53 protein-coding genes and 1 pseudogene are annotated in these 53,378 nt (G+C 37.8%); 37 read left to right on the top strand and 17 right to left on the bottom strand.

The genetic code is table 11. The features are described 5' to 3' along the window. Positions 1 to 359: 359 nt before the first annotated feature. The 22 genes from B3C16_RS06300 (at position 360) to B3C16_RS06195 (ending at position 23,896) form a co-directional block, all read left to right on the top strand. Complete coding sequence (locus B3C16_RS06300; RefSeq protein ID WP_291129958.1) at positions 360 to 1,358, top strand: serine hydrolase domain-containing protein; 999 nt, start codon at positions 360 to 362, stop codon at positions 1,356 to 1,358. A gap of 92 nt (positions 1,359 to 1,450) precedes the next feature. Further along, complete coding sequence (locus B3C16_RS06295; protein WP_291129955.1) at positions 1,451 to 2,752, top strand: DUF389 domain-containing protein; 1,302 nt, start codon at positions 1,451 to 1,453, stop codon at positions 2,750 to 2,752. 190 nt (positions 2,753 to 2,942) lie between these two features. Further along, on the top strand, positions 2,943 to 3,374 hold the full coding sequence (locus B3C16_RS06290; RefSeq protein WP_121314005.1) for a MarR family winged helix-turn-helix transcriptional regulator: 432 nt from the start codon (positions 2,943 to 2,945) through the stop codon (positions 3,372 to 3,374). 69 nt (positions 3,375 to 3,443) lie between these two features. Then, positions 3,444 to 5,834, top strand: a complete 2,391-nt coding sequence (locus B3C16_RS06285; RefSeq protein ID WP_291129952.1) for a 3-hydroxyacyl-CoA dehydrogenase/enoyl-CoA hydratase family protein — start codon at positions 3,444 to 3,446, stop codon at positions 5,832 to 5,834. Positions 5,835 to 5,916: 82 nt separating this feature from the next. After that, positions 5,917 to 7,098 carry an acetyl-CoA C-acyltransferase gene (locus tag B3C16_RS06280; RefSeq protein ID WP_121314007.1) on the top strand — a complete coding sequence of 394 codons (1,182 nt, stop codon included), beginning with the start codon at positions 5,917 to 5,919 and terminating at the stop codon, positions 7,096 to 7,098. A gap of 24 nt (positions 7,099 to 7,122) precedes the next feature. Beyond that, positions 7,123 to 8,913 carry an acyl-CoA dehydrogenase family protein gene (locus B3C16_RS06275; RefSeq protein ID WP_291129950.1) on the top strand — a complete coding sequence of 597 codons (1,791 nt, stop codon included), beginning with the start codon at positions 7,123 to 7,125 and terminating at the stop codon, positions 8,911 to 8,913. A 260-nt stretch (positions 8,914 to 9,173) separates the two neighbouring features. After that, positions 9,174 to 9,737: a DUF4256 domain-containing protein gene (locus B3C16_RS06270; RefSeq protein WP_291129948.1), complete on the top strand. Its 564-nt coding sequence runs from the start codon at positions 9,174 to 9,176 to the stop codon at positions 9,735 to 9,737. Between the two features lie 65 nt (positions 9,738 to 9,802). Next, positions 9,803 to 10,450, top strand: a complete 648-nt coding sequence (locus B3C16_RS06265) for a DUF2238 domain-containing protein (RefSeq protein WP_291129946.1) — start codon at positions 9,803 to 9,805, stop codon at positions 10,448 to 10,450. After that, on the top strand, positions 10,440 to 10,937 hold the full coding sequence (locus B3C16_RS06260; RefSeq protein WP_291129944.1) for a YdeI/OmpD-associated family protein: 498 nt from the start codon (positions 10,440 to 10,442) through the stop codon (positions 10,935 to 10,937). The genes B3C16_RS06265 and B3C16_RS06260 overlap by 11 nt, the downstream gene beginning before the upstream one ends. Before the next feature lie 99 nt (positions 10,938 to 11,036). Continuing rightward, the gene (locus B3C16_RS06255; RefSeq protein WP_121314012.1) at positions 11,037 to 11,642 is read left to right on the top strand and encodes a flavin reductase family protein; all 606 of its coding nucleotides are present in this window, start codon (positions 11,037 to 11,039) and stop codon (positions 11,640 to 11,642) included. 38 nt (positions 11,643 to 11,680) lie between these two features. Beyond that, the gene (locus B3C16_RS06250) at positions 11,681 to 13,999 is read left to right on the top strand and encodes a bifunctional salicylyl-CoA 5-hydroxylase/oxidoreductase (protein WP_291129940.1); all 2,319 of its coding nucleotides are present in this window, start codon (positions 11,681 to 11,683) and stop codon (positions 13,997 to 13,999) included. 41 nt (positions 14,000 to 14,040) lie between these two features. Further along, positions 14,041 to 15,633, top strand: coding sequence for an AMP-binding protein (locus B3C16_RS06245; RefSeq protein WP_291129937.1), 1,593 nt, complete (start codon positions 14,041 to 14,043; stop codon positions 15,631 to 15,633). A gap of 195 nt (positions 15,634 to 15,828) precedes the next feature. Then, positions 15,829 to 17,409 (top strand): FMN-binding glutamate synthase family protein, encoded by a 1,581-nt coding sequence (locus tag B3C16_RS06240; protein WP_291129935.1) that lies wholly within the window; start codon positions 15,829 to 15,831, stop codon positions 17,407 to 17,409. A 151-nt stretch (positions 17,410 to 17,560) separates the two neighbouring features. Further along, positions 17,561 to 17,986 (top strand): acyl-CoA thioesterase, encoded by a 426-nt coding sequence (locus tag B3C16_RS06235; protein ID WP_291129932.1) that lies wholly within the window; start codon positions 17,561 to 17,563, stop codon positions 17,984 to 17,986. Between the two features lie 2 nt (positions 17,987 to 17,988). Then, positions 17,989 to 18,648 (top strand): hypothetical protein, encoded by a 660-nt coding sequence (locus tag B3C16_RS06230; RefSeq protein ID WP_291129931.1) that lies wholly within the window; start codon positions 17,989 to 17,991, stop codon positions 18,646 to 18,648. Continuing rightward, positions 18,638 to 19,618, top strand: a complete 981-nt coding sequence (locus B3C16_RS06225; RefSeq protein WP_291129929.1) for a carbon-nitrogen hydrolase family protein — start codon at positions 18,638 to 18,640, stop codon at positions 19,616 to 19,618. Before B3C16_RS06230 ends, B3C16_RS06225 begins: the two co-directional genes overlap by 11 nt. A 31-nt stretch (positions 19,619 to 19,649) precedes the next feature. Further along, positions 19,650 to 20,765 carry a cupin domain-containing protein gene (locus B3C16_RS06220; RefSeq protein ID WP_291129927.1) on the top strand — a complete coding sequence of 372 codons (1,116 nt, stop codon included), beginning with the start codon at positions 19,650 to 19,652 and terminating at the stop codon, positions 20,763 to 20,765. Between the two features lie 37 nt (positions 20,766 to 20,802). After that, positions 20,803 to 21,711, top strand: a complete 909-nt coding sequence (locus tag B3C16_RS06215) for a fumarylacetoacetate hydrolase family protein (protein ID WP_291129924.1) — start codon at positions 20,803 to 20,805, stop codon at positions 21,709 to 21,711. Positions 21,712 to 21,716: 5 nt separating this feature from the next. Beyond that, positions 21,717 to 22,211 carry a hypothetical protein gene (locus B3C16_RS06210; RefSeq protein ID WP_291129922.1) on the top strand — a complete coding sequence of 165 codons (495 nt, stop codon included), beginning with the start codon at positions 21,717 to 21,719 and terminating at the stop codon, positions 22,209 to 22,211. Further along, positions 22,211 to 22,963, top strand: coding sequence for a maleate cis-trans isomerase family protein (locus tag B3C16_RS06205; RefSeq protein ID WP_291129920.1), 753 nt, complete (start codon positions 22,211 to 22,213; stop codon positions 22,961 to 22,963). Before B3C16_RS06210 ends, B3C16_RS06205 begins: the two co-directional genes overlap by 1 nt. A 227-nt stretch (positions 22,964 to 23,190) precedes the next feature. Beyond that, entirely contained in the window at positions 23,191 to 23,421 is a 231-nt protein-coding gene (locus tag B3C16_RS06200; RefSeq protein ID WP_291129918.1) for a 4a-hydroxytetrahydrobiopterin dehydratase, read from the top strand. 64 nt (positions 23,422 to 23,485) lie between these two features. Beyond that, positions 23,486 to 23,896, top strand: a complete 411-nt coding sequence (locus tag B3C16_RS06195) for an OsmC family protein (protein ID WP_291129916.1) — start codon at positions 23,486 to 23,488, stop codon at positions 23,894 to 23,896. 297 nt (positions 23,897 to 24,193) lie between these two features. On the opposite strand, the gene B3C16_RS06190 is transcribed toward B3C16_RS06195, so the two are convergent. Beyond that, a complete protein-coding gene (locus B3C16_RS06190) occupies positions 24,194 to 25,609 on the bottom strand; it encodes an MBOAT family O-acyltransferase (protein WP_291129914.1) in 1,416 nt (471 codons plus the stop codon). A gap of 2 nt (positions 25,610 to 25,611) precedes the next feature. Then, positions 25,612 to 26,646 carry a hypothetical protein gene (locus tag B3C16_RS06185; RefSeq protein ID WP_291129911.1) on the bottom strand — a complete coding sequence of 345 codons (1,035 nt, stop codon included), beginning with the start codon at positions 26,644 to 26,646 and terminating at the stop codon, positions 25,612 to 25,614. Between the two features lie 273 nt (positions 26,647 to 26,919). Between B3C16_RS06185 and B3C16_RS06180 the strand changes: the two genes are divergently transcribed. The 5 genes from B3C16_RS06180 (at position 26,920) to B3C16_RS06160 (ending at position 30,940) form a co-directional block, all read left to right on the top strand. Next, positions 26,920 to 27,960 (top strand): hypothetical protein, encoded by a 1,041-nt coding sequence (locus B3C16_RS06180; RefSeq protein WP_291129910.1) that lies wholly within the window; start codon positions 26,920 to 26,922, stop codon positions 27,958 to 27,960. Positions 27,961 to 28,103: 143 nt separating this feature from the next. Further along, entirely contained in the window at positions 28,104 to 29,570 is a 1,467-nt protein-coding gene (locus B3C16_RS06175) for a tetratricopeptide repeat protein (protein WP_291129908.1), read from the top strand. Positions 29,571 to 29,713: 143 nt separating this feature from the next. Continuing rightward, positions 29,714 to 30,049 (top strand): ArsR/SmtB family transcription factor, encoded by a 336-nt coding sequence (locus B3C16_RS06170; protein WP_291129906.1) that lies wholly within the window; start codon positions 29,714 to 29,716, stop codon positions 30,047 to 30,049. After that, positions 30,033 to 30,485, top strand: a complete 453-nt coding sequence (locus B3C16_RS06165) for an SRPBCC domain-containing protein (protein WP_291129902.1) — start codon at positions 30,033 to 30,035, stop codon at positions 30,483 to 30,485. Before B3C16_RS06170 ends, B3C16_RS06165 begins: the two co-directional genes overlap by 17 nt. Before the next feature lie 11 nt (positions 30,486 to 30,496). After that, positions 30,497 to 30,940 carry an SRPBCC family protein gene (locus tag B3C16_RS06160; protein ID WP_291129897.1) on the top strand — a complete coding sequence of 148 codons (444 nt, stop codon included), beginning with the start codon at positions 30,497 to 30,499 and terminating at the stop codon, positions 30,938 to 30,940. A 65-nt stretch (positions 30,941 to 31,005) separates the two neighbouring features. On the opposite strand, the gene B3C16_RS06155 is transcribed toward B3C16_RS06160, so the two are convergent. Continuing rightward, positions 31,006 to 32,235, bottom strand: a complete 1,230-nt coding sequence (locus tag B3C16_RS06155) for an aminotransferase class I/II-fold pyridoxal phosphate-dependent enzyme (protein ID WP_291129895.1) — start codon at positions 32,233 to 32,235, stop codon at positions 31,006 to 31,008. A 189-nt stretch (positions 32,236 to 32,424) separates the two neighbouring features. Between B3C16_RS06155 and B3C16_RS06150 the strand changes: the two genes are divergently transcribed. Beyond that, positions 32,425 to 32,877 (top strand): Lrp/AsnC family transcriptional regulator, encoded by a 453-nt coding sequence (locus B3C16_RS06150; RefSeq protein ID WP_121314038.1) that lies wholly within the window; start codon positions 32,425 to 32,427, stop codon positions 32,875 to 32,877. A gap of 100 nt (positions 32,878 to 32,977) precedes the next feature. Beyond that, complete coding sequence (lpdA, locus tag B3C16_RS06145) at positions 32,978 to 34,381, top strand: dihydrolipoyl dehydrogenase (RefSeq protein WP_121314039.1); 1,404 nt, start codon at positions 32,978 to 32,980, stop codon at positions 34,379 to 34,381. A gap of 67 nt (positions 34,382 to 34,448) precedes the next feature. Here the strand turns inward: lpdA and B3C16_RS06140 are convergent, their stop codons facing one another. The 7 genes from B3C16_RS06140 to B3C16_RS06110 form a co-directional block, all read right to left on the bottom strand. After that, positions 34,449 to 34,868 carry an arsenate reductase ArsC gene (locus B3C16_RS06140; protein ID WP_291129891.1) on the bottom strand — a complete coding sequence of 140 codons (420 nt, stop codon included), beginning with the start codon at positions 34,866 to 34,868 and terminating at the stop codon, positions 34,449 to 34,451. A gap of 3 nt (positions 34,869 to 34,871) precedes the next feature. After that, a complete protein-coding gene (locus tag B3C16_RS06135; RefSeq protein WP_291129888.1) occupies positions 34,872 to 35,483 on the bottom strand; it encodes a class I SAM-dependent methyltransferase in 612 nt (203 codons plus the stop codon). Positions 35,484 to 35,487: 4 nt separating this feature from the next. Further along, positions 35,488 to 36,528: an ACR3 family arsenite efflux transporter gene (gene arsB / locus B3C16_RS06130; RefSeq protein WP_291129885.1), complete on the bottom strand. Its 1,041-nt coding sequence runs from the start codon at positions 36,526 to 36,528 to the stop codon at positions 35,488 to 35,490. 33 nt (positions 36,529 to 36,561) lie between these two features. After that, complete coding sequence (locus B3C16_RS06125) at positions 36,562 to 37,020, bottom strand: DinB family protein (protein WP_121314042.1); 459 nt, start codon at positions 37,018 to 37,020, stop codon at positions 36,562 to 36,564. A gap of 10 nt (positions 37,021 to 37,030) precedes the next feature. After that, complete coding sequence (locus tag B3C16_RS06120) at positions 37,031 to 37,639, bottom strand: protein-tyrosine-phosphatase (protein WP_291129882.1); 609 nt, start codon at positions 37,637 to 37,639, stop codon at positions 37,031 to 37,033. Between the two features lie 85 nt (positions 37,640 to 37,724). Beyond that, on the bottom strand, positions 37,725 to 38,201 hold the full coding sequence (locus tag B3C16_RS06115) for a DUF6428 family protein (protein WP_291129879.1): 477 nt from the start codon (positions 38,199 to 38,201) through the stop codon (positions 37,725 to 37,727). Positions 38,202 to 38,317: 116 nt separating this feature from the next. Continuing rightward, the gene (locus tag B3C16_RS06110; protein ID WP_121314045.1) at positions 38,318 to 38,641 is read right to left on the bottom strand and encodes an ArsR/SmtB family transcription factor; all 324 of its coding nucleotides are present in this window, start codon (positions 38,639 to 38,641) and stop codon (positions 38,318 to 38,320) included. Positions 38,642 to 38,787: 146 nt separating this feature from the next. On the opposite strand from B3C16_RS06110, the gene tpx reads away from it, so the two are divergent. From tpx to ribB, 6 genes and pseudogenes are all read left to right on the top strand, one after another. Then, complete coding sequence (gene tpx, locus B3C16_RS06105) at positions 38,788 to 39,285, top strand: thiol peroxidase (protein WP_121314046.1); 498 nt, start codon at positions 38,788 to 38,790, stop codon at positions 39,283 to 39,285. Between the two features lie 8 nt (positions 39,286 to 39,293). After that, positions 39,294 to 39,668: a diacylglycerol kinase family protein gene (locus B3C16_RS06100; RefSeq protein WP_121314047.1), complete on the top strand. Its 375-nt coding sequence runs from the start codon at positions 39,294 to 39,296 to the stop codon at positions 39,666 to 39,668. Between the two features lie 133 nt (positions 39,669 to 39,801). Continuing rightward, a complete protein-coding gene (locus B3C16_RS06095) occupies positions 39,802 to 42,183 on the top strand; it encodes a DNA translocase FtsK (protein ID WP_414655257.1) in 2,382 nt (793 codons plus the stop codon). Between the two features lies 1 nt (position 42,184). Then, a complete protein-coding gene (locus B3C16_RS06090) occupies positions 42,185 to 42,826 on the top strand; it encodes a LolA family protein (protein ID WP_291129870.1) in 642 nt (213 codons plus the stop codon). A 6-nt stretch (positions 42,827 to 42,832) separates the two neighbouring features. Further along, positions 42,833 to 44,242 (top strand): annotated as a pseudogene (locus tag B3C16_RS06085) (LptF/LptG family permease); the annotation flags it as partial. 476 nt (positions 44,243 to 44,718) lie between these two features. Beyond that, positions 44,719 to 45,861, top strand: a complete 1,143-nt coding sequence (gene ribB, locus B3C16_RS06080; RefSeq protein WP_121314051.1) for a 3,4-dihydroxy-2-butanone-4-phosphate synthase — start codon at positions 44,719 to 44,721, stop codon at positions 45,859 to 45,861. A gap of 153 nt (positions 45,862 to 46,014) precedes the next feature. Here ribB and B3C16_RS06075 read toward each other — a convergent pair whose 3' ends face one another. Both B3C16_RS06075 and B3C16_RS06070 read right to left on the bottom strand, forming a co-directional pair. Next, positions 46,015 to 46,332, bottom strand: a complete 318-nt coding sequence (locus B3C16_RS06075) for a nuclear transport factor 2 family protein (RefSeq protein WP_199717168.1) — start codon at positions 46,330 to 46,332, stop codon at positions 46,015 to 46,017. Between the two features lie 23 nt (positions 46,333 to 46,355). Beyond that, the gene (locus B3C16_RS06070) at positions 46,356 to 47,150 is read right to left on the bottom strand and encodes an SDR family oxidoreductase (protein WP_291129865.1); all 795 of its coding nucleotides are present in this window, start codon (positions 47,148 to 47,150) and stop codon (positions 46,356 to 46,358) included. A gap of 123 nt (positions 47,151 to 47,273) precedes the next feature. On the opposite strand from B3C16_RS06070, the gene B3C16_RS06065 reads away from it, so the two are divergent. Further along, a complete protein-coding gene (locus B3C16_RS06065) occupies positions 47,274 to 47,621 on the top strand; it encodes a winged helix-turn-helix transcriptional regulator (protein WP_121314054.1) in 348 nt (115 codons plus the stop codon). 152 nt (positions 47,622 to 47,773) lie between these two features. Here the strand turns inward: B3C16_RS06065 and B3C16_RS06060 are convergent, their stop codons facing one another. The 5 genes from B3C16_RS06060 to B3C16_RS06040 form a co-directional block, all read right to left on the bottom strand. Next, complete coding sequence (locus B3C16_RS06060; RefSeq protein WP_121314055.1) at positions 47,774 to 48,682, bottom strand: alpha/beta fold hydrolase; 909 nt, start codon at positions 48,680 to 48,682, stop codon at positions 47,774 to 47,776. Between the two features lie 106 nt (positions 48,683 to 48,788). Then, the gene (locus B3C16_RS06055) at positions 48,789 to 49,610 is read right to left on the bottom strand and encodes an alpha/beta fold hydrolase (protein WP_291129860.1); all 822 of its coding nucleotides are present in this window, start codon (positions 49,608 to 49,610) and stop codon (positions 48,789 to 48,791) included. A gap of 183 nt (positions 49,611 to 49,793) precedes the next feature. After that, a complete protein-coding gene (locus tag B3C16_RS06050) occupies positions 49,794 to 50,618 on the bottom strand; it encodes a helix-turn-helix domain-containing protein (protein WP_291129858.1) in 825 nt (274 codons plus the stop codon). A 119-nt stretch (positions 50,619 to 50,737) separates the two neighbouring features. Beyond that, positions 50,738 to 51,136 carry a ribonuclease E inhibitor RraB gene (locus B3C16_RS06045; RefSeq protein ID WP_291129855.1) on the bottom strand — a complete coding sequence of 133 codons (399 nt, stop codon included), beginning with the start codon at positions 51,134 to 51,136 and terminating at the stop codon, positions 50,738 to 50,740. Positions 51,137 to 51,367: 231 nt separating this feature from the next. Then, entirely contained in the window at positions 51,368 to 52,207 is an 840-nt protein-coding gene (locus B3C16_RS06040; protein ID WP_291129852.1) for a T9SS type A sorting domain-containing protein, read from the bottom strand. Positions 52,208 to 52,433: 226 nt separating this feature from the next. Between B3C16_RS06040 and B3C16_RS06035 the strand changes: the two genes are divergently transcribed. Then, positions 52,434 to 53,378, top strand: a 945-nt coding sequence (locus tag B3C16_RS06035; protein WP_291129850.1) for a hypothetical protein, incomplete at its 3' end; no start/stop codon positions are given.

Genomic DNA, 53,378 nt, shown 5'->3' with positions numbered 1-53,378 from the left:
ATTTAATGATTGTAAACTTAAGGCGGTTTGTAACAACTGCGCGCTTGGGCTTGTCCCGAATTTTCTCTGAAAACTCAAAAAGGAGTTTTATATTTGAAATGGACAGTAATAAATCGTAGCAGCTATTGCAAGAAGCGGAACACGATATGCACAATTAAACAACTACAATATGGTAACATCAAAATATTGGTTTATTCTTATTTTATTAGTTCATCTTACAACTGTTTGCCTAGGACAGGAAATTGTAAAGCTTGACAAAACTAAAATTTCACAAGATGACTTGGATGATAAGATTACAACATTAATGAAAGTTGCCAATTACATGGTTTAGGTATAGTTGTTTTAATAATAACGAACCTGTGTACAAAAAAACTTTCGGTTATAAAAATGCAATCACAAAAGAGCCAATTAAAATTGAGACCAATTTTTACGGCGCCTCCTTAAGCAAGTCTGTATTTGCTGTAATGGTAATGCAACTTGTTGAAAAAGGCATACTTGACTTGGATAAACCGCTTCAGGAATATTTACCTAAACCTATTTTTGATTACAAACCAACAAAAAAATGGCACGATAAATACGTAGATTTAAAAAACGACCCAGCTTACTTAAAAATAACGACAAGAATGTGCCTAGATCATACATCCGGTTTTCCAAATTGGCGTTGGGATGAACCAGACGAAAAACTGAAAGTCAAATCAATTCCTGGTTCTCGATATAGTTATTCTGGAGAAGGATTGGTTTATCTTCAAGTTGTAATAGAACATCTTTTAAACAAGTCATTGGAACAACTAATGCAGGAAAACATTTTTATACCATTAAAAATGAAGAATTCTTCTTACACATGGCAACCGAAATTTGAAAAAGATTATTGTATTGGTCACAACGTAACCGGAGAATTGTATGAAAAAGATAAAGATAATGAGGCGAGAGCTGCCAGCACTTTAGAAACTACGCTCGATGATTATACACTATTTACCGAAGCCGTACTTAAAAACCAATTACTAACATCATCTACTACAAAAGAGATGTTTACTCAGCAGATCAAAATTAGGTCGATAGCCCAATTTGGACCAATGCGCCTAAAAGACTCTGATAGTAATGACGGAATTAATTTGGGTTACGGACTTGGTTGGGGATTACTTGACTCCCCATACGGATTTGGTGCTTTCAAAGAAGGGCACGGTGATGGCTTTCAACATTATTCCATTATTTTTCCACAAAAAGGAAAAGGGATTATAATAATGAGTAATAGTGATAATGCAGAAAGTATTTTTAAAGAATTATTGGAAATTACCATTGGTGATATTTATACTCCATGGCGTTGGGAAAATTATATTCCTTACGACCAAAAAGATTAAATTAATTATGCATCGCCGTTGTTGCAACCCAAGAACCCATCTGCAAGCATATGAAACAAAAATCATTATATTTGAGATAAATATCAAATTCAATGAATAAGTTATTAACCTTTTTAGATCTTACAAAAGGAGAAGACAACAAACAATCCGTACTCGAAAATGTAAAATCAAACATTTCATTCAGAGGTGCGAATCTTTGGATTCTTGCTTGTGCAATCGTAGTAGCATCCATTGGATTGAATGTAAATTCAACCGCTGTAATCATTGGGGCGATGCTTATTTCTCCTTTAATGGGACCAATAATCGGAGCTGGATTTGCACTTGGTATATACGACTTCGAGCTTCTAAAAAAATCATTAAAAAACTTACTGATTGCGACTGTTGTGAGTTTGGCAGTGTCTACTATTTATTTCTATTTAAGTCCTTTTAAAGAAACGCAATCAGAACTTCTCGCCCGCACATCACCAAATATATATGACATTTTGATTGCATTCTTCGGCGGTTTGGTCGGTGTAATTGCCATCACCCGAAAAGAAAAAGGAAATCCTATTCCCGGAGTTGCAATCGCAACCGCTTTGATGCCGCCACTTTGCACTGCAGGTTACGGCTTGGCTATAGGGAATTTTCATTTTTTTGGGGGAGCCATTTATCTATACACTATTAATTGTGTTTTCATCTGTGTGGCTACTTTTCTAATCGTTAAATTCTTGGATTATCCGCGTTTAATTCAATTTGAAAAAGCACGGGAAAAACAAATTACTTTTGTCATTACCCTACTAACAATCATACTACTTTTACCAAGTATATACTTTGGCTACACGCTTTTTGAGGAAAGAAAATTTGAACAAAAAGTAAATACTTTTATCCAAAATGAATTCACGGATAAAGGTTACACTATAATTTACAAAAAAACACGTTACAAATCGAATAATAGTAGTTTGGAAATTGCATTACTTTCTAAAAAATTCAACGCTCAAGAAAATGCAGAAATCAAGCAACGGTTAAACGTTTATGATTTAAAGGGTGTTCAATTTAAAATTCGTCAGGACACGACCAATTTAAAGCAAGATATCCTTAATCAAATAAAAAATGAAAGGACCAACGTAAATGAAAAAGATGCTGTAATTGCCACATTGAGAAAAGAAATTCAAGATAATAAATTTGACAATAAATCTCTGCTAAATGAAGCAAGAATCCTTTTCCCTTCCTTACGTGATATTTCAATTTCTAACCATCCCTTTAATGTTGATCAGGAAAAAAACAATATCGTTCCTGTAGTCATTTATTCAAGTAAAAAAGCCTTAAATAAAGATGATACCCAAAAATTAGAGCTATGGGTAAAAACAAGAATTAAAAAAAATGAGGTTGAAGTGTTTTGGAAAAATACCAAATAGTTTGTTCGTCAGTCAATTCAACCTCGTTTTTGACAAATGAATGGCTTGGATTAACCTTTTTTCATCCCCTTACCGCTTTCATTTCTCAGTAATCCAGACTACTTAATTTTTTTTTACTAAATAGTATGCATGCATAATATATTTTTATTATCTTTGAATTCAGAACGAAAACGTTTTAGCATTTTTAGGTATGAAAGATAAAACTATAGATTATATACTCCGTGCTACTTGGCAAGCTGTTGCCCGTATGTACAACGAAGAAGCGTCCAAGTTTGAAGGCTCGATGGCGATAGGATTTGCACTATTGAGTATCGATAAAGAAGAAGGAACACCTTCCACTTTTATCAGTTCACGAATGGGAATGGAAGCGACAAGCTTAACCAGAACCCTAAGAACCTTGGAAGAAAAAGGACTAATCATCCGGAAGAAAAACCCACAAGACGGTCGTGGTGTGTTAATCTACTTAACCGACTTAGGCAAAGAAAAAAGAGAACTCTCCAAAAAGACCGTTCTAAAATTTAACGAAACCATCAGAAAAAACATCACCGAAGAAAAGCTACAGCATTTTATAGAAGTAGCTGATATAATCAATGACTTAATTTCAGAGAAAAAAATATTTTAATCCATGTTTGCTATCAGATATATTCTTGCAACTGACAACAAACAACCGATAACAGACAACAAATAAATTATGAAACGAACAATTAAAAAAGTGGCAGTCGTAGGTTCCGGAATCATGGGTTCGGGAATTGCTTGTCATTTTGCTAACATTGGTGTAGAAGTTTTACTTTTGGACATTATTCCAAATGCACTAACAGAAGCCGAAGAAAAGAAAGGATTAACGCTTGACAGTAAAGTGGTTCGCAACCGTTTGGTCAACGAACATTTGGCGAATGCTTTGAAGTCTAACCCATCGCCTATTTACAGTCAGAAGTTTGCCGGCAGAATCACTACGGGAAATACTACTGATGATATGTCTAAGATAGCCAACTACGATTGGATTATTGAAGTTGTAGTAGAGCGTTTAGACATCAAGAAATTGGTATTCGAACAAATCGACCAATACCGCAAACCGGGAACTTTGGTGACTTCAAACACTTCAGGTATTCCTATTAAGTTTATGAGCGAAGGCCGAAGCGAGGATTTTCAAGCACACTTTTGCGGAACGCATTTCTTTAATCCGGCGCGTTATTTAAAATTATTTGAAATCATTCCGGGACCAAAAACTGCTAACGAAGTATTAGATTTCTTATTTGATTATGGTTCTAAATTTTTAGGCAAAACTTCGGTCGTGGCCAAAGATACTCCGGCGTTCATCGGAAATCGTATTGGTATATTTGGCATCCAAAGTTTATTTCATTTGGTAAAAGAAATGGACTTAACCATCGAAGAAGTTGATAAGTTAACCGGTCCGGTAATTGGTCGCCCAAAGTCGGCCACCTTCAGAACGGTTGATGTCGTTGGTTTAGATACTTTGGTTCACGTGGCCAACGGAATATATGAAAACTGTCCAAACGACGAGGCGCACGAACTATTCAAATTGCCTGACTTCATCAATAAAATGATGGAAAACAAATGGCTCGGCAGCAAAACCGGTCAGGGTTTCTATAAAAAAGTAGACAAAGACATCTTGTCTTTAGATTTAAATACCTTAGAATACAGAGCCGCTAAAAAAGCATCTTTCGGTACTTTAGAACTGACCAAAACGATTGACAAACCTATCGACAGGTTCAAGGTTTTGGTAAAAGGTAAAGACAAAGCAGGCGAATTCTACAGAAAAAACTTCTCAGCGATGTTTGCTTATGTTTCTAACAGAGTTCCCGAAATCACAGACGACTTCTACAAAATAGACGACGCCATGAAAGCAGGTTTCGGTTGGGAAAACGGACCATTCGAAATATGGGACGCTATAGGAGTTGCCAAAGGAATCGAATTAATGCAAGCCGAAGGCTACCAACCGGCCGCTTGGGTAAATGAAATGTTTGCTTCAGGCAGTACAAGCTTCTACACAGTTAAAGAAGGCGCAACTTATTATTATAACACACAAACTAAGTCACAAACCAAAGTTCCGGGACAAGACAGTTTCATTATACTAAACAACATTCGTGAAAGCAAGAAAGTTTGGAGCAACAGTGGTGCTGTAATTCACGACTTAGGCGACGGCATCTTAAACCTTGAATTCCAATCGAAAATGAACACCATTGGTGGTGACGTTTTAGTCGGAATCAACAAAGCTATCGACTTAGCCGAAAAACAATACAACGGATTAGTAATAGGAAACCAAGGTGCCAATTTCTCTGTCGGAGCCAATATCGGAATGATTTTCATGATGGCAGTCGAACAAGAATATGACGAACTAAATATGGCCATCAAAATGTTCCAAGACACGATGATGCGTTGTCGCTACTCTTCTATTCCGGTAATCGTTGCGCCACACGGCATGACACTTGGCGGCGGTTGTGAAATGAGTATGCACGCTGACAAAGTGGTTGCTGCGGCAGAAACTTATATTGGTTTGGTAGAATTTGGTGTCGGTGTAATTCCCGGCGGTGGTGGTTCTAAAGAAATGACTTTGCGTGCATCCGACCTATTCCGTAAAAACGACGTTGAATTAAACACACTACAAGAATATTTCCTAACAGTCGCAATGGCAAAAGTAGCTACATCAGCTTACGAAGCCTTTGATATGGGCGTATTACAAAAAGGAAAAGACGTCGTTGTAGTCAACAAAGACCGTCAAATAGCCGAAGCCAAGAAACATGCATTGTTAATGGCAGAAGCCGGTTACACACAACCAATTCAAAGAACCGATGTAAAAGTTTTGGGCAAACAAGCCTTAGGAATGTTCTTAGTTGGAACAGACCAAATGGTAGCCGGAAAATACATTTCGGAACACGATCAAAAAATTGCAAACAAACTGGCTTACGTAATGGCCGGTGGCGATTTGTCTGAACCAACTTTGGTAAGCGAACAGTACTTATTGGATATTGAAAGAGAAGCCTTCTTATCACTTTGTACTGAAAGAAAAACATTGGAAAGAATTCAGTTTATGTTAACTAAAGGAAAACCGTTGAGAAATTAGATAATAGATAATAGACGAAAAGAAAATAGACAAAAAGTCTATCATCCATAATCTCTTTGTCTATCATCTCAAAACAAAAAATATGAAAACAGCATATATAGTAAAAGCATACAGAACCGCCGTCGGAAAAGCACCTAAAGGAGTTTACAGATTCAAACGCCCTGACGAACTAGCCGCCGAAACCATTCAATTCATGATGAATGAACTGCCTGATTTCGACAAAACAAGAATTGACGACGTCATGGTCGGAAACGCCATGCCCGAAGCTGAACAAGGATTAAACGTAGCGCGTTTGATTTCGTTAATGGGATTAAAAGTAACCGATGTTCCGGGTGTAACCGTGAACCGTTATTGTGCTTCCGGAATTGAAACCATTGCCATGGCGACTTCTAAAATACAAAGTGGTATGGCAGATTGTATCATCGCCGGTGGTGCCGAAAGCATGAGTTTTATCCCAATGGGCGGTTACAAACCAACGCCTGATTACGCAGTAGCCAAAGAAGGCAACGAAGATTATTACTGGGGAATGGGTTTAACAGCAGAAGCGGTAGCCAAACAATTCAACGTATCTCGTGAAGACCAAGATGAATTTGCACTGAATTCACATTTAAAAGCCATCAAAGCGCAAGCCGAAGGCAAATTCGATAAACAAATTGTTCCCATTACTATCGAACAAACCTTTATCAATGAAAATGGTAAAAAAGAGACCAAGTCCTACACCGTAACCAAAGACGAAGGACCAAGAGCCGATACGAATGCAGCTGCTTTAAGTAAATTGCGCCCTGTTTTCGCCGCTGATGGTAGTGTAACCGCCGGTAACTCTTCACAAATGAGTGACGGAGCGGCTTTTGTCTTAATCATGAGCGAAGAAATGGTAAAAGAATTAAACCTGACTCCTATCGCTCGCATGGTAAGTTATGCAGCAGCCGGTGTCGAACCAAGAATCATGGGGATTGGTCCGGTGAAAGCCATCCCGAAAGCTTTAAAACAAGCAGGTTTGACTTTAAACGACATCAATTTAATTGAGTTAAACGAAGCTTTTGCTTCTCAAGCCTTAGCAGTTACTCGCGAATTGGGCATCAATCCTGATATCGTAAATGTAAACGGTGGCGCCATTGCTTTGGGACATCCACTAGGTTGTACAGGGGCAAAATTATCTGTACAATTATTTGACGAAATGAAACGCCGAGGTGATAAATACGGAATCGTATCAATGTGTGTCGGAACCGGACAAGGTGCCGCAGGCGTTTATGAATTATTATAATCAACAAACTAAAAAAATAAAAAAATGAGCGATATCACTCGTGGAGGTCAATTCCTCGTAAAAGAAACCAAATGCGAAGACATCTTCACTCCTGAAGATTTCTCAGAAGAACAAATCATGATGCGCGATTCTGTTAAAGAATTCGTCGACAAAGAAATTTGGCCTAACAAAGACCGTTTCGAAAAGAAAGACTATGCCTTTACCGAAGAAGTAATGCGCAAAGCCGGAGAAATGGGATTTCTAAGTGTTGCTGTTCCGGAAGCATATGGCGGAATGGGAATGGGATTCGTAGATACGTGTCTCGTGTGCGACTATATTTCGGGCGCAACCGGTTCGTTTTCTACAGCCTTTGGAGCACATACTGGAATCGGAACGATGCCGATTACTTTGTACGGAACCGAAGAGCAAAAGCAAAAATACGTCCCTAAATTAGCTTCTGGCGAATGGTTTGGCGCGTACTGTTTGACCGAACCGGGCGCTGGTTCTGATGCCAACTCCGGAAAAACAAAAGCAGTTTTATCCGCAGACGGAAAGCATTACAATATTACCGGACAAAAAATGTGGATTTCGAACGCAGGTTTCTGTTCAGTATTCATCGTATTTGCTCGTATTGAAGATGACAAAAATATTACCGGCTTCATCGTAGAAAACGATCCAAGCAACGGAATCACGATGAATGAAGAAGAACACAAACTCGGCATTCGCGCCTCTTCTACCCGTCAGGTTTTCTTTGCAGATACTAAAGTTCCGGTTGAAAATATGTTGGCCGGCCGTGGCGAAGGTTTTAAAATTGCAATGAATGCGTTAAATGTTGGTCGTATCAAATTGGCTGCCGCTTGTTTGGATGCCCAACGTCGTGTGACTTCGAATGCGATTAATTATGCTAACGAAAGAATTCAGTTCAATACGCCAATCTCCAGTTTTGGAGCGATTCGTTATAAATTAGCCGAAATGGCCACTTCTGCTTATGCCGGAGAAAGTGCTACCTATCGTGCTGCTAAAGACATTGAAAACAGAATCAAATTACGTGAAGCCGAAGGTGCAACTCACCAAGAAGCCGAATTAAAAGGCGTTGAAGAATTTGCTATCGAATGTTCTATTCTAAAAGTAGCCGTTTCAGAAGACGTACAAAATGCCGCAGATGAAGGCATCCAAATCTATGGCGGAATGGGATTCTCTGAAGACACACCAATGGAAAGTGCTTGGCGTGATGCTCGTATCGCTCGTATTTACGAAGGAACGAATGAAATCAACAGAATGCTATCCGTTGGAATGCTAATCAAAAAAGCCATGAAAGGTCATGTTGATTTATTAGGACCGGCGATGAAAGTACAAGAAGAATTAATGGGTATTCCATCATTTGACACACCTGACTATTCTGAATTATTTTCAGAAGAAAAAGAGATGGTGGCCAAATTGAAAAAAGCTTTCTTAATGGTTGCCGGTGCTGCAGTTCAAAAATATGGAATGGATTTAGACGCACACCAACAATTATTAATGGCTGCTGCCGATATGTTAATCGAAATCTATGTTGCGGAAAGTACGATTTTAAGAACAGAAAAATTGGCCAAGAAAGAAGGAGAATCAAAAGTAACAGAGCAAATCGCGATGGCTAAGCTATACTTATACAAAGCAGTAGACGTTGTGACCCAAAAAGGAAAAGAAAGTATTATCTCTTTTGCTGAAGGAGACGAACAACGCATGATGCTAATGGGATTACGCCGATTTACCAAATATACCAACATGCCAAACATCGTTGGATTAAGAGAAACTATTACCACCAAATTAGTGGCTGAAAATAGTTATTGTTTCTAGATTAGTTAAGTTAATTGTTATGAAAAACCATCTGAATATCTCAGATGGTTTTTCTTTTGAGTGTCAAACAAAATCCTAAAATAGCCGTTGAAGAATCTAAAGAAATAACCAATACTTTTGAAAAAATAGTAATTTAGCTTAACTGTATTTACATATTCTATAAGCAAGAAAGGTAAAGGACTTTTAGATTGCAGAAGTAGAAAACTAAAAAATGATAGTCTTTTAGAAATGATAAAAAAAACACTAAAAATAACATGTCAATGGAAGATAAAAAACAGTTGTCACCGGAACAGCGTAATGAACTACTCAACACTTTAAAAAATCGTTTTGAGAAAAACAGCAACCGCCATCCAAATTTGGATTGGGCTAAAATACAAGCCAAACTAGAAGCGAATCCTCAAAAACTATGGTCGCTCAATGAAATGGAAAAAACTGAAGGTGAACCGGATGTCATTGGTTACGATCAAAAAACTGATGAATATCATTTTTATGATTGCTCAGCCGAAAGTCCAAAAGGACGGAGAAGTCTTTGTTACGACCGTCAAGCACTAGAGTCAAGAAAAGAGCACAAACCGCAAAACAACGTTATTGATACAGCAACTGCCATGGGTATTGAACTTTTAACAGAAGAACAATACAGAGCATTACAGCAATTTGGCAACTTCGACACCAAAACATCAAGCTGGATAAAAACACCGGACGAAATTAGAAAACTCGGTGGCGCACTTTTCTGTGATTATCGTTATGGAAATGTCTTTGTGTACCACAACGGTGCCGAATCTTACTATGCTGCGCGAGCATTTCGTGGCATGCTAAAGATTTAAATTCCTTTCTTCAAATAATACAAAACCATTTATTTTCCTATCTTCGATTCCTAAACCAATAAGTTATGCCATTCACCACCGCCATTTCAACTGAAAGAACTCCATTTGCCAAAAACCCATGGTTGTGGGCGTTTCTGGGCATATTTACCATCATTTGGACAAGCACATTAATAGGCACAAACGACATGAATAATTGGCTGCTCGAAAATACTTTGACAGTTATTTTCTTCTTGTTTTTAATTTTCACTTATAAAAAATACCAGTTCAGCGATTTAACTTATCTGCTGATTTGTGTTTACATGTGTTTGCACGTTTATGGCGCCAAATATACTTATGCCGAAAACCCTTTTGGCTATTGGCTCAAAGATTATATGGGTTGGGAGCGCAATCACTACGACCGAATTGTGCATTTCAGTTTCGGATTTTTATTGGCTTACCCCATGAGGGAATTGTTTCTAAAATGGATAAAATACCCAACAATAGTCGCATGGGTTTTACCAATCGAAATCACTTTGTCCATAAGCGGTTTCTACGAATTGATTGAATGGGCTGTAGCCGATATTTTCTTTCCGGCGCAAGGTGTTGCTTATTTAGGAACGCAAGGCGATATTTGGGATGCCCAAAAAGACATTTTTCTAGCCTTTTTAGGAGCCATTTTAGCCACAACAATAGTTTCCTTAGTCAAACGCTTTTTCAAAATTCATGAAAGCTAATGCGCCTATTTCGTTTAGTGCCAAAATAGAAATTATTGGTATCAACCCATTCGTGTATTTGCCCGAAGAAGTGTTACTAGTTGTTTTGGGTCAAGCCCAAAAAGACAAAGGCAAAATACCGGTAACCATATCCATTGACGGACATCCATTTCTTCAAACTTTAGTCAAATATAGCGGACATTGGCGATTGTACTTAAACACACCTATGCGAAAAGCCGCTGGAAAAGAATTGGGCGATACTGCCCTATTTTCCATTGCTTTTAATCCAAAGCCAAGAGAAATAACCATACATCCTAAATTGGCAAAAGCTTTAGAAAACAATACAGAAGCCAAAGGCAAATTCGATAATTTACCTGCTTCACGCCGATTGGAAATTGTCAAGTACATTTCTTTCCTGAAAACCGAAGAAAGCATCGATAGAAATGTAACAAAAGCCATTAATTTTTTATTAGAAAAAGAGCCTTTTATCGGCAGAGACAAACCTTAGTCTAAAATTCAAGAATTATCATTTTCAAGCTCATAAATTTAACTTCGATTCAAAAAAATAACAAAAAATAGCTTTAATTTGTAGTAAACAAACAACAACATGCTATTTGATCCTAACGAGCTCGAGTATTCGGCTGTTTACAAACTACTAACCGGTGCCATTATCCCAAGACCTATCGGCTGGATTTCTTCAGTAAGCGAAGACGGAATCAACAATTTAGCGCCTTTTTCCTATTTCAATGCTGTTGGTGATGATCCGCCAACCGTGATGTTTTCTACCGGAAGAGGCAACAATACTAATAAAGATACTTTAAATAATGTGCTGGCCACCAAACAATTTGTGGTAAACATGGTCACCGAAGAGTTGGCTGAACAAATGAATACCACTGCACAATCAGTTCCACACGATGTGGACGAATTTGAATTAGCAGGTGTTACACCAATCGCATCAGTCAAAGTAAAACCAATGCGCGTTAAAGAAAGTCCAATTACTTTCGAATGCGAATTGGTACATCATTATTTTTTGGAAGACCACAAACACGGCGGTGCTTGTATCGTTATCGGCAGGATCGTAATGATGCATTTCAATGACGAAGTATTATTAGAAAATCATAAAATCAATTTAGAAACCTACAAACCAATTTCGCGATTAGCAGGTTCTAATTATGCCAAATTAGGAGAATTATTTTCGATTAAAAGAGGTTAAAAAAACCTCAGAACCTTAGAACCTTAGAATCTCAAAAAATGAAAATAGCAGTTATAGGTGGCGGTCCGGGCGGACTTTACTTTTCGATACTAACCAAAAAAGCAATGCCCGATTGCCAAATCGATGTGTACGAACGCAACAAACCCGATGATAGTTTTGGTTTTGGCGTAGTCTTCTCCGATGAAACTTTGGGCGAATTTCTCAAACGCGACATGCAATCCTATGAGTTAATCCGAAGCAAATTTGCCTATTGGGACGACATCATCGTAGCGCGTGACGGACAAGAAGTTAGTATTGCCGGAAACGGTTTTTGTGGTTGTTCGAGAAAAACATTGCTCAAGTTACTACACCAACGTTGTCGTGAAGAAGGTATAAACCTTCATTTCGAGCAAAACATAGATGATTTAAGCCAATACCAAGATGCCAACATTATCTTAGCTGCGGATGGTATTGCAAGCGGCATCAGAACACAATACGAATCCGAATTTGGCACCAAAATCACTTTAAAGAAAAACCGCTTTGTATGGCTAGGTTCAACCAAACCGTTAGACGCTTTTACCTATTTTTTCAGAACTACGCCGCACGGAATCATAGTCGCACATTCCTACCAATACGAAGAAGGCATGAGCACTTGGATCTTTGAATGCAGCGACGAAACTTGGCAAAAACACGGATTCGAAGTGACCAATGAAGCAGATACGATGGCCAAAATTTCCGAAATATTCAAAGTCGAACTCGATGGACATCCATTGATTTCAAACAAATCACACTGGCGTCAATTTCCGCATGTGACCAATGAAAAATGGTTTCACAACAATATTGTTTTATTAGGCGATGCCAAAGCCACAGCACACTACTCTATCGGTTCGGGAACCAAATTAGCCATGGATTCTGCCATAGGTTTATCCGATGCCGTAATTGCGAATCCAAACAATGTGCAAGCCGCTTTCGAACAATACGAAAAAACCAGAAGAAACACCGTTGAAATGATTCAACACGCCGCGCTAGTGTCACTCGATTGGTTTGAAAATATGGATAGAAATAACCAACATCCATTTTATCAATTCGCTTTCGGCTGTATGACACGCGCCAAAAAAGTAACGTTTGAAAACCTAAGACTTCGCGATAAATCTTTTACGGATAAAGTTTTAGCCGAATTCAATACAAATAACAACTGTCACACTGAGCCTGTCGAAGTGCCTAAGATAGCACCTGCCGCTTTCTCTAAATTCAAACTACGCGATTTAGAATTGCCAAACCGAATCGTAATGTCTCCAATGGGACAATACTCAGCCATCGATGGTAAGATTTCCGATTGGCATTTAGTCCATTACGGAAGTCGAGCAACCGGCGGTGTGGGACTAATTATCACCGAAATGACAGCCGTTTCAGAAACAGGCCGAATCACTTTAGGTTGCGCCGGTATTTATACTCAAGAACAACTTCTTGACTGGAAAAAAATAACCGATTTCATCCATCAAAATACCCAAACAAAAATCGGAATTCAATTAGGTCATTCAGGCAGAAAAGGCGCTACCAAAAAACCTTGGGAAGGACAAAACGAACCGATTGAAACACCTTGGGATTTGATTTCGGCTTCGCCAATAGCGTTCAATGACAAACTTCCGATTCCAAGAGAAATAACTTCCGAAGATATGGATGTAATAGTTTCCGAATTTGTCCGAGCCACCAAAAATGCGGACCAAGCCGGATTTGATTTAATCGAATTACAAGCGCATCATGGATTCTTATTGGCCTCTTTCCTATCGCCTTTAACCAATATCAGAACAGACGAATTTGGCGGAAGCATCGAAAACCGATTAAAATTCCCATTAAGAGTTTTCAACGAAATGCGAAACACTTTTCCACCACACAAACCCATGTCAGTGAGAATTTCCGCTTCCGATTGGGCAAAAAACGGAATTTCAGAAGAAGAAGTTATTACCATAGCCACTGTCTTCAAAAATGCAGGAGCCGATATTATCAACGTTTCAACCGGAAATACGGTCGCCAATCAAAAACCACAAGTTGGTAGAATGTGGCAAACCCCTTTTGCCGATGTCGTTCGAAATACGGTTCACATCCCAACCATAACCACCGGTTTTATTCAAGACATTGACCAAATTAATACGATTATACTAAACGGCAGAGCTGATTTGGTGGCGTTGGGTCGACCGCTATTAGCCGATGCCAATTTTGTTCGCAACGCACAAGCCTACGAGCAATTTGAAGCCACTGACATTCCAAACCAATACAAAGCCGGAAGTTCGCATCTTTATCCGCTAAAAGCGACAGAAAGAAAGCAAACAGAAGGCATGAAAATCGCCTTGAAACCAAAAAGCAATAAAAAAGAATAAAACCTTAGAACCTTAGCGCCTCAGCGCCTTAGAACCTAAAAATGAAACATTACCAAGACAATTTCGCTCACGATCATTTACCAAGTCCCGACTTACAACCCGACTATGTTTTCCTCGACTTACCACAGTTTAACCGACCGGAAATGCTCAATTGTGTGGACGTTCTTTTGGACAACCACATCAAAGAAGGTCGCGGAAATAATGTCTGCATCCGAACTTTTGAAACCACTTGGACCTACCAAGATTTATTCGAAAAAACCAATCAAATTGCGCATGTTTTAGTGGAAGATTTAGGTTTAAAATCTGGGAATCGTGTATTGATTCGTTCAGCCAATAACCCAATGATGGTCGCGGTTTGGTATGCCGTTTTAAAAGCCGGTGGCATTGTCGTAGCAACTATGCCTTTATTGCGCGCCAAAGAATTAACTACGATTATCGATTGTGCCGAAATCTCTCATGCCATCTGCGACCACAGTTTGGCCGACGAAATGCATTTGGTCAAATCGGAACATTTAAAATCGGTTTGCTTTTACGGCAATTCGCGTTTAGAAGAATTGATGCAAAACAAACCTAAAACCTTCACCAATTACCACACCAAATCTGACAGTATCGCCTTAATCGGTTTTACTTCAGGAACGACAGGTTTGCCTAAAATGACGTCGCATTTCCATAAAGACATTCTAAACATTTGCCAAGCTTTTCCACCATATTCGCTCCAACCAACTGCTGACGATATTTTTACCGGAAGTCCGCCACTTGGTTTTACTTTTGGTTTGGGCGGATTGGTTTTGTTTCCCATGTACTTCGGTGCTTCGACTTTCTTAATCGAAAAACCAACACCCGATATGCTTTTACAAGCAATTCAGGACTATAAAATCACGATTTGTTTCACAGCGCCAACGGCTTGGCGAATCATCACTACTAAAGTCAACGATTTCGATATTTCCAGCTTGCGTAAATGTGTTTCAGCCGGAGAAACATTGCCGTTAAAAGTTTGGCAAGATTGGTATGACACAACCGGCTTAAAAATAATCGATGGCATTGGTGCTACCGAAATGTTGCATATCTTTATATCATCGAATGAAGACAATATGAAACCCGGCGCAACCGGTGTTGCGATTACCGGTTATGAAGCCAAAATTGTAGACAAAGAAGGAAATAATGTTCTAACAAACGAACCCGGAAGGTTAGTTGTTCGCGGCATCACCGGTTGTAAATATTTAAACCGAATTGACAAACAAGAAGAATACGTCGAAAACGGTTGGAATGTCACCGGCGATATTTTCCGCCAAGATGAAGAAGGCTATTTTTGGTTTGTAGCACGAGGTGATGATATGATTATTTCTTCAGGATATAATATCGCAGCGATTGAAGTAGAAAGTGTGCTTTTAACGCATGAAGAAATTTTAGAATGTGCTGTAGTCGGTTTGCCCGATGAAGAACGAGGAATGTTAGTTTGTGCGCACATTGTTTTAAAGGAACACAGTAAAGCGACTGACAATATGAAGAACCATATTCAACACTGGTTCAAGGAAGTAGCCGCACCGTACAAATATCCAAGGGTGATTTATTTTACCGAAGCTTTGCCCAAAACAGAGACCGGAAAAATTCAAAGATTTAAGTTGAAAAATTAAAAATATCAGGAGCTATTTCCCGCTTTCCGCGTTACATAGTAACTCGCTCCACACGAGCGCAGCGACTGCCGAAGGAATCGGGGCTAAGCTTATCTGCAATGACAAGTAATCAATTTAAAATTATGTAAAAACTTGTCTAATTAGTGAAAAAAAATAATTCGTCTAATCCGTTTAGTTCGTGGCAAAAAATAAAAAATGAGAAAGGCATTCATAATATTCGCAATCACTTCCGTATCTATTATAGGAATACTGACTTATATCAACTGGAAGTTTAGTTTTTTAGGATTGATATTTGTTCCTCTGATTTTAATGGGATTTTACGACATGTACCAATCCAAAAAAACCATTCGAAGAAACTTTCCGTTACTTGGCAGAATGCGCTATTTGCTCGAAGCACTTGGTCCTGGTGCCAGACAATATTTTATTGAAAGCGATACCGATGGCAAACCATTCAACCGTTTGCAAAGAAGTTTAGTCTACCAACGAAGTAAAAAAGAAACCGATTCCAACCCTTTCGGAACCCAATTGGACCTTTATGAAATCGGTTACCAATGGATCAATCACAGTATCAAAGCGATTCCGTTTTCACAAGTCAACAGTAATCCAAGAGTAAAAATTGGTTCCTCACAATGCACAAAACCTTATTACGCGAGTTTGTTTAACATCAGCGCGATGAGTTTTGGGTCGCTTAGTAAAAACGCCATTTTGGCTTTAAATAACGGTGCGAAAGAAGGTGGCTTTTACCACAACACCGGCGAAGGTGGATTGTCACCTTATCATTTACAAGGTGGCGATGTCGTTTGGAATATCGGAACCGGTTATTTCAGTTGCCGCGACTATGATGGAAATTTCTCTTATGAAGAATATACCAAAAGAGCTACTTTAGACAATGTCAAAATGATTGAAATCAAGTTTTCTCAAGGTGCAAAACCAGGTCATGGTGGTATCTTACCCAAAGAAAAAGTAACCGAGGAAATCGCAGCCATTCGCTTGGTTTCTAAAGGACACGATATCATTTCGCCACCAACACATTCAGCTTTCAAAACACCTTTAGAATTAATGGAATTCGTCCAATTATTGCGAAAAGGTTCCGGCGGAAAACCCATCGGCATGAAAATCTGTATCGGTAACAAATCTGAATTTATTGCCATTTGTAAAGCCATGGTGCAATCTAAAACTACTTTCGATTTCATCACTGTCGACGGTGGCGAAGGCGGAACCGGTGCGGCACCACAAGAATATTCAGACCACGTTGGCATGCCTTTGCGCGACGCTTTGGCTTTTGTTTACGATTGTTTAGTAGGGTTCGATTTAAAGAAAGACATCAAAATCATTTGTAGCGGAAAAATCATCACTGGTTTCGATATCATCAAAACGCTTTCCATTGGCGCTGATTTATGCAATTCGGCACGCGGAATGATGTTTGCCCTAGGTTGCATCCAAGCGCTCGAATGCCACGCCAATACTTGTCCGACCGGAATTGCAACACAAAATCCAAGATTAACCAAAGGACTGGTTCCCGAAGAAAAAAGCATTCGCGTAGCGCGTTTCCAACACGAAACCGTCAAAAGTGCGATGGAATTAATGGCCTCAGCCGGAATCGATCATCCCGATAAAGTAGACCGAAGCGTTGTAAGTATGCGCGTTGATAGAACCCAAATTAAAACCTTTGAAGAAACCTATCCCGAGTTAAAAGTTGGATCTTTACTTGACGGTAGCAAAGTGCCAAACGAAATGTTCAAATTCTGGAAAAGAGCTACGGCGGAGAGTTTTTAGGAGCTTTATCCAGCTTTCCGCGTTACACGTTAACTCGCTCCACACGAGCGCAGCGACTGCCGAAGGAATCTGGGCTAAACTTATCAGCAATTACAAGTAATCAATTTAAAATCAGTACAATCCGTTTAATCCGCGGTAAAAAATAAAAAATATGAACCAACTTTTTACCAAACAAGAGAAAATACGTTTCAAACACGTCGATTATGCCGGTATAGTATTCTATCCAAGATTCTTAGAAATGCTCAACGACTTAGTCGAAGATTGGTTCGAGGAAGCCTTAGACCGACCATTCTCAAAAATTCACGAAACGAATGGTATTCCAACCGTAGATTTGAAAGTCCAATTCAAAAAAGCTGCCCGTTTAGGTGAAGTCTTGACCAAAAAACTTTGGGTAATCAAACTCGGCGGCGCTTCCGTAAATTGCGGCTTCCGCTTCGAAGACGAACAAGGCAATACTTGTTTGGAAGGAGAAGTAACTTTGGTCAACGTTGCCATCAACAACGGAAGAGACAATATCAAAGCTGAACCTTTTAACGAGGAAATAAAAGCATTGATTTCAAAATATTTAATTGAATAATAATGAGAGACTTCAAAACATTTATGAGCCTGACAGATTCTAGAATTGCTGAGGAATTTTCAGTGATTTTGGAAGCCCATAAAATTCCATTTAAAACTCAGGACACGGCTAAAGATTTTGATGCTAGTTTCGCTAACAATGAGGCCAAACAATCTATCCTTATCATGCTTGACCCTAATGATTTTGAAAAAGCATCTTCCGTTTTAGAACAAAACATAGCACTTAATATTAATGAAATTGACTCGCAACATCCCTTATTTTCTTTTTCAACAGAAGAATTAAAAGACGTTGTGAAAAATTATGACGAATGGCATCCTATTGATGTGAAACTAGCAAAGTACTTATTAAAACAACAAAACATAGTTGTTGAGCCAAAGGAAATCCAAACACAACAACACGTCAAAGAACTAAAATCATTTCACCCTGAAAAATCAAGTACCACAACATTATTACTCGGATATATATTTTGCATGATAGGCGGTTTTGCCGGTATTGGAATTGCCTTATTTCTTATGACTGCAACCCGAAAGCTTCCGGACGGGACTAAAAAATACATCTACTCAGATTCCGACAGAAAACAAGGCCTTTATATGTTGTTGGTTGGCGGAATTGTTTTTATATTCACCTTACTTTATTTAGAATTTGATTTCAATGAACTTTAAAAAACTCAAAGCCGCCACCGTACAAACTTCTCCCGTTTTTCTCAATGTAGAAAAAACGATAGAAAAGGTCATTTCCTTCGTAAAAGAAGCCAGTCAAAATAACGCCCAACTGATTGCTTTTCCGGAAGTATTCGTAGCCGGTTATCCTTATTGGAACTGGATTATGACACCCGTTCAAGGCAGCAAATGGTACGAGCAATTGTATAAAAACTCGGTTACGGTTACTGATGAAAGTATGAAACCTTTGTTCCAAGCAGCCAAAGACCACAACATGCACATCGTCATCGGAATCAACGAGCGAGGCGACAGTTATGGCGAAATTTACAATACCAATTTGATTATTGACAACAAAGGAAATCTCATCGGAAAACACCGTAAGCTGGTGCCAACTTGGGCCGAAAAACTCACATGGACAAGCGGTGACGGTTCTTCGTTGAAAGTCTATGATACCGAAGTTGGACCAATCGGAACCTTGGCTTGTGGCGAAAACACGAATACCTTGGCGCGTTTTACGTTGCTGTCGCAAGGCGAATTGATTCACATTGCCAATTATATTTCACTACCGGTTGCGCCACCGGATTACGACATGGCAGAAGCGATTAAGATTCGTGCCGCAGCACATTCCTTTGAAGGCAAATTGTTTACGATAGTTTCTTGCTCCACTATTTCTCAAGAAATCAAAGACGCTTTACGCGATGATGTTCCAAATGTGGATGAATTATTGACTCGAAAAAACTCTGCATTCTCCGGATTTATTGGTCCGAATGGCGCTGTGATTGGCGAACCTTTGATTGATGACGAAGGGATTATTTACGCCGATATCGATTTAGAAAAATGCATCCAACCCAAACAAATGCACGATATTCTCGGGCATTACAACCGATTTGATATTTTTGATTTAAGAGTGAATATTGCTCCAACGAGAAAGATTACCTTTGTAGACAATCACGAGGAGTTTAATAAAAAATAGTATTAAGATAGAAGAATTAAGTATTAAGACTATGGAAACAAACAACTATTCAGACGACGTCATCGGTCGTGCGCGAGTACAAGACACACCTGAACTCGAAGCTTATTACAAAGAACTCGAAGCGCTTGGCGCCGGAGCCTTATGGACCGTTGCCAACGATATTGAACCTTGGGAACCGAGAAGTTCTTCGGTGCCAATGCTTTGGAAATATGAAGATTTGCGCAGTTTGGTTTTAAAATCCTCCGAACTCGTAACTCCCGAACAAGCCGGAAGACGTGTGGTTTATCTAGTAAACGACAAACGAAAAGACGTTTCTGCTGCTGTAGGTTGGTTATACACTGGTATCCAAGTCACGCGCCCGGGCGAAAGCACTTCGGCTCACCGACACAAAGCTTCTGCCCTACGTTTTATCATGGAAGGCGATAAAGGTTATACAGTCGTAGATGGCAATAAAATCATGTTGGAAGTCAATGACTTCGTGATTACACCAAACTCCACTTGGCACGAACACGGCGTGGAAGAAGGCGGGCAAACCTGCATTTGGCAAGATGGTTTAGACATTCCACTCGTAAATGCTTTGGAAGCTAATGATTATGCGGTTTATGACGGCAAACAACCTTTGATTGCACCGGTAAATCATTTACCGATGTCGTTTGACGGTAATGGTATCGTTCCGGCTGATTTGGTTTGGGATAAACCTTATTCTCCTTTATTCAAATATTCTTGGAAAAAAGTATATCCGGCGTTGTTGGAAGCCGCGAAAGTCAATGAAGGTAATCCGTTTGACGGAATCATCATGCGTTATTCTAATCCGTTAACTGGTGGTCATGTCATGCAAACCATGGGTGCTTCGATTCAATTGTTGCGTGCCGGTGAACATACCAAAGCGCATAAACATACCGGTTCTTTTGTGTACCAATGTGCCAAAGGAAAAGGCTATTCCATCATCAACGGCAAACGTTTTGATTGGGCAACACGCGATATTTTCTGCGTCCCTTCTTGGGCGTGGCACGAACACGTGAACTTATCTGAAACCGAAGATGCCTGCTTATTCTCTTTCAACGATTTACCGGTAATCGAAAAACTCGGTTTATACCAAGAAAGAGCATATGATGAAAATAACGGATACCAAATAACAACAAACTAAACCTTAGCGCCTCAGCGCCTTAGTACCTTTAAAACAAATGAAACTACTCACCTACGAAACACAAGACACCGAACCAAGATTAGGATTTCTCCACAACAACCAAGTCATCGACATGGAAGACTTTGGCGAAATTTCCAACTTCCCATTACCAAGCGATATGCTTGATTTGATTGACATGGGAATCGAATTAGTAGAAGAATTAAACGATATGGTAGCCGATACACCGGAAAACTTCTTCGAAGAAATCGCTTATTCGCTTGACGAAGTGACTATCCTTGCTCCTATTCAAAAACCGAGAAAAAATATTATCGGGATTGGTTTGAATTATACCGAACACGTTTCGGAAAGTGCTCGTACTTTAGACACCACCGGAAAGTTACCACAAAAACCAATTATCTTTTCCAAACCGCCAACAACGGTTACAGGAACAAATACTGAAGTAATCAAGAACACCAAATTAACCCAACAATTGGATTGGGAAGTGGAATTGGCTGTAGTAATTGGAAAACACGGCAAATATGTTCCCAAAGCTGATGCGATGGATTATGTTTTTGGTTACACCGTAATCAACGATATTTCGGCACGTGATTGTCGTAGAGAAGGTCAATGGATCGTTTCCAAAGGACAAGATACTTTTGCGCCAATGGGACCCATTTTAGTCACCAAAGATGAAATCGAAAACCCACACAACTTGAACTTATCCTTGAAAGTAAACGGCGTGGAAAAACAAAACTCCAATACTAAATTCTTACTCTTCAACATTAACGATTTGATTGAAGATTTGAGTATCGTATTCACTTTAGAACCCGGAGATATCATTGCCACCGGCACTCCGGCGGGCGTTGGTGCCGGTCGTGATCCGCAAGAATGGTTGCATGATGGCGATGTTATTGAAGCTACTGTGGAAGGCATAGGAACAATTGTAAATACCGTGAAAGAGATTTAAACTGAATGAAAGTCAAGTATACTTATGATAAAAAGAAAAGTTTAGAACCTATTCATAAATCAAAATGGTTTTATTTAGAAATCTTAATTTTTACATTGTTAGCCCTTTATTTTGTTAAGGAATTTGAATTTTTAATTGGGGTTTTTCTTTTTCTGTCTATTCCGTTTTTATTACAAATTACTCTTCATGTAAATTATTATTTTAATGATAAAGACGTAATATTAGAAATTGATTATTCCGAAAAAAAGATTATCCACTACAAGAACAATATCAAAGCTGAAATTAACTTTGATGAAATCGAATCAATAGTAAGGTGTCAAGGCAGTAGGTACCAAGAAACATTTGGGAAGCATGTGATACCTTCAAATTTTTATAATCACACGGTTATTGTTGGAAAAAACAAAAAGAAAATAAGGTTTTCCGATTTTATTTTAAAAGACTTTGGCTTATTTCCAATCGAAAAGAAAGTAATAATATTTCCTTTTTTAAATTTAATATAATGAACAAAACAATTAGAATAGGACAAATAGTGCCATCATCCAACGTAACGATGGAAACCGAAATACCGGCTATTTTCAGAGCCAGAGAAACCATCCTACCGGAACGTTTTACATTCCACAGCAGTCGCATGCGCATGAAAAAAGTCACCAAAGAAGAACTCGAAGCCATGGACGCCATGAGTTTAAAATGTGCTCAGGAATTATCCGATGCGCACGTAGACGTGATGGGTTACGCCTGTTTGGTGGCAATTATGAGTATGGGACGCGGTTACCATTGCGTTTCCGAAGTCAATTTACACCAAGAAACAATAGCCAATGATTTCCCAACACCTATTGTGACTTCTGCCGGTGCTTTGATTAACGGATTGAAAGTTTTGGGTGCCAAACAAATTTCGATTATTACGCCTTATATGCGTCCGCTAACGGATATGGTGGTAGATTATATCGAACACCAAGGCATTAAAGTCAAGCAAAGTATCGCACTTGAAATTCCGGATAACTTGGAAGTAGCCGCACAAAATCCTATGACCTTATTGGAAATTTACAAGCAATTGGATTTGACTGATGTCGATGTTTTAGTCGCTTCGGCTTGTGTACAAATGCCTTCTTTGGAAGCGATTGATTTAATTCAGGCTGAATGTGGCATTCCGGTCACTTCTGCTGCGGTTTGCACGACTTACGAAATGATGAAAAAACTCGGTATCGAAGCCAAATCGGCTATTGGTGGGGAATTGTTAAACGGAAAGCACTAGAATTATAAAAAATTTATTGAAAATTATATAACTCTTTCTTTTTAGACTTACTTATCTTTATGTTATTGAAATAGTAACCTAAAAGTAAAGCGTATGAATGGGATTTTCAAAACATTAATTGCCGGTTACAGTGCCAAAAAATTAGGAGGTGGTTGCATAGGAACCATAATAATTTTTATAATTATCTACTTTTTGTTAGGTTATTTATAAATCGTAATACTAAAATCATGGAGTGGATTACTAAAGACGGAAAACTAGTCAATACTTTTGAATTCAAATCTCAAACAGCATTGGCCGAATTTATATTAAAAATAGCCAAACAAGCGGATAAAATAGACCATCATCCCGATTATAAAATTTTCAAAGCTTTTACCGTTGAAATCACGTTATTCACTTACAGCAAAAAAAACATCACCGAATTAGACCATCAACTGGCGGATTATATTTCGGCGCTCTAGAATTTTGATATGACTTTTTTAGTAAATTAGGGGTTTCCAAATAACAATATAAACATTTTTAGGTATGAAAAGAAAAGCAACTGCCGTTTGGAGCGGCTCAGGCAAAGACGGTAAAGGACATTTAACTACGCAAAGCACCGTTTTAAATCAGACACAATATTCCTTTGGTTCCCGATTTGAAGAAGGAATCGGCACCAATCCTGAGGAATTAGTTGGCGCAGCACATGCGGGTTGTTTCTCCATGAAATTAGCCTTCAACTTGCAAGAAGCAGGTTTTACACCAACCGAATTAAAAACCAATTGTGAGATTGTTTTTGAAGACGGAGCCATTGTAGCATCAAACCTCACCTTAACTGCAACGGTTGACGGCATTTCAAAAGATAAATTCGACGAATTGGTAAAAGATGCTGAAACAAATTGTCCAATTTCTAAGTTATTAAACACTAAAATCAGTGTCACATCCACGTTAAATTAATGGATCAAAAACCACATACAATTTACACTACAAATGCAAAGTTAAATCAGTGTTAAAGTACTTATTTTAACATTGTTGTATTCCAAAAAAAAGTAAATTTGAATATGATTTTGATTAATTACTTGAAGGTCTCAAAAGTGAGATTTCAATAGTTGGATGCATCAAGTGGTGCAAGTTAATAATGATAAATCAAAATCATAAAATTGAGGAGGTCTGAAAAGACCTCCTTTTTTATTTCACTAAACACAAAAGAAAAAGCCGCTAAAAAAGCGGCTCTTCCATCCAAAAAAAACGCAATTAAAACTGGAAATAGATAAACTGCTCTCCATTTCCCTGAGCTATAGCAATCAGGAAAAACATAACAGCCCAAACCAATCCCAGTAATAAAGGAGATTTCTTTTTAGCCACCGACTCTAAAGAAGTGTTTCTCATCACCCAGTGGCATATAAAAGTCAACCCAATGACTATAAATACTTTAATAATCGAGAAACTATCCAATATTTTCGCACCATCGCCATTCATAAACAACATCGATTCAATCATGTTTTGGGCCGTTTCAAACTTTCTGGCCCTAAAGAACACCCAAGTAAAATTGACACAAGTATAAGTTGCTAACGCCAATAAAATTCCGTTCCATGCCGTAATTTTAATAGAAATAACCGTTTTCAACAAACGCTCCACCACCAAGAAAATCCCATGCAAAGCACCCCAAATCACAAAAGTCCAAGCGGCACCGTGCCATAAACCACCTAATAACATAGTAATCATCAAAGCCACATACATTCTCAGTACCCCTTTTTGGTTCCCACCTAGTGGAATATACAGATAATCTCTCAACCAAGTCGAAAGCGAAATATGCCACCTGCGCCATAAATCAGAAAAACCAATCGCCGCATAAGGATACCTAAAATTATCTGTTAAGTAAAAGCCAAGCATCAAAGCCAATCCAATGGCACAAGTTGAGTATCCGGCAAAGTCAAAGAATATCTGTCCCGAAAAGGCTAACGTTCCTGTCCATGCATCCCAAGTATTCAATACTTTATCAGAATTAAAAACGGCATCTGACGTTTTTGACAACAAAGTATCTGCCAAAACCACCTTTTGGAACAAACCCAAAGTCAGCAAAAACAATCCCCAAATAAACTGGTTAGCTGTTGCTCTTTTCTCTTGATAAAACTGCGTAATCAAATCTCCCGCCCTAACAATTGGACCGGCCACCAACTGAGGAAAAAACGTTACATACAACGCAAAATCCAAGAACGTTCTCGCTCTTTCGGTTTTACGCCAATACATATCAATGGTGTAAGACATCGTTTGAAAAGTATAAAACGAAATCCCCATCGGCAAAATAATATCCATCGGCAAAGCCTTGTATTCTATTCCAACGGCATTCATCAATAACGTAAAATTTTCGAGTAAAAAATTACCATATTTAAAAAAGAACAAAAAGCCCAAGTTGACAACCATACTCAGCAACAACCACAACAATCTTTTTCGCTTATTTTCTTCAGTCGCCAACTGTTTTCCGGTGATCCAATCAATCACAGTAGAAATCCATAACAAAATCACCAATGGCGGATTCCATAATCCGTAAAAAACATAACTGGCAAAAAGCAACATTCGTTTTTTAAAGGTCCAATTAAAGATTTTGGAATAATACAAAGCCAACACTATGACCAAAAACACGACAAAACTTAAGGAATTGAATAACATGATTAGTTGGTTTTAGGATTAGACAAAGTACCATCCGCTTTCATGATTTTTACCAATTCGGCAGTAAACTTTCGAGCATCTGGTGCCGATAAATGTGACCATTCCGGACAGTCAAATTGCAACTGTTTATAATCCTCAAAATAATAGCTTTTGACTTGGGCTTGCCTTACCAAATCATCCCAAAACTTGGCTCTCGGCAAAGCCATATCTTCACCCATTTTTAGACCGCCACTCGAGGGACATCTCACTAAAATGACTTTTCCGCCTTTGGCCTTGAACTTCTTTAAATCTTCCAAAAAGAAAGCCATCGTTGATTTTTTATCCGGTGGTGGCGCATTTTTACCAAAGAATCCCCAAACCTTTTTGATGGAATTGGCAAAAGCCGTATCGTTTGCGGTTCGTGCCGTCATTTCGGTATTCCTGTCTACACGAGTGTCATTAAAATTATTGAATGGCGGAAAATCAGGTTCGCCGGTTCGGTTCCCTATGCTAATTTTACCCAATAAAGCCTTCAAATCGATATCATCAGACCATTCCTCTTCACTACCCGACATCATAACCAATGAACTTTGCAATGGTAAAGAAAGATAATGATTCAACTGTTGCGCATAAGTGCGTTCGTGAAAATGATTGACTTTGGTTTGCGCTCGCTTCCAAGGGGAAGCTTCAGGAAAAGTGGTTGAAAAGAAGAGTCCGGGTGTGACACCTACCAAAATAGTTCCTTTAAAATCGGTATTATTAACCAAATCATGAAAAATCGGTAACGGCGAAGAACCCGGTGAAGCCAATTGAATCGGTTTGGCACCGGTTTGCTTTTCCCATTCGTCTATCTGAATATCAAAAAGCACCCTCGAAGAACCCACTAAAATGAAATCATCCTCAGTTAGATGTTCTACTTTTGCACTTTGTACAGCCCATAAATCTTTATTGTCATCAATATTGGGGTAAAAGCCTTTTGAACGCCAATAGAACTCCCAAGCTCCGAGGCTAACTGCACTAATAAGTACAGCCACAAACAATGATTTTTTTAAATTCATCTAATTTATTATTGAGTTAGACAAAACAATATTGAACCCTGTTTCCTAATCAGAGTCTATTCAAAATAAATTTGGGGGGAAATAAAAGCGGATCACATTACCGCTATTAAGCTCAAAAATAAACAATTAAACTTTCAACGAATACGGACTTACTTTTTTTTATTAACGAATTTCTTGTTAATAAGTCTGGTAAATGAGCTAAAAGACACTACACTCATAATGACCATTACAATATCTTTGGTATATTTGATAAACGCCAACAAAAAAATTTCAATGACAAATAAAGACAGACTTCAAAAACAACTCGAACTCACTAACGAACAAACTTCTCCTTTATTTCGCATTATGTTTACACAAAACATCAATGTAGCCAACAAAAGGCATTTTGAAAATAACATTTGTGCGTTTCACATTGGTAAAGGTTATATTCTTTCGGTGGCGCACAACTTAAAACCAGAGGCGAAAATTTTTAAATCAATTGAAGAAAGTATTTTCAACAACGACATTCTGCCCTATCTAAATGAAGCTCAAAAACAATTATTTTTGAATTGCTATCCATTAGATTCTACAACCCAAAAACGATATTGGAACAGCAACAACCCAAGTGATTTTCAATTCACGATTGATGCCTTAAAGCAAATCAATTTTGATACACGTTGGGTTACTTTTCTGGAGAAAAAGATTTGCCAAGCACATTTGATAATTCAGTTTAAAAACGATCAATTTTATAATAATGCTGAACTTTCAAAACATTTTACCGCTTCAACTTATTTTGCCGAACCTGCTATTAACAGACATACCTTTTTAGTAGAAGTTGAATTGGTAGAAGCTTTTTACAGTGACGATATTGCTTTGTACAAAATCATTAATACGCCACAGGAAGTCATTGATGCAATGCCAAGTGCCACAATCGATTATTCCATTTTGAGTGATGAACAAGAACATTATTATTGTTTGCAAAGCTCACCTACAAGTGAAGTCGGGAAATTACTCAATAAAGCCCAAATTGACGGTTTTACGGAGCATTTTGCCATTTTTCAAGAACGTGTTGGCGGCAATTATATTTTGGAAGGATTACGCTATTTGATTAAAGGCTATTTCCGATTTGGTTCTTCGGGTGCGCCTTATTTAGTTTATAATGCCCAAAACAATGAATTTAAAGTAAACGCCATTCAAAGTGAAGCCTGTCCAATTCAATTATCCATCGATAACAAACGCGATGGGAATTTTCAATATGTAAATGCGATTGCCTCTCCGCTGAATAACATTAGAGAAAAACTTGAAGAATACCTAAAATCAAACGAATCAATATAGTTCAATAAACTGTTGCGAGGCATTTTAGGTATACACTATAAACTTCCGATTGGATTTTAATAAAGTAAACTTATTTGAGTGCAATAAAAAAAAATATATTAGTCTTTAAAAACAAAATATCAAGCATCCCAAACACCTAATTTATGAAAGCCAGTTTATATTTCTCTTTACTAATAATCAGTTGGAATTCTTTTTCGCAAGACTTTAAAAGAACGGCTTTCGATTACAAACAATTACCCAATAATTATGTTAAATGTGATGACAAAGTCTTGACTGAACTAGACAATGCTATCAATGCGGTCAACACTTACAACAGTTCAGAAGCGGTACTAATTGCCAAAGGCACTTATGAATCCAATAAAAATTGTACTGAAACTCATGTAATCTACGGCATGTGTTTGTTCAGAAACGGAAAACTGTTGGAAGGATTAACGATTATTGACAGTGCTATCGAAAAGTTTGGCAGCGTTCCGGATCTTATCCATCAAAGAGTGGTTATGGAATTAGAAATGTATGAAAATGGGATAGGACAAAAAAACATCGATGGAAACAGCATGTATACTTCGGGTAAAAATGCTTTGCCTTTTGAAGAAGAACAATTTAAAACTGAAAATCTCAATACAGCCTTATCCGATTTAGAGTATCTGACTTCGATTGTGCCCAATGATTTCAACAACCTCTACATGTTAGGCCGAGTGTTTCAAACAAAAAATGAATTTGAAAAATCGAATGTTGTTTTTGAAAAACTCTCCAAAATTCCCGATTACAGTCTAGAAGCCATATACAATATGGCCAAAAATTATAACGGATTAAAACAATTTGACAAAGCTGAAAAAGAATACTTATCATTGTTGGAAATCACTCCTAAAAATCCTGACATCTTGAGAGCAATTGCACGTTTTTATGAAGAACAAAACAACACAGAGCAACAAGACATCTATGAAAAATTGGCCTATTTCCATACTTGTGTGCCTGAATTTTTAGATTTGGCTTACACACCCGAAAACTTTGAAGCCATCAGTATTTTTGGAGATGGAAAAATAGCCGCCAAAGACAAATTTAAAAAATTAGAAAACCTTCAAAAAGATCAACCACAAGAAATCTTGATTGATATTTGCTTGGTTATTTTAAACATTCATGCCAATCATGGTAGTGGTTTGGAATCAGAAGCAACAAAAATTCTTGAAAAAATAGGGAAACCAGCTTTAGAAAAAACACACCAACTTTTGTTTACTAATGTATCAACTTGTACTGTTTCAAATTTGGGAGAAATTATGGCAACGGTAAAAGACGAAAGTTCTTGGGATGTTTTTGTTGAGTATTTACCTAATATTACCAACATGCCTTCTACCCTAATTCCTCCAAATATACCGGAGCTTATTATAAAATATGATGAAGACAGAGGTTTGAAAGAAGTTTTAAAAATTACAAAAGGTTTGCTTTCTAAAGAAGACAAACAATCGGATTCTCCATTTTCCGGATTAGGTAGTGATTATGTTTTTTACATGCCATTAAAAAAAATGAATGTTCAAAAGGTAATCAAAGTAGCCAAAGATATTGGTTATACTGATTCTGAAATTAGTTTGTTGAAAAAAGAAATTAAGGACTAACTTTCCAAGCATTTACAACTCTATTCTCCACTTTACTCTATTACTTCGTACATAGTTTTAAAAAATAATTCTCATTTTACTTGCGTAACCGAATAGTTACGTACATATTTGTAACCGATTAGTTACCTATTAAATTATTAATAATGAGAAGAGATGTTTTTCAGGCCATTGCCGATCCAACTCGCAGAGCCATTCTTAGCCTTTTGGCTGCACAAACTTTAACGCTCAATGCGGTTGCCGAAAATTTTGACATCAGTCGACCGGCAATATCCAAACACATTAAAATTCTAAATGAATGTGGCCTAATCGAAATTACCGACAAAGGTCGGGAACGCTATTGCGAAGCCAAACTTGAAAAACTCAATGAAGTTTCGGTTTGGATAGAACAATACAAACAGTTCTGGGAAAGCAAACTCGATGCTTTAGAAACCTATTTAGACCAACTTCAAAAAGACAATAACAATGACAACATCAGCTAACACCGCAGAAAGAGAAATTACTGTTTCTCGTCTGTTAAACGCACCAATAGCCTTGGTTTGGGAAGTTTGGACCAATCCTGACCACATAAAAAATTGGTGGAGACCAAATGGTTTTACCAATACCATCACCAAAATGGAAGTTATTCCCAACGGCTTATGGAACTTAGTAATGCACGGACCTGACGGAACCGATTACGACAATGAAAGCATTTTTACCGAAGTCGAATGGCAGAAAAAAATTGTTTACCATCATATCTCTGGTCATGAATTTATAGCCACTATTCTATTCGAAGAAAGAGGCAATCAAACCTATCTTCATTGGCAAATGCTATTTGAGTCTAAAGAAGAATTAATAAGAATTATGAATCTATACAATATTTCAGAAGGCTTACAGCAAAACATAGAAAAAATGGAAGCTTATTTAAAGAATCTATAAACTAAAGACAAATGGAAAAAACAGACAACAGCCTTACGCTCAAAAAAGTTTATAAGGCATCGGCAACAACACTTTGGAAAGTAATTACCGAAAGAGAACATTTAAAACAATGGTACTTTGAATTTACCGAAGATTGGCAACTAAAAATAGGCCAACAATTTGACTGGTACGGAACAGATAATGATTGCAAAGAATGGCAACATCGTGGAGTAATGCTCGAAATTATCCCCCATAAAAAACTGGTTCACAGTTGGGAATATGTAGGTTCGTCCGGAACTTCTGTGGTTACTTGGGAATTACATCCCATAGATGAAAATACTACCGAATTGCATTTCAGCCACGTCTTTACGGTTCCTTTTGATGTTAACGAACCGGCATTCAAAAGAGAAAACTTTGAAATGGGTTGGAACCACATCCTCAATATTTCCTTGGTGGAATACCTTGGGAAAATTTAATTTTAAAATAAAAGTCCGCTGGATATGGCATTCCAACGGACTTTTAAAAATCAAATTATAACAACTTAAATAATATTCAATTCATTCATGCACTGTTTCATCATTTGATACGTGCGCTCAATGTCATTATCCAATCCGATGGAAAAACGAATTAATCCGTCGGTCAAACCCATTTCATGTTGCTCTTCCAAAGGAATTTCACTCGAAGTTGATGTTCCCGGCGCACTAAACAATGTTTTATAAAAGCCTAAACTTACGGCTAAGTAACCCAAGTTACGGTGTTGCATTAATTCCATCAATTCATTGGCTTTGTCTAAAGTTCCAACATCGATTGTCATCATGCCGCCAAAACCATATTCCGGATTAATCATACCGGCATACAATTCGTGACTCGGATGACTGGGCAATCCCGGATAAACTACTTTTAGTCCGGCTGCCTCAAATTGTTGTGCCAAATACATGGCATTATGACTATGTTGTTTCATGCGAATATGAAGTGTACGCATATTTTTCAAAATACTCGACGCTCTTAAACTGTCCATGGTTGGTCCTAAAAGCATACTAGCGCCATCGTTCACATTCTTCAAATCATTGATAAAATTCTGTGAAGCACAAACTACACCACCAACAGTATCACTGCTTCCATTGATAAACTTCGTCAAGCTGTGAATCACCACATCAGCCCCTAATTTTGCCGGCGCAACAGACAATGGTGAAAAAGTATTGTCAACAACTAATTTAATATTATGTTCTTTGGCAATAATCGCCAAAGCTTCAATATCAGCTACTTCCAATAAAGGATTGCTGACCGTTTCGCAATACAGTATTTTAGTATTTGGTGTGATTGCTGCGGCAACCAAATCTAATTTGGTAATGTCAACAAAACGAGTTTTGATGTTCCATTTTGGTAACATGTTTTTCATAAAAGCATAAGTTCCGCCATAGATGGTGCGGCTGGAGACGATTTCATCTCCGGCAGCACACAACTGGAGCAAAACAGGCGTAATCGCACCCATTCCTGAGGCAGCAACGTTGGCACTTTCCGTACCTTCCATCGCGGCCAAAGCTTGCCCTAAATACAAATTCATGGGCGAAGAATGACGCGAGTATAAATAACAGCCTTCGACATTGCCTTCAAAAGTATCAAACATGGTTTTGGCCGAAAGAAAAGTATAAGTAGAACTGTCAGATATTGAAGGATTTACACCTCCGAATTCTCCGAAGTATTGTAAATCCTGAATTTTATCTGCAGGGTGAAAATCAATAGTGGTTGCAGGTTCTAAGTTGTGTGTCATAAGTTGGGTTTGGTTTATTACGATTCAAAATTGATATATTACGGTTAAAAAAACAACACAAATAGATTAATATAGATTTTAAAACTAAATTTGTGTAAGTTTGTAGAAAATATTTTTAACTTTACATCAAGAAACACACTTTATCAGTTTTTAAAACTATTTAAAAACCTACAACTTAGAACCTGCGACATGGATACCATCGACAAAAAACTCCTCGCCCTACTCCAACAAGACACCAAAAAAACCACCAAAGAGTTATCAGTAAAACTCAATCTTTCCGTGACAGCAGTTTACGAACGCATCAAGAAATTGGAACGCGAAGGTATCATCGATAAATATGTCGCTTTACTCAATCGCAATAAAATCCACAAAGGTTTTGTCGTGTTTTGCCATATCAAACTCATCCAACATTCGAAAGAATTCCTAACTACTTTTGAACATCAAGTTATAAAGCTCGATGAAGTTTTAGAGTGTTTTCACGTGAGTGGCGATTATGATTACATTTTAAAAGTTTGTGTCAAAGACATGGAAGAATACCGAGAGTTTATGGTAACCAAATTGACTACACTGCAACACATCGGCAGTACACACAGCACTTTTATGATCGGCGAGGTCAAAAACACCACGGCTTTTACACTATAAAAATTGATTGCAAATTTGCCATTGTCATTGATATGGGCATTGAGATTTAATTCGTAATTTTGTGCCACAGTAAACAAAACACACTAATTTTTATAGTATTATGAGTTCATTTGACGTTGTCATCATAGGTTCAGGTCCGGGCGGATATGTTTCAGCTATCCGTTGTGCCCAATTAGGTTTCAAAACCGCCATCATTGAAAAATATGCTACTTTAGGAGGAACTTGCTTAAATGTAGGTTGTATTCCGTCTAAAGCACTTTTAGCTTCTTCTCATCATTACCAAGAATTGCAACACTTTGCGGATCACGGCATCGAGGTTTCGGGCGAAGTAAAAGTCAATTTAGAAAAAATGATTGCCCGCAAACAAGCAGTGGTTGACCAAACTTCCGGCGGCGTGAAGTTCTTAATGGACAAAAACAAAATCACCGTTTTCGAAGGATTAGGTTCTTTTGAAGATGCCACTCACGTTAAAGTAACCAAAGCCGACGGTTCAACTGAAATAATCGAAGGAAAAAATATCGTAATCGCAACCGGTTCAAAACCGTCTTCGTTGCCATTCATCAAAATCGACAAAGAAAGAATCATCACTTCTACCGAAGCCTTGAAATTGCCTGAAGTACCGAAACACTTAATCATCATTGGTGGCGGCGTTATTGGCATCGAATTAGGACAAGTCTATTTAAGATTAGGCGCACAAGTTTCTGTGGTAGAATATTTAGACCGAATCATTCCAGGTATGGATGCCGGTTTGTCTAAAGAATTGACCAAAGTCTTGAAAAAACAAGGCATGAAATTCTATACTTCTCACAAAGTGAAAGAGGTAACCCGAAAAGGTAAAAACGTAACCGTTCAAGCCGATGATGCTAAAGGAAATACGGTAACTTTTGAAGGCGATTATTGCTTAGTAGCCGTTGGTCGTCGTCCTTATACTGACGGATTAAATGCTGATAAAGCCGGTGTAAAAGTAACGGAAAGAGGTATGATTGAAGTCAATGACCATTTACAAACGAATGTTCCAAATATCTATGCGATTGGTGATGTAGTTCGTGGTGCCATGTTGGCTCACAAAGCCGAAGAAGAAGGTACTTTGGTGGCTGAAATTATGGCGGGACAAAAACCACACATCGATTACAACTTAATTCCGGGTGTAGTTTACACTTGGCCTGAAGTAGCAGCTGTTGGTAAAACCGAAGAGCAATTAAAAGAAGCCGGAGTGGCTTACAAAGCCGGAAGTTTCCCTTTCAAAGCGTTAGGAAGAGCTCGTGCCAGTGCAGACAACGATGGTTTTGTTAAAATTTTGGCAGACGCTAAAACTGACGAAGTTTTAGGAATCCACATGATTGGTGCCCGTTGTGCCGATTTGATTGCTGAAGCCGTAACCGCCATGGAATTCAGAGCCAGTGCCGAAGATATTTCACGTATGTCACATGCGCATCCAACTTTTGCAGAAGCTATAAAAGAAGCTGCTTTAGCCGCTACGGATAACAGAGCATTACACGTGTAATCAGATTTTTAGATCGTTAGATTATTAGACCATAAAAAACGTCCCGATGATTTCGGGACGTTTTCATTTATAGATTATGGGTTGCAACAAAGTCTTTACAATAGTCTTTAATCATTTCTCTTACCCTTCTAAATTCTTCAATAACTTCCATCGTAGAACCTTTCACTTTCGACGGATCGGGAAAATTATAGTGCAACTTTACCGCTTGCGTTGGAAAAAACGGACAACGTTCTTTGGCATTGTCACAAACGGTAATCACATAATCAAAAGGAATTTCGAAATATTCCTCCACATGATTAGAAGTGTGTTTCGAAATATCAACACCGTCTTCTTTCATAATAGCTAATGCCAAAGCATTTACACCATGCGTTTCCACTCCGGCGGAATACACGGTTACTTTATCCGAATCGGTGAAATGCGCCAAATAACCATGCGCCATTTGGCTTCGACAACTATTGCCTGTACATAAAACTAGTATATTTTTCATACATTATTTTCTTTTAAATCCGCAAAAAAGGAAGTCTTGGATTGTATCAAAAGGCGTTTGATGCGCTTCGGTAAAGCATCCGCTTAATTCAAAATCTCTTTCAAAGACGAAACGTAAACTTTCCATATTGTATTGGGAAATCTCCAAACCACTGCATTTTTTCGGACCAGCATCAGAGAAAGTACCCATAAAAAGCTTTCCGTCATTGGCTACAGCCTGACTAACAATCTTAGAATATTTTTCTACTTCATTGGCTTTAGTCAAAAAGTGAAAGCAAGCACGGTCATGCCAAATATCATATTGTTCCTTAGGCATAAAATCCAAAATATCTGAAACGATAAAAGTGACTTTTGAAGCTCTATCACCTAACCTACTTTTGATTCTTTCAATGGCTTTTGCCGAAATATCAAGCAAAGTCAAATTGGTAAAACCTAAATCCAGCAAAGCATCCATCAAATAACTGTCGCCACCACCAATATCGATGATTCTAGCTTCCAAAGGCAAATGCAAAGCTGTGATAAAATCAACGGAAGTTTTAGGATACTTTTGGTACCAACTCACTTCCATTTCGGTTTTAGTGGAAAACACATTCTCCCAATGTTCTTTTCTTTCCATAAATTTAAACGGTTGTGGTGAAATATTTTTTTCTAAGCCAAAAGGCCACATTGACCAAAATGATTAATGCCGGTACTTCCACCAACGGACCAATTACGCCTGCAAAAGCTTGTCCACTATTGATACCGAAAACACCTATAGAAACCGCAATCGCCAACTCGAAATTATTTCCCGAAGCGGTAAACGATAAAGCTGTCGCATCACGGTAATTGGCACCAATCTTTTTCGACACAAAAAACATCAAAAAGAACATAACGGTAAAAAAGATTACTAACGGAATAGCGATTCGAACCACATCCATCGGCAAATCGACTATCATTTCGCCTTTCAAACTGAACATAATGACAATGGTGAATAATAACGCAATCAAAGTAATCGGTGAAACGAAAGGAATGAATTTTTGGTTAAACCATTTGTCGCCTATAAATTTCTTAATCGCATACCGACTGATAACCGCTAAAGCAAAAGGAATACCGAGGTAAATCCCAACCGTTTTGGCTATTTCGGCTATGGTGATATTTAGTTCCAGTCCTTTAATCCCAAACAAAGGCAACATGATTTCCAAGTAAAAATAAGCATACAAACTAAAAAAACAAACTTGCAGCAAACTGTTAATCCCAATCAAGCCTGCGGTTAATTCGCGATTGCCTTCGGCCAATTCGTTCCAAACAATCACCATCGCAATACAAGGCGCAATCCCTATGATGATTAGTCCGGTCATGTATTCGGGATAATCTTTCAAGAAAAAAGTCGCCAATAAAAACATCAAGAACGGCCCGACTAGCCAAGTGATAAAAAAGGAAGCCGTAAGCAATTTAGGCTGCTTGAACATTTGCGGCACTTTCGAAAAATCGATTTTGGTTAATGGCGGATACATCATCAAGATCAACCCAATCGCCAAAGGAACATTGGTTGTTCCCGAAGAAAACGAGTTGATAAAATCAGCTGAATTTGGAATAAAATAGCCAATTCCAACGCCGACTAACATTGCTAAAAAAATCCACAATGTTAAAAATCGATCTAAAAAAGTAAGTCTTTTTTTCATAGTAAAATTTCTTATCTACAGTACATTTATCATTTATTGACTACTGCCATATTTAATTGTAATGGCCATTTGTCCGGCGTGGTATGCGGTGTGTGAAACAATTCTCCCAAAAGCTTCTGCTTTAGTTTTTATCCCAAACTCCTTGGTCTCAATTTTCACTTCCCAATCTTCTTCCTTTTGTTGTTCCACTATTTTCTTCAAAGTTTCAAAAGAATAATCAACAAAGGCGTTGAGTGCATCCAGATCTGTCCATTCACCGGTGTCTTTCTTTTCAATCACTGTTTTGGCAACCACTTTTGCCTCTTCAGAGCCAAAAACATTTTTAGCAAAAAGCAATTCAACCTCTCCAATATGTCTAATTAAAAAACCAACACTATTCTTTGCCGGAGGTAATTTTTTAACCAAATCCAATTCGGTTAAAGTTGCCAATTGATTGGTAAATCGGGTTCTGGACTCCATCCACAATTGAAGTAAGGTTGCAGTTGTTGACATAATCAAAATATTAATTTATTTGAGAAAACACATAATACATCTCACTCGCAATTTGCAAACTGCGTTCCGTATATTTTTCATCCATCAAATCGGTTCCGTCAAAGGCTTTTGGATCATCATATTTTATAGGGAATCGGGCTTCTGCACCAAAAACCATCGGACAACCTTCGTCGGCATTATTACACGTCATGATAGCGCCAAAATGGGTTTTCGGATTGAATTCATCAAAATACGTTTTTGAAAAACAAACTATCGGATGCTGATTTACATCGAATTTGACGGCGTATACCGGATTTTGTTCCTGACTCAATTTTTGAATTTCAAATCCTTCATTAGTCAAAGTTTCAACCACTTTAGGAAACATAGCCGTAGCTTCGGTTCCGCCCGAATAGCAAAATACATTTTGAATTCCGAAATGAAACGCCATCACTTGAGCCCAAATTTGGGACAAATGACTTCTGCGGGAATTGTGTGTGCAAATGAAATTTAAACGAATTTCACTTTGGCTATTGACTTTAGTCTGAATATAATCCACTAAGGGATTTAAAACATCCTTTCTTTCATTTGGAACCGGAATTTCAGTGATGGTTTTGATCGTTTTTGATAAATTTTCAAACATATGATTAAATTTAACCGCAAAGAATGCAAAGGTTTACGCAGAGTTCGCTAAGACTTTTATTAGATTTTTCGTAATATTATTCTAACTAACAACAACCCGAATCAGGTGTACAACATGAAGCTTCTTTTGGTTTCCACTCGCCTATTTTGACTTTTAATTTTTCCGGTGGAATGCCACAATGGTCTTTCGCCAAACAATCGGTCATTTTGGATCTTAATTGGAAATTAGTCCCGTCAAAATCTAAACTGAATTTACCGATAGTGTCTTTCATTTGGTACTCCACTTCGATTTCTAAATCGGGGATTTGAAGTTTTGCTTCTGACAATTCAATAATGTGAACCAACTTCTCCGGATGCAATCTGTGGTCATAATCATTGGCTTCCCAAAGTTGGAAATTCACCACTTCTTCCTTTCGAATTACGCCACCGCAATCGATAAAATGTTTGGTCACTTTGCCCACTTCAGTTACGTGGAAATGACTGGGAACCAACTCGCCGTTTGGCAATTGGAAAGCTATAGTTGACAAGCTTTTTAGTTCGCTTTTAATTTCTGAGAGTTTCATAATTAGATTGTTTGACTTATTAGATTGTTTGACTTATTAGATTGTTAGACTTATTAGATTTTTAGAAGGAAAATCTTTTCCCTTTTCCCTTTTCCCTCTTCCCCTTTCCATCCTATTCAACAACATTTATTTTTTAATTTGTGGCGAATCACACCAAAATGGTTTTCAATTTTATCAATAGTATCCGGGTTAATGCAATAGCAAATGGCGGTTCCTTCGATAGTGCCTTTGATGATATTGGCGTTTTTTAATTCTTTTAGATGCTGGGAAATGGTTGGCTGTGCCAATGGCAATTCGTTGACAATATCGCCACAAATACAACTATCTACCGTTAATAAATAATCCACAATGGCTATTCGCGCCGGATGCGACAAAGCTTTGAATAAGGTGGCCATTTCGTTTTGTTCAATAGAAAAAGATTCTGTTTTTGATGCGCCCATGGTTTATTTAAATTATTATATTGCAATATTACGATAAAACAATAATAAGAACCAAACATTTCCTGAAGAATTTAACAAATCATAATTCGCAAATCCTGAATCCTAAATATTTTCACTACTTTTGGCATTCAAAAAAACGCAAATAAATGGCAACAATTACTTTGGGTGGAAATCCAATAAACACCAATGGCGAATTACCAACAACAGGTTCAAAAGCCCCTGAATTTCAATTAGTAACACAAGATTTAAGCATCACTACGCTAGCCGATTTTGCCGGAAGCAAAGTTGTTTTAAACATATTCCCAAGCATTGACACCAATACTTGCGCTACTTCAGTACGAACGTTTAATGCCAAAGCGAGTACTTTAGCAAACACCAAAGTATTGTGCATTTCGCGCGATTTGCCTTTTGCCCAAAAACGTTTTTGCGGTGCGGAAGGTTTAGACAACGTAATCAACCTTTCTGATTTCAACACCGGAAACTTTGGTAAAGCATATGGTTTGGAAATCGTTGATGGCGCTTTCTCAGGCTTACACGCAAGAGCTGTAATTGTAATTGACGAAAACGGAACAGTAACCCATACCGAATTGGTTGCCGAAATTGCCAACGAACCTAACTACGAATCCGCTTTAGCAGCGCTATAAATAAGATTATGGCATTCGAAAAAGACAATTCCTTCATCACCGGAAGATTAAAAAGCGTTGGTTATGCGGTCAAAGGTGCCCTCAAACTTATCACTACGGAACACAGTGTGATGGTGCAATTTACTCTGGCCATCATTATGATTATAGCCGGATTTTATTTTGAGATTGACCGTTATGAATGGATGATGCAAATATTGGCTTTTGGGTTAGTGTTAGGCATTGAAAGTTTGAATACAGCCGTGGAGAAAATAGCCGACTTTGTGCATCCTGAGTTTCATGACCGAATTGGTTTTATCAAAGATATTGCCGCCGGTGCCGTAATGTTTGCTGCCTTAGCTGCAATAGCGATAGGTTTGCTCATTTATGTTCCAAAATTTTTATAAATAGTCGATTAAATTTCTATTTTTATAGCGTTATACTTAACTAATGGCAAAAACAGTAAAAAAAGAGACTAAAGCAAAAGAGAAAGATCCAAATCTGGAACTTAAAATACTCAAGACTAAAAAGCAATACAGAATGCTGTTTGGTTTTGTATTGGTCTTACTCTCTATCGCCTTTTTGGTTTCCTTCATTTCTTTCTTTTTACATGGTCAAGCCGACCAAAGTGCTGTTAATGCTATAACAGATCGAAACGAACCGGTGAAAAACTGGTTGGGTAAATTCGGCGCTTACTTAGCCGATTTATTTATCTACCGTGGTTTTGGTATCGCTTCCTTCCTATTCGTAAAGCTATTCTTTTTGAGCGGTGCTTTCCTGGTATTGGATTTACCGGTTAAAAAGCTAAAAAATACTTGGTTTTGGGATTTGTTTGCCCTAGTGGTATTGTCCATCCTATTTGGTTTCTTTGCCTATACTTTACCGGAATTAGGCGGAACGATTGGTTTTGAAATGAATTTATTCCTTCAGGATTATATCGGAAAGACCGGAACCGGATTGGTGTTGGTTTTCTCCATCATTATTTATCTCATCTTTAAAATAAAAATATCTCCGGATGCGATTAAGTCTTTCTTCGAAAAGAAACACAAAGACATCAAAGAAGATTTAAGCAGTATTGTAGGTTCCAATGACAAAGGTGTCGATTACAACTTAGAAGAATTTGCCGTAAATGACACGGAAGAAGAGCCAATCGAAGAGCCAACGCTCAAACCTTCTCAATTTGAAATCAATAAAGAAGCGTTGAAACCAACGATTGAAAATGCTTCTGAAATCAATTTGGAACCAACCATTAAAATGGCGGTTACGTCTACTCCGGTAGAACCGGTTTATGTAGAGCCTGTAAAGCAAATCATAGAAACCAATGACGAAGCTTTTACCATTGAAAAAGCAGCGGATGAAGATGTAATGGAAGAAAATTTGGCTGCAAAATTAGTAGCCGATTTTGGTTTGTTTGACCCAACCTTAGAATTGTCCAACTATAAATTCCCAACGATTGACTTGCTTAAAGAATACGCTTCCGTAGGCATTACCATCAATCAGGAAGAATTGGAAGAAAATAAAAACCGAATTGTAGAAACGCTTCGCAACTATAAAATCGATATTGCCCAAATCAAAGCGACGGTTGGACCATCGGTAACACTTTATGAAATCGTACCCGAAGCCGGAATCCGTATTTCAAAAATAAAAAGTTTGGAAGACGATATTGCGTTATCGCTTTCTGCCTTAGGAATTCGTATCATCGCGCCTATTCCGGGGAAAGGAACCATCGGGATTGAAGTACCGAATAAGAATCCGACTATGGTACCAATGAAGAGTGTAATCTCTTCGGCTAAGTTCCAAGAAGCGGAAATGGAATTGCCTATCGCTTTAGGAAAAACCATTTCGAATGAAACCTTTGTGGTCGATTTAGCTAAAATGCCGCACCTTTTGATGGCCGGAGCAACCGGACAAGGAAAATCGGTTGGATTGAATGCGGTACTGACTTCATTATTATACAAAAAACATCCTGCGGAAGTAAAATTTGTTTTGGTCGACCCAAAGAAAGTAGAGCTTACCTTATTTAATAAGATAGAACGTCATTATCTGGCTAAATTACCCGATACCGAGGACGCGATTATCACCGATAACAACAAAGTAATCAATACACTGAATTCGCTTTGTTTGGAAATGGACAATCGCTATTCGTTACTGAAAGACGCCATGGTGCGTAACATCAAAGAATACAACGAAAAGTTCAAAGGCCGAAAATTGAATCCGGAGAACGGTCACCGTTTCTTGCCTTATATCGTTTTGGTGGTCGATGAGTTTGCCGATTTGATTATGACCGCCGGTAAAGAAGTAGAAACCCCTATTGCCCGTTTGGCTCAATTAGCCCGTGCGATTGGAATTCACTTGATTATCGCAACGCAAAGACCTTCGGTAAACGTAATTACCGGTATGATTAAAGCCAATTTTCCGGCGCGTATTGCTTTTAGAGTAACATCTAAAATTGACTCGAGAACCATCTTAGATTCCGGTGGTGCCGACCAATTAATAGGTCGTGGCGATTTATTGTTCTCAAACGGAAATGATTTAGTGCGTGTACAATGTGCTTTTGTAGATACGCCTGAAGTAGAAAAGATTGTAGATTACATAGGTTCTCAAAAAGCTTATGCCAGCGCTTATTTGTTACCGGAGTACGTTGGTGAAGACGGTAGCAGCGTGAATTTGGAGTTTGACATCTCCGAAAGAGACAGCATGTTTAGAGAAGCTGCCGAAATAATCGTGACTGCCCAACAAGGTTCGGCATCATTATTGCAAAGAAAATTGAAACTGGGTTACAACCGTGCTGGAAGACTGATAGATCAGCTCGAAGCCGCGGGAATTGTAGGGCCATTTGAAGGAAGTAAAGCGCGTAGTGTCAACATTCCCGACTTGACTTCGTTAGACCAATTTTTTAGCAATGAACAAAATAACCATTAAAATGAACAAATTACTATCTATTGCATTATTACTATTCATTAGTTTTACTACTAATGCACAAGATAAAAAAGCCAAAGACTTGCTCGACCAAGTTACCGCTAAGGTAAAAACCTATAAAAATATCTCCATTGATTTTAAATACACCCTTTACAACAGTAAAGAAAACATCAACAAAGAAAGCAAAGGCAATTTGGTGTTGGAAGGCAACAAATATGTGTTAAACTTTTTAGGCGTGACCAAAATATATGATGGCAAAAAAAGCTACACCATCGTTCCCGAAGACGAAGAAGTAACGATTTCGAGCGTGAATGACAAAGACGAAAATGCTATTACGCCTTCTAAAATGCTTACCTTTTTCAATAGTGGTTACAAATATTATTGGGATATTCTTCAAGATGTAAAAGGCCGTAAAATTCAGTATATCAAATTGGTACCTATCAACTCCAAAGACCAACGCAAAGAAGTGCTATTGGGCATCGATTCCCAAACCAAAAACATCTACAATGTGATTGAAATGGGCAAAAACGGAACTAAAACTACGCTTACTGTTAATTCTTTTAAAACCAACCAACCTTTATCAAAAAATCAGTTTACCTTTGTGCCGAGTAAATATCCAAATTACTACATCAACAAAATAGATTAAGCTCGGGTGAAAATACTTGACAGGTACTTATTAAAATCTTTCCTGATTACATTTACTACGGTATTTGTAATCTTGTTTTTTATATTCGTATTGCAAGTAGTTTGGCTCTTCATTTCCGAATTGGCCGGAAAAGACTTAGACATCTTTATGATTCTTAAGTTCTTACTTTTCAAAATGCCAAGTATCATTCCTTTAGTTTTACCGCTTTCTGTGTTATTGGCTTCTATCATGACTTTTGGTAGCTTGGCCGAGAACTATGAGTTTGCCGCCATGAAATCATCCGGAATCTCTCTGCAACGGGCGATGCGAAGTCTAACGGTTTTTATCCTGCTGTTGAGTATCGTTGCGTTTTTCTTTGCCAATAACGTCATTCCTTTTGCCGAATATAAGTTCATTAACTTCCGAAGAAACATTGCTCAGGTTAAGCCCGCTATGGCTATAGCCGAAGGACAGTTTAGTGAAGTTGGGAGCTATAACATTAAAGTCGAAAAGAAATCGGGAGAAAACGGCAAATACCTTAGCGGCGTAACCATTCACAAAAAATCGACTTTGGGTTCGGCAAGTAATACGGTGATCAAAGCTAAAAAAGGCGAATTGGTCAGTAGCGAAGATTCGAACACCTTGAAGTTGATTCTCAAAGATGGTAACTATTACGAAGACATCGTCCCAAAGAAGTATGAAGAACGCAATAAACTGCCTTTTGCCAAAAGTGAATTTCAGCGCTATGTCATCAATATCGATTTATCTAAATTGAACAGTTCCAGTTTAGAAGAAGAGAAAATCACCAACACCAATACCATGTTGAACGTTGGAGAATTGAAATACACACTCGACTCTCTTCAAAAAAATTATAAAAAAGACATTATCTCTTATACCGAAAACATCAACCAGCGGGCGAATATGACTGCGGTTGACATTAATAGGGATTCCGTTGCGCCAACGCTTAATAACACTGATCTGTTAAGAACCTATTCCAAAAGCGATAAAAGCCAAATTCTGAAAGTCGCCAGCAGCAATGTGGATGGCATTAACTTTTCGTTGGAAACTTCAAAATATGAAATGCAGGACAAACAGAAAAACATCAACCAACACTGGATTGCGTTGTATGACAAGTTTGTGATTGCCTATGCATGTTTGCTAATGTTCTTTATCGGCGCACCACTCGGAGCGATTATTCGCAAAGGTGGTTTAGGATTGCCAATTGTATTTGCCATACTTATTTTTATCATCTTCCACTTCATTAATACCTTTGGCAAAAAAGTAGCACAACAAGATGAAATCTCTCCTTTCTTAGGTTGTTGGATGTCGTCTTTTGTCTTGACGCCTTTTGCTATTTTGTTAACCAAAAGAGCGACGGATGACAAAGGCTTTAGTATGAACTTTGATTGGTTGACCAATTTCTTCAACCGTATCTTTCCTGATAAAACTCAGCCGGTACCGGTAGCCTCAACCTTAACCCCTGATTTGGCTATTGATGCTGAAGAAGTACAGCAGTATTTGAATACTTTACCGGAAGATAGCATGCCGCAGACTATAATTGAAGAAAAAGTACGACCTACTGATAATCGTACTATCGAATCAATAACCAAACAATACCACTTGTTTAGTTTGATTGCTTTAGTGAGTAATATACTTTTGATTGCGGTTTTCTTTTGGGGCAAACCCGATACTTTAATCATGATAATTATGGCGGCGGTAATCGCTGTTTCGCTATTCTTTAGTGTATATAAATCACAACAAGCTTTAACTACTTTAGGCATTCGTGCCGATAAAAACATTGACATTCCACTTTTTGTACTCCTATTGGCAGGGTTTCCTTTTTACTTCCTGTTCTATGGTTACAATAGGCTTTTAGTCAACCAACTTATTTCAGAATCTAACACTACTGTCTAATGGACACAACCACTACAACAAAAATCCAACTCAACACTATAGAAGAAGCCATTGAAGACATTCGCCAAGGCAAAATAATTATCGTTGTTGATGATGAAGACCGTGAAAATGAAGGCGATTTTTTGGCAGCAGCCGAAAAAGTAACTCCGGAGATGATCAACTTCATGGCCACTCACGGACGCGGATTAATTTGCGCCCCACTAACCGAACGTCGTTGTAACGAATTGGAACTACACTCGATGGTGAAGAACAACACCGACCACATGGAAACTGCCTTTACGGTTTCGGTCGATTTAAAAGGTCACGGTGTTACCACGGGAATTTCTGCAGCCGATAGGGCTAAAACTATATTGGCTTTAGTGAATGAAGAGACCAAACCCCATGATTTAGCACGTCCGGGACACATTTTTCCTTTAACCGCTAAGCAAGGAGGTGTTTTGAGAAGAACTGGCCATACTGAAGCGGCTATCGACTTTGCAAGACTTGCCGGCTTCAAACCTGCTGGTGTGATTGTGGAGATTATGAATGAAGACGGCAGCATGGCGCGTTTACCGGAATTGGTAGAAGTAGCTAAGAAATTTGATTTGAAATTGGTTTCTATAGAAGATTTGGTAGCCTACAGAATGCAACACGATAGTCTGATTGTAAAGAAAGAAGACTTTGACATAGAAACCCGTTTTGGTTCGTTCCGCATGAGAGCTTATCAGCAAACGACAAACAAACAAGTACACTTGGCTTTGACCAAAGGCAGTTGGAATGCCGGAGAACCTATCTTAACACGTATAATTTCGACCCAAGCCAATAACGATATCCTGAATAGCTTAACCGATTGTCCGGATAAAAAACTAGACGATGTATTCAACAGAATCATCCAAGAAAACAAAGGAGCGGTATTGTTCATTAACCAAGAAAAAGACTCTTCAGACTTATTAAATAGGCTAACCGAATTAAAACAATTACAAGCCGAAGGCATTTTAAAAGCCCCACAAATCAAAATGGACATCAAAGACTTTGGTATCGGTGCACAAATATTGCACGATATTGATATCGCGAAGATTCGATTAATCTCTAATACTACCCAAACCAAGCGTGTCGGGATGATTGGGTATGGATTGGAGATTACAGAATATGTGGCTTATTAAACATACTTTTTGATATAAAAATGATAAGCTAATTTTTATACAGCTTTTATTTAATTTCATTACAGACCTGATTCAATCCAATAACATTAAGAGCTGATGAATAAACATCAGCTCTTAATGTTATAAATTTTGATTATTAATTGTAATTATTTATCAGATAATCTTCAGCGATTGAATATGTTGGTCTTTAAATTCAAATTGATACGTCAACACAAGTGGACTTCCCGGAAAGGTTCCTGAAATTTGTGCTTTCAAGGTCTTCTTAATTTCGGAATATTCAAGAGGTTTCATTACGACTTGATATCCTTTATTGGCTTTATCAATCCATCTTTCGATTTCTTTTCTGCCTTTGTGTGTATTTCCTTCATCAAATACGACAGCCATTTCAGAAAAACAATTGGCATAAGCCATACTGTCAAAATTATCTTGTGCTTTTACAAGGTCGACAATTACTTTAGGTAAATTTTTCATATTCATTAAAATTATGTTGATTATTAAACTGTTGGTATTGTTCCACCGTCTATTACAAACTCGGTTCCGGTTAAGTAGTTAGCCCTTGGCGAAACTAAAAAACCGACAAATTCTGCAATTTCTTCCGGTTCTGCCGGACGGCCTATTGGAATTCCGCCCAAAGCATCCATAACACTTTGAGTTGCCTGTTCAATGGTTGTGTTTGAACTTTCAGCAATTCGCTCCATCATTGCTTTTGAGGCTTTAGTATTTATCCAACCCGGTGAAACCGTCAATACACGAATGCCTTTGGAAGCAACCTCGTTCGATAAACCCTTACTGTAATTAATTAAACCTGCTTTTGCTGCAGCATATGACAATGTGGAATCATATAAAGGTAATTTGCCCTGAATGGAAGCGATGTGAATAATCACACCTCTTTTCTGTGCTATCATTTGTGGCAGAAAACCACGGTCTAAACGAACAGGTGCCAGCAAATTACTTTGAAGAGTCTGCAACCAATCTTCGTCATTCAAAACGGAAAACCCACCGCCTTTTGTTTCAGAACCACCCAAATTGTTTACTAAAATGTCTAATGTGCCAAATTTGGTAAGTACTTCCTTAACTACTTTTTTTGTACCTAATGGAATAGTCAAATCAGCCGCAATAAAATGCAGTTTTTCATTGGGTTCGTCCGGAAAGTTTCTTGCTGTGATGATTACTGTTGCACCTGCCGCTAAAAGTCTTTCTGCAATGGCTTTTCCTGAACCTTTTGTGCCTCCGGTTACCAAAGCAATTTTTCCGGATAATTCGTTGTTAAAATTAAAATCGTGTTTCATTGTTTACTTTTTTGTACAAAATTCAGTTATATATGAATATCAGTCAATTACGGAAATACGATTCACATAGGGATAAATTTCTCCCCTATTGCTCAATTTGGTACATTGAACTAAATTTGTTTTATGAAAGAAAGAAAAATTCCTTTGAACTTAAATTGTGGTCTTGACTTGATTGGCGAAGTGCTTTATGGCAAATGGAAAATTCGTTTGCTGTGGTTTATAAATGAAGGTCATAAACGCCCAAGTGAACTTCAACGTAAAATTCCTGATGCATCTCGACGCGTATTAAATATTCAGTTGAAAGAATTGGAAGAACATGAATTAGTTACAAAAATCATTTATCCTGTTGTTCCTCCTAAAGTTGAATATTCATTAACCGATTTTGGAGCAACTTTAATTCCAGTGATTTCAGCTTTGGGCAATTGGGGTGATGAAAATGAAGAACGGTTGAGAACTCTTATTATGAAATAGAGTTGAAAATTAATTATCTTGGCTTATTAAGATTATGAAGTAATGAAAGTTAAGTATTGACTATTTAGAATACCACCTTTAATAAAACGAAAACACATGAAGTTGATTTTTTTCTTCGTGTGTTTTCGTTTCTTAGTATTAAGCTAACTAAATTATTGTTTGGCAAATTTCTCTAACTCTGTATTGAATTTCTCCATTTCTTCCACAAATAAGGCGTGTCCGCTATTTTCAAATTGAATGATGAAAGAGTTTTTAATTCCTTTATGGAGTTCTTCTGCAAATGCAAATGGACATAATTTGTCTTGAGTGCCGTGGAATATGGCCACCGGAATTTTAATTTTTGATAGTTCCGGACGTAAATCAAGGTCCAATAAGGCTTTTATCGATTCCGTGATAGCATAGGGAGAAGCTTCTAGGTTGATACTTTCCAACCATTTTTCTACATTTTTAGAAATAGTACCTTCTTTCGCAGGAAAAGCACTGCCAAATCCGGCAATTAAATCTTGTCTTGCGGTCATGGTTTGTGTGATTAATCCACTTGCATCTGCCTCTGAAATGCCATGAGGAGCGCCGGCTCTTTTTTTCCAAGAAGGTGCAGCTGCACCAAATAATGCCAGTTTACTAACATGTGCCGAGTCATATTTTGTTACATAATGAATCACAACTGCACCACCCATTGAAAAACCACCCATCACGGCATTTTGAATTTTCAGTTTTTCCAAAACTACTTTAATGTCGTCCGAGAAAACATCAAAATCATAACGCCCATAAGGCTTGTCTGATTTTCCAAAACCTCTCAAGGTAATCCCAATAACCCTGAAGCCTTTACGACTTAAATATTGGTACTGATACTCATACATGGCGTCACTTAATGGCCAACCATGAATTAAAACGATGGGCTGGCCTTCGCCAAGGTCGGTTACGTGAAGTTTTACGCCTTTTTCTACTTCAATATATTCTGCTCTACCTAAAGAAGCAGGTGTTCTTTTTTCTTGTGAAAACGATACATTATTAGTTAATAATGTTGTAAATAATCCGATGGTTAAAATTAAATTTTTCATGCTTTTAAATTTTAAATTGTTACTATTAATTTGATGAAGCAAAGTTGAAGCGAAAAGACTAACTATTCAATGGACGCTTTCCGCTTTACATTGCACTTTTTCCTTGTTATGCATTGATAAATTCCAAAATATCTTTATTGATAGTAGCGGCTTCTGTAGTTGGCATACCATGAGAGAAGCCCGGATAGACGATTAACTTACCATTTTGCAATAATTCGGCAGCTTTAACAGCCGTAGTTTCATAAGGTACAATCTGGTCGTCATCTCCATGTAATACGAGTACTGGTATCGTCACACTTTTCAAGTCTTCTGTAAAATCAGTTTCAGAAAACACTTCAATACAATCATATTGAGCTTTAATGCCTCCCATCATTCCTTGTCTCCACCAATTGTCTTGTATTCCTTTATTAATTTCAACACCCTCACGGTTGTATCCAAAGAAAGGAATCGTGATGTCTTGGTAAAATTGGGCTCTGTTGTGTTGTGTATTATAACGAATGTCATCAAACACAGCTAATGGCACACCATTTGGATTTTTTTCATCAGCAATCATATACGGAGTGATGGCACTAATTAGAACTACTTTGGCCACTCGGCCTTTTCCGTATTGTGCGGCGTATCGAATAGCTTCTCCGCCTCCGGTTGAATGACCAACATGTATAACATTTTTCAAATCTAAGAAGGCTACTAATTCAGCCACATCTGCTGCATAGGTGTTCATGTCATTGCCTAGGAAAGTATGAGTTGAACGACCATGCCCGCGCCTGTCATGGGCGATGACTCTAAACCCTTTTTCTAAGAAAAACATCATTTGGGCATCCCAATCGTCTGATGATAATGGCCAACCGTGGTGAAAGAAAATAGGTTGTCCGGTTCCTAAATCTTTGAAATAAATTTCTGTTCCGTCTTTTACTGTAAACTTGTTCATGATTTTTATATTTAAATGTTAGTAATAATTTGATGAAGCAAAGTTGCAGCAAATCACAAAGGGCAACAATGGACGGATTTCGCTTTGCATTGCACTTTTTTCCTTTAATACAAAATCACTACTTAAATAGAAAAAGCCCGACAATAATGCCGAGCCTTACTTGTACTCATGTAGTCTATTTATTTAGAATTGCTTTCTAAAAGAAACCGGAGACAAACCGGTATGCTTAGTAAAAAAACGAATAAAATAAGCATCATCTTCATAATTCAAACTATAGGCTATTTCTTTTACGGTCATTTTAGTATGCGCCAAAAGGCGTTTACTTTCCAGTATAATTCGATCTTTGATAATGTCGTTGGGAGTGCTTTTACTAATTAAACTTATCTTTTTGCTTAGATTTTTTGGGGTTACAAACAACAATTCGGCATAATCCGCAACAGTGTGATGGGTTTTATAATGTTGCTCCACCAATTTACTGAACCTTCTTAAAAACTGAACGTCAGCATGTTGGGAATTATCGAACAATTGGTGTTGTTGTTTCCAAATTCGGGTTGACTTGAGTATAATCAGTTTTAGTAATATTCGGAGCATTTCTTCTGTATTTGCATCCTCATTTATCATTTCTGCTTTGATTTCTTGAATGATAATTTGGACGTCCTTAGATTGATTTTCATCAAGATTAATAAAAGGAATTTCAAAAACATTGTTGTACAGTATCCCATCGCAAGCCACTTCTTGATCGTGAATTTCTATACAATAAAAATCCCTGTTGAAATAGATTAATTGACCATTAATTGTTTCGCAAGGTTTGATAATCACTTTTGGATTGATAAACAAAAGTGCATCGGTTTTCATATTGAATTCTTGAAAATCTACCTGAATAGTAGCTCCACTTGGAATGAATAGAATTTTTATGTGTTCAGCTATTGAAGTGGGTGTGGTTTCTTCCATAGCTTTTTTACTGAATTCAATATTCCCGAATTGTTTGTATGAAAACTCTTTTAGCATAATTTCAATCAGTGATGTTTTTTTTATGAGTTATTTAGTTGAAAGAGGGTCCGGTTATCTTTAAACAATGTCAGTATATTCAAGGCTTTACAATAGTATTAGATGAATAGGTTACTTTTTCAAGTAGTAGTGATTTCCCATTCTTCAAAATTACAGTCGTACTCATAGCCAAGCTCACACATCTCTATAGCCCACTTTCGCAACACTTCGTGCATCATTCTGATATGAGTAGTCTGCCCTTTGATTGTATGAACCTTTTTATCGCTGGCTGACATTTTACCGTCGACAATATAACCCAAATTTTGTAATGCTTTGGTCAGCGATTGTGCTTTTTCAAAAGTATCGGTAAAAAAAATGTAATCAATTTTGAGTTCGTCTTCTTCTTCCACATTTACTTCACGCAGCCGAACCAACGTTTCTATAGCCAGATGCGATTGCCTTCCACGATTGGTTGAAAAATCAATTTCTGAAACGAACTGCTTTTTTTGCTTGGGTTTTAAAATACGAAAGATTTCCATTTTGCTTTGGTTTTAACGGAACAAACTTAAATAAATATAATGTATGCTCTGCGCCCCGAGTGAAAACTTAACATTGGAAAAAATAGCTACGAAAATTGTTATACCATAACCTCGTATTGATGTTCTAATTAGTATCGAAAAGTCTCGGCGTATAAAAAACCGGGAATGGAAATGAAAAACCCCAAAGTAATCTTTGGGGCCTTCTTGTCAAAAAACTAATTATACTCAATATTATTTTTTTACTATATATTTTGTTTTATTTCCTTTACTAGTGGTTGCTTTTACTAAATATATACCGCTTGGGATTGTTGAAAAATCAATTTTTTCTATAGTATATTCAGAGTTATTACTTAAAACTAACTGTCCCGTTAAAGTATAGACTTTAACTGAAATAATAGATTCTTCTGATGAAAGATTCAAAATGTCTTTTACAGGATTAGGATAGAAACTTAGTTTGGATAACTCAACTCCCTCAATTCCTAAAGCGTTATTTACTTGTCCATTAAATGTAAAATCATTAATGCTTGAAGTTCCGGTTGCTCCTGTTGCACCATATCCATATATACGAAATGTAATGGGGTTTGTGACATTTTGAAAACCAGCACCGGAAAGTAATACTGTTTCTGAAGAAGCTGTTGTACCAGAAGATGCTATATACTGAATAGTTGTAGCATAATTATCAATACTAGACCTTACGGAAAAAGAAGCAGGTCCTGTAGTTGATCGCTGTAAAGTAAAGTCTAAACCAACAAAATTAATTTTGTAGCCTGAATTTGGTGTTAGGGTAAATGTAAAATAATCATCTGAGTCAATATCTGCAGCCGAAGTCCAACCTTTTGCATTATATCTTCCTGAACCTGCATTACCAGAAATACCTGAACCTCTGCCAATACCAGTGACAGTAATATTGGCATCCTTAACATCTCCTATAATGTAAGGATTAAAGTTAAAAGGTGAACTATCGTTTATAGGATTTGTCCAAATTGACTGACTATAAGTTTGGTTTGCTGAGATGAAAATGATAAGAAATAAGGCAACCATTAAAAGATTGCGATGTAGAGTTTTTATCATTGCTAATAGATTTTAGTATTCTACAACAAATATCAGAATCGACTGTTAATGCTTTATGACCTGAATATTATATTATCACATCAACTACTATGATTCACATTAATTTAAAGTATACATTGAAAGTCTGAAAAATTAAAAAATAGCTATTCTGTAACGAATTGATAACGGTCAGTTAAAGTAGAAGTGCCTTCCGAAACGTAAGTTTGTAGGTTCTTAAAATTTAACAATGATATTGAATAAAAAAATTAACCGTATTGCCTTTATGGCAATTATTACCCTTTTATCATTTCACAATGGATATTCACAATGTTTTGAAATAGAAAATATCCTGGTAGATGCTTGTGGAGGGCAGGAAGGGCTGAATGAAATGGTTCGATTTAAAGTCGGTTCAACTAATTTAAATACAAGCAACCTTTCAGTTATCTGGCCAAATAATCCATGGCAGGGGTTGGTTCAGAACAGCACAACAGCGTTAAAAACAGCAGCGTTAAATGGAGATATTCTTGACGCTGGAGGATGCGGTCAATTAATAGAACCTACTGGAGGAGTTCTCCCGGCAAATGCTACAGTAATTATGGTAACAAGCTTTAATCTTGACACCGCATTGAATACATTCGGGGCTCTTACCCAGAATATTTATATACTATATCAAAATAATCCAGCTACTACATCAGGTCATTTTGCAAACTCAGGAGCTGGTGTAAGAGCGCTTACTATATCGTTTGGAGCATGTACCGATGCCGTATCATATGACCGAGCATTATTGACTGATGTTAACGGAGCAACAACCGCTGCTGATGGAGCTACAGTTACATTTACTCCCGCAGGTATAGCTTCCTATGTAAATTATGGTTGTTCAGCACCTGTTGATCCTTTTACTGTCGAAGCTGGAACTCAATCTGGAACTGTATGCCCTAATGATGTAATTGCCTTAAACGGAAATGCTCAAGGATACCAAACTATAAGTTGGTCAGCTCTTTCAGGGACTTTTAGCAATCCTAATAGCTTAAATCCTAATTATACTTTAGCTCCGGGAGCTATCGGAACAGTTGTTTTAACACTTACAGCAACCAATATTTGTGGCGTTACAATAACCGATACAGTAACTATTACTATTTCAAATACCATCACGCCAAATTTCACGACACCGATTGCCGTTTGTGCCTCAGCT

The organism is Flavobacterium sp. UBA7682, from assembly GCF_002482945.1.
Classification (GTDB): Bacteria; Bacteroidota; Bacteroidia; order Flavobacteriales; family Flavobacteriaceae; genus Flavobacterium.
The sequence above is the reverse complement of the archived record's forward strand: the minus strand, read 5'-3'. Positions and strand labels throughout refer to the sequence as shown.

Bases quoted from the DNA above. Each gene is read 5' to 3' on its own strand.
- B3C16_RS06295 (WP_291129955.1), top strand. From the start codon at position 1,451: ATGAATAAGTTATTAACCTTTTTAGATCTTACAAAAGGAGAAGACAAC.
- B3C16_RS06290 (WP_121314005.1), top strand. From the start codon at position 2,943: ATGAAAGATAAAACTATAGATTATATACTCCGTGCTACTTGGCAAGCT.
- B3C16_RS06285 (WP_291129952.1), top strand. From the start codon at position 3,444: ATGAAACGAACAATTAAAAAAGTGGCAGTCGTAGGTTCCGGAATCATG.
- B3C16_RS06280 (WP_121314007.1), top strand. From the start codon at position 5,917: ATGAAAACAGCATATATAGTAAAAGCATACAGAACCGCCGTCGGAAAA.
- B3C16_RS06275 (WP_291129950.1), top strand. From the start codon at position 7,123: ATGAGCGATATCACTCGTGGAGGTCAATTCCTCGTAAAAGAAACCAAA.
- B3C16_RS06270 (WP_291129948.1), top strand. From the start codon at position 9,174: ATGGAAGATAAAAAACAGTTGTCACCGGAACAGCGTAATGAACTACTC.
- B3C16_RS06265 (WP_291129946.1), top strand. From the start codon at position 9,803: ATGCCATTCACCACCGCCATTTCAACTGAAAGAACTCCATTTGCCAAA.
- B3C16_RS06260 (WP_291129944.1), top strand. From the start codon at position 10,440: ATGAAAGCTAATGCGCCTATTTCGTTTAGTGCCAAAATAGAAATTATT.
- B3C16_RS06255 (WP_121314012.1), top strand. From the start codon at position 11,037: ATGCTATTTGATCCTAACGAGCTCGAGTATTCGGCTGTTTACAAACTA.
- B3C16_RS06250 (WP_291129940.1), top strand. From the start codon at position 11,681: ATGAAAATAGCAGTTATAGGTGGCGGTCCGGGCGGACTTTACTTTTCG.
- B3C16_RS06245 (WP_291129937.1), top strand. From the start codon at position 14,041: ATGAAACATTACCAAGACAATTTCGCTCACGATCATTTACCAAGTCCC.
- B3C16_RS06240 (WP_291129935.1), top strand. From the start codon at position 15,829: ATGAGAAAGGCATTCATAATATTCGCAATCACTTCCGTATCTATTATA.
- B3C16_RS06235 (WP_291129932.1), top strand. From the start codon at position 17,561: ATGAACCAACTTTTTACCAAACAAGAGAAAATACGTTTCAAACACGTC.
- B3C16_RS06230 (WP_291129931.1), top strand. From the start codon at position 17,989: ATGAGAGACTTCAAAACATTTATGAGCCTGACAGATTCTAGAATTGCT.
- B3C16_RS06225 (WP_291129929.1), top strand. From the start codon at position 18,638: ATGAACTTTAAAAAACTCAAAGCCGCCACCGTACAAACTTCTCCCGTT.
- B3C16_RS06220 (WP_291129927.1), top strand. From the start codon at position 19,650: ATGGAAACAAACAACTATTCAGACGACGTCATCGGTCGTGCGCGAGTA.
- B3C16_RS06215 (WP_291129924.1), top strand. From the start codon at position 20,803: ATGAAACTACTCACCTACGAAACACAAGACACCGAACCAAGATTAGGA.
- B3C16_RS06210 (WP_291129922.1), top strand. From the start codon at position 21,717: ATGAAAGTCAAGTATACTTATGATAAAAAGAAAAGTTTAGAACCTATT.
- B3C16_RS06205 (WP_291129920.1), top strand. From the start codon at position 22,211: ATGAACAAAACAATTAGAATAGGACAAATAGTGCCATCATCCAACGTA.
- B3C16_RS06200 (WP_291129918.1), top strand. From the start codon at position 23,191: ATGGAGTGGATTACTAAAGACGGAAAACTAGTCAATACTTTTGAATTC.
- B3C16_RS06195 (WP_291129916.1), top strand. From the start codon at position 23,486: ATGAAAAGAAAAGCAACTGCCGTTTGGAGCGGCTCAGGCAAAGACGGT.
- B3C16_RS06190 (WP_291129914.1), bottom strand. From the start codon at position 25,609: ATGTTATTCAATTCCTTAAGTTTTGTCGTGTTTTTGGTCATAGTGTTG.
- B3C16_RS06185 (WP_291129911.1), bottom strand. From the start codon at position 26,646: ATGAATTTAAAAAAATCATTGTTTGTGGCTGTACTTATTAGTGCAGTT.
- B3C16_RS06180 (WP_291129910.1), top strand. From the start codon at position 26,920: ATGACAAATAAAGACAGACTTCAAAAACAACTCGAACTCACTAACGAA.
- B3C16_RS06175 (WP_291129908.1), top strand. From the start codon at position 28,104: ATGAAAGCCAGTTTATATTTCTCTTTACTAATAATCAGTTGGAATTCT.
- B3C16_RS06170 (WP_291129906.1), top strand. From the start codon at position 29,714: ATGAGAAGAGATGTTTTTCAGGCCATTGCCGATCCAACTCGCAGAGCC.
- B3C16_RS06165 (WP_291129902.1), top strand. From the start codon at position 30,033: ATGACAACATCAGCTAACACCGCAGAAAGAGAAATTACTGTTTCTCGT.
- B3C16_RS06160 (WP_291129897.1), top strand. From the start codon at position 30,497: ATGGAAAAAACAGACAACAGCCTTACGCTCAAAAAAGTTTATAAGGCA.
- B3C16_RS06155 (WP_291129895.1), bottom strand. From the start codon at position 32,235: ATGACACACAACTTAGAACCTGCAACCACTATTGATTTTCACCCTGCA.
- B3C16_RS06150 (WP_121314038.1), top strand. From the start codon at position 32,425: ATGGATACCATCGACAAAAAACTCCTCGCCCTACTCCAACAAGACACC.
- lpdA (WP_121314039.1), top strand. From the start codon at position 32,978: ATGAGTTCATTTGACGTTGTCATCATAGGTTCAGGTCCGGGCGGATAT.
- B3C16_RS06140 (WP_291129891.1), bottom strand. From the start codon at position 34,868: ATGAAAAATATACTAGTTTTATGTACAGGCAATAGTTGTCGAAGCCAA.
- B3C16_RS06135 (WP_291129888.1), bottom strand. From the start codon at position 35,483: ATGGAAAGAAAAGAACATTGGGAGAATGTGTTTTCCACTAAAACCGAA.
- arsB (WP_291129885.1), bottom strand. From the start codon at position 36,528: ATGAAAAAAAGACTTACTTTTTTAGATCGATTTTTAACATTGTGGATT.
- B3C16_RS06125 (WP_121314042.1), bottom strand. From the start codon at position 37,020: ATGTCAACAACTGCAACCTTACTTCAATTGTGGATGGAGTCCAGAACC.
- B3C16_RS06120 (WP_291129882.1), bottom strand. From the start codon at position 37,639: ATGTTTGAAAATTTATCAAAAACGATCAAAACCATCACTGAAATTCCG.
- B3C16_RS06115 (WP_291129879.1), bottom strand. From the start codon at position 38,201: ATGAAACTCTCAGAAATTAAAAGCGAACTAAAAAGCTTGTCAACTATA.
- B3C16_RS06110 (WP_121314045.1), bottom strand. From the start codon at position 38,641: ATGGGCGCATCAAAAACAGAATCTTTTTCTATTGAACAAAACGAAATG.
- tpx (WP_121314046.1), top strand. From the start codon at position 38,788: ATGGCAACAATTACTTTGGGTGGAAATCCAATAAACACCAATGGCGAA.
- B3C16_RS06100 (WP_121314047.1), top strand. From the start codon at position 39,294: ATGGCATTCGAAAAAGACAATTCCTTCATCACCGGAAGATTAAAAAGC.
- B3C16_RS06095 (WP_414655257.1), top strand. From the start codon at position 39,802: ATGCTGTTTGGTTTTGTATTGGTCTTACTCTCTATCGCCTTTTTGGTT.
- B3C16_RS06090 (WP_291129870.1), top strand. From the start codon at position 42,185: ATGAACAAATTACTATCTATTGCATTATTACTATTCATTAGTTTTACT.
- ribB (WP_121314051.1), top strand. From the start codon at position 44,719: ATGGACACAACCACTACAACAAAAATCCAACTCAACACTATAGAAGAA.
- B3C16_RS06075 (WP_199717168.1), bottom strand. From the start codon at position 46,332: ATGAAAAATTTACCTAAAGTAATTGTCGACCTTGTAAAAGCACAAGAT.
- B3C16_RS06070 (WP_291129865.1), bottom strand. From the start codon at position 47,150: ATGAAACACGATTTTAATTTTAACAACGAATTATCCGGAAAAATTGCT.
- B3C16_RS06065 (WP_121314054.1), top strand. From the start codon at position 47,274: ATGAAAGAAAGAAAAATTCCTTTGAACTTAAATTGTGGTCTTGACTTG.
- B3C16_RS06060 (WP_121314055.1), bottom strand. From the start codon at position 48,682: ATGAAAAATTTAATTTTAACCATCGGATTATTTACAACATTATTAACT.
- B3C16_RS06055 (WP_291129860.1), bottom strand. From the start codon at position 49,610: ATGAACAAGTTTACAGTAAAAGACGGAACAGAAATTTATTTCAAAGAT.
- B3C16_RS06050 (WP_291129858.1), bottom strand. From the start codon at position 50,618: ATGCTAAAAGAGTTTTCATACAAACAATTCGGGAATATTGAATTCAGT.
- B3C16_RS06045 (WP_291129855.1), bottom strand. From the start codon at position 51,136: ATGGAAATCTTTCGTATTTTAAAACCCAAGCAAAAAAAGCAGTTCGTT.
- B3C16_RS06040 (WP_291129852.1), bottom strand. From the start codon at position 52,207: ATGATAAAAACTCTACATCGCAATCTTTTAATGGTTGCCTTATTTCTT.